The 56,964-nt window shown below is 53.0% G+C and carries 59 protein-coding genes and 3 pseudogenes (1 of these 62 running past the window's edge); 20 read left to right on the top strand and 42 right to left on the bottom strand.

The window, feature by feature from the left end:
* The 11 genes and pseudogenes from OGX75_RS09985 to OGX75_RS09935 form a co-directional block, all read right to left on the bottom strand.
* Nucleotides 1-228, bottom strand: the start of a protein-coding gene (locus tag OGX75_RS09985; protein WP_286451597.1) for a hypothetical protein. The gene continues 273 nt to the left of window position 1, outside the view; 228 of the gene's 501 nt are visible here — the first part of the coding sequence; its start codon is at nt 226-228; the stop codon falls past the left edge of the window.
* Nucleotides 229-349: 121 nt separating this feature from the next.
* Nucleotides 350-796, bottom strand: a complete 447-nt coding sequence (locus OGX75_RS09980) for a lysis protein (RefSeq protein ID WP_286451649.1) — start codon at nt 794-796, stop codon at nt 350-352.
* Between the two features lie 26 nt (nt 797-822).
* Nucleotides 823-1,235 (bottom strand): annotated as a pseudogene (locus OGX75_RS09975) (lysozyme).
* Nucleotides 1,219-1,323: pseudogene (locus tag OGX75_RS09970) on the bottom strand (phage holin, lambda family); the annotation flags it as partial. The pseudogenes OGX75_RS09970 and OGX75_RS09975, both read right to left, overlap by 17 nt.
* Nucleotides 1,324-1,609: 286 nt before the next feature.
* Nucleotides 1,610-2,110, bottom strand: coding sequence for an antiterminator Q family protein (locus tag OGX75_RS09965; protein ID WP_286451598.1), 501 nt, complete (start codon nt 2,108-2,110; stop codon nt 1,610-1,612).
* Nucleotides 2,107-2,247, bottom strand: a complete 141-nt coding sequence (locus tag OGX75_RS09960; RefSeq protein ID WP_286451599.1) for a YlcG family protein — start codon at nt 2,245-2,247, stop codon at nt 2,107-2,109. Before OGX75_RS09960 ends, OGX75_RS09965 begins: the two co-directional genes overlap by 4 nt.
* The gene (locus tag OGX75_RS09955) at nt 2,244-2,855 is read right to left on the bottom strand and encodes a recombination protein NinG (protein ID WP_286451600.1); all 612 of its coding nucleotides are present in this window, start codon (nt 2,853-2,855) and stop codon (nt 2,244-2,246) included. Before OGX75_RS09955 ends, OGX75_RS09960 begins: the two co-directional genes overlap by 4 nt.
* Before the next feature lie 2 nt (nt 2,856-2,857).
* A complete protein-coding gene (locus OGX75_RS09950; protein ID WP_110123580.1) occupies nt 2,858-3,064 on the bottom strand; it encodes a hypothetical protein in 207 nt (68 codons plus the stop codon).
* The gene (locus tag OGX75_RS09945) at nt 3,064-3,663 is read right to left on the bottom strand and encodes a DUF1367 family protein (RefSeq protein WP_286451601.1); all 600 of its coding nucleotides are present in this window, start codon (nt 3,661-3,663) and stop codon (nt 3,064-3,066) included. Before OGX75_RS09945 ends, OGX75_RS09950 begins: the two co-directional genes overlap by 1 nt.
* A gap of 37 nt (nt 3,664-3,700) precedes the next feature.
* Nucleotides 3,701-3,949, bottom strand: a complete 249-nt coding sequence (locus OGX75_RS09940; RefSeq protein ID WP_286451602.1) for a hypothetical protein — start codon at nt 3,947-3,949, stop codon at nt 3,701-3,703.
* Between the two features lie 116 nt (nt 3,950-4,065).
* Entirely contained in the window at nt 4,066-4,299 is a 234-nt protein-coding gene (locus OGX75_RS09935; protein WP_286451603.1) for a DinI-like family protein, read from the bottom strand.
* Between the two features lie 984 nt (nt 4,300-5,283).
* Between OGX75_RS09935 and OGX75_RS09930 the strand changes: the two genes are divergently transcribed.
* Both OGX75_RS09930 and OGX75_RS09925 read left to right on the top strand, forming a co-directional pair.
* Complete coding sequence (locus OGX75_RS09930) at nt 5,284-5,688, top strand: cell envelope integrity TolA C-terminal domain-containing protein (RefSeq protein WP_214143777.1); 405 nt, start codon at nt 5,284-5,286, stop codon at nt 5,686-5,688.
* A complete protein-coding gene (locus OGX75_RS09925) occupies nt 5,685-5,882 on the top strand; it encodes a hypothetical protein (protein WP_172773842.1) in 198 nt (65 codons plus the stop codon). Before OGX75_RS09930 ends, OGX75_RS09925 begins: the two co-directional genes overlap by 4 nt.
* Here OGX75_RS09925 and OGX75_RS21220 read toward each other — a convergent pair.
* Entirely contained in the window at nt 5,840-5,971 is a 132-nt protein-coding gene (locus OGX75_RS21220; RefSeq protein ID WP_172773880.1) for a DUF551 domain-containing protein, read from the bottom strand. The genes OGX75_RS09925 and OGX75_RS21220 overlap by 43 nt on opposite strands.
* A 171-nt stretch (nt 5,972-6,142) precedes the next feature.
* Here OGX75_RS21220 and OGX75_RS09920 point away from each other — a divergent pair.
* From OGX75_RS09920 to roxA, 7 genes and pseudogenes are all read left to right on the top strand, one after another.
* Nucleotides 6,143-6,583, top strand: a pseudogene (locus OGX75_RS09920) (hypothetical protein); the annotation flags it as partial.
* 40 nt (nt 6,584-6,623) lie between these two features.
* Complete coding sequence (locus OGX75_RS09915; protein WP_012132782.1) at nt 6,624-6,863, top strand: DUF4060 family protein; 240 nt, start codon at nt 6,624-6,626, stop codon at nt 6,861-6,863.
* Between the two features lie 64 nt (nt 6,864-6,927).
* Entirely contained in the window at nt 6,928-7,143 is a 216-nt protein-coding gene (gene xisR / locus OGX75_RS09910) for an excisionase family protein (protein WP_104868789.1), read from the top strand.
* Entirely contained in the window at nt 7,143-8,429 is a 1,287-nt protein-coding gene (locus OGX75_RS09905) for a site-specific integrase (protein WP_286451604.1), read from the top strand. The genes xisR and OGX75_RS09905 overlap by 1 nt, the downstream gene beginning before the upstream one ends.
* Before the next feature lie 73 nt (nt 8,430-8,502).
* A complete protein-coding gene (gene phoP / locus OGX75_RS09900) occupies nt 8,503-9,174 on the top strand; it encodes a two-component system response regulator PhoP (protein WP_024130426.1) in 672 nt (223 codons plus the stop codon).
* The gene (gene phoQ, locus OGX75_RS09895; RefSeq protein WP_012132787.1) at nt 9,174-10,637 is read left to right on the top strand and encodes a two-component system sensor histidine kinase PhoQ; all 1,464 of its coding nucleotides are present in this window, start codon (nt 9,174-9,176) and stop codon (nt 10,635-10,637) included. Before phoP ends, phoQ begins: the two co-directional genes overlap by 1 nt.
* Before the next feature lie 92 nt (nt 10,638-10,729).
* Entirely contained in the window at nt 10,730-11,851 is a 1,122-nt protein-coding gene (gene roxA, locus OGX75_RS09890; RefSeq protein ID WP_047457471.1) for a [50S ribosomal protein L16]-arginine 3-hydroxylase, read from the top strand.
* A gap of 99 nt (nt 11,852-11,950) precedes the next feature.
* Here roxA and pepT read toward each other — a convergent pair whose 3' ends face one another.
* Complete coding sequence (gene pepT / locus OGX75_RS09885) at nt 11,951-13,177, bottom strand: peptidase T (RefSeq protein WP_047457474.1); 1,227 nt, start codon at nt 13,175-13,177, stop codon at nt 11,951-11,953.
* A 250-nt stretch (nt 13,178-13,427) separates the two neighbouring features.
* On the opposite strand from pepT, the gene potA reads away from it, so the two are divergent.
* Genes potA through potD form a run of 4 tightly spaced genes read left to right on the top strand, consistent with a single transcriptional unit; the run spans nt 13,428 to nt 17,252 of the window.
* Complete coding sequence (potA, locus tag OGX75_RS09880) at nt 13,428-14,564, top strand: spermidine/putrescine ABC transporter ATP-binding protein PotA (RefSeq protein ID WP_012132791.1); 1,137 nt, start codon at nt 13,428-13,430, stop codon at nt 14,562-14,564.
* Nucleotides 14,548-15,405 (top strand): spermidine/putrescine ABC transporter permease PotB, encoded by an 858-nt coding sequence (gene potB, locus OGX75_RS09875; RefSeq protein ID WP_049011765.1) that lies wholly within the window; start codon nt 14,548-14,550, stop codon nt 15,403-15,405. Before potA ends, potB begins: the two co-directional genes overlap by 17 nt.
* Nucleotides 15,402-16,181: a spermidine/putrescine ABC transporter permease PotC gene (gene potC / locus OGX75_RS09870; RefSeq protein WP_012132793.1), complete on the top strand. Its 780-nt coding sequence runs from the start codon at nt 15,402-15,404 to the stop codon at nt 16,179-16,181. The genes potB and potC overlap by 4 nt, the downstream gene beginning before the upstream one ends.
* 24 nt (nt 16,182-16,205) lie before the next feature.
* Complete coding sequence (gene potD, locus OGX75_RS09865) at nt 16,206-17,252, top strand: spermidine/putrescine ABC transporter substrate-binding protein PotD (protein WP_012132794.1); 1,047 nt, start codon at nt 16,206-16,208, stop codon at nt 17,250-17,252.
* Between the two features lie 101 nt (nt 17,253-17,353).
* On the opposite strand, the gene cobB is transcribed toward potD, so the two are convergent.
* From cobB to lolC, 5 genes are read right to left on the bottom strand one after another with little or no spacing between them, the layout of a single operon-like run.
* Entirely contained in the window at nt 17,354-18,175 is an 822-nt protein-coding gene (gene cobB / locus OGX75_RS09860; RefSeq protein WP_047457485.1) for a Sir2 family NAD+-dependent deacetylase, read from the bottom strand.
* A gap of 15 nt (nt 18,176-18,190) precedes the next feature.
* A complete protein-coding gene (nagK, locus tag OGX75_RS09855) occupies nt 18,191-19,102 on the bottom strand; it encodes an N-acetylglucosamine kinase (protein WP_110494339.1) in 912 nt (303 codons plus the stop codon).
* 32 nt (nt 19,103-19,134) lie between these two features.
* Nucleotides 19,135-20,379 carry a lipoprotein-releasing ABC transporter permease subunit LolE gene (gene lolE / locus OGX75_RS09850; protein ID WP_024130429.1) on the bottom strand — a complete coding sequence of 415 codons (1,245 nt, stop codon included), beginning with the start codon at nt 20,377-20,379 and terminating at the stop codon, nt 19,135-19,137.
* The gene (lolD, locus tag OGX75_RS09845; protein ID WP_012132798.1) at nt 20,379-21,080 is read right to left on the bottom strand and encodes a lipoprotein-releasing ABC transporter ATP-binding protein LolD; all 702 of its coding nucleotides are present in this window, start codon (nt 21,078-21,080) and stop codon (nt 20,379-20,381) included. The genes lolE and lolD overlap by 1 nt, the downstream gene beginning before the upstream one ends.
* Nucleotides 21,073-22,272 carry a lipoprotein-releasing ABC transporter permease subunit LolC gene (gene lolC, locus OGX75_RS09840; protein WP_024130430.1) on the bottom strand — a complete coding sequence of 400 codons (1,200 nt, stop codon included), beginning with the start codon at nt 22,270-22,272 and terminating at the stop codon, nt 21,073-21,075. Before lolC ends, lolD begins: the two co-directional genes overlap by 8 nt.
* Before the next feature lie 261 nt (nt 22,273-22,533).
* On the opposite strand from lolC, the gene OGX75_RS09835 reads away from it, so the two are divergent.
* The 3 genes from OGX75_RS09835 (at nt 22,534) to ldtC (ending at nt 28,374) form a co-directional block, all read left to right on the top strand.
* Nucleotides 22,534-23,607: an acyltransferase family protein gene (locus OGX75_RS09835; RefSeq protein ID WP_012132800.1), complete on the top strand. Its 1,074-nt coding sequence runs from the start codon at nt 22,534-22,536 to the stop codon at nt 23,605-23,607.
* A 129-nt stretch (nt 23,608-23,736) separates the two neighbouring features.
* Nucleotides 23,737-27,183: a transcription-repair coupling factor gene (mfd, locus tag OGX75_RS09830; protein ID WP_286451605.1), complete on the top strand. Its 3,447-nt coding sequence runs from the start codon at nt 23,737-23,739 to the stop codon at nt 27,181-27,183.
* A 225-nt stretch (nt 27,184-27,408) separates the two neighbouring features.
* A complete protein-coding gene (gene ldtC, locus OGX75_RS09825; protein WP_200092666.1) occupies nt 27,409-28,374 on the top strand; it encodes a L,D-transpeptidase LdtC in 966 nt (321 codons plus the stop codon).
* Between the two features lie 79 nt (nt 28,375-28,453).
* Here the strand turns inward: ldtC and bhsA are convergent, their stop codons facing one another.
* Nucleotides 28,454-28,711: a multiple stress resistance protein BhsA gene (bhsA, locus tag OGX75_RS09820; RefSeq protein ID WP_047457498.1), complete on the bottom strand. Its 258-nt coding sequence runs from the start codon at nt 28,709-28,711 to the stop codon at nt 28,454-28,456.
* A gap of 240 nt (nt 28,712-28,951) precedes the next feature.
* Here bhsA and comR point away from each other — a divergent pair, with 240 nt between their 5' ends.
* The gene (gene comR, locus OGX75_RS09815; protein ID WP_024130432.1) at nt 28,952-29,587 is read left to right on the top strand and encodes a TetR family copper-responsive transcriptional repressor ComR; all 636 of its coding nucleotides are present in this window, start codon (nt 28,952-28,954) and stop codon (nt 29,585-29,587) included.
* Nucleotides 29,588-29,660: 73 nt separating this feature from the next.
* Here the strand turns inward: comR and OGX75_RS09810 are convergent, their stop codons facing one another.
* The 8 genes from OGX75_RS09810 to hinT form a co-directional block, all read right to left on the bottom strand.
* Nucleotides 29,661-30,200 carry a glycine zipper 2TM domain-containing protein gene (locus OGX75_RS09810; RefSeq protein WP_024130433.1) on the bottom strand — a complete coding sequence of 180 codons (540 nt, stop codon included), beginning with the start codon at nt 30,198-30,200 and terminating at the stop codon, nt 29,661-29,663.
* 286 nt (nt 30,201-30,486) lie between these two features.
* The gene (gene ndh / locus OGX75_RS09805; RefSeq protein WP_024130434.1) at nt 30,487-31,791 is read right to left on the bottom strand and encodes an NADH-quinone dehydrogenase; all 1,305 of its coding nucleotides are present in this window, start codon (nt 31,789-31,791) and stop codon (nt 30,487-30,489) included.
* Between the two features lie 248 nt (nt 31,792-32,039).
* Nucleotides 32,040-32,582, bottom strand: a complete 543-nt coding sequence (gene ycfP / locus OGX75_RS09800) for an alpha/beta hydrolase YcfP (protein WP_012132812.1) — start codon at nt 32,580-32,582, stop codon at nt 32,040-32,042.
* A 23-nt stretch (nt 32,583-32,605) separates the two neighbouring features.
* Nucleotides 32,606-33,631 carry a beta-N-acetylhexosaminidase gene (gene nagZ / locus OGX75_RS09795; protein ID WP_214143781.1) on the bottom strand — a complete coding sequence of 342 codons (1,026 nt, stop codon included), beginning with the start codon at nt 33,629-33,631 and terminating at the stop codon, nt 32,606-32,608.
* Between the two features lie 10 nt (nt 33,632-33,641).
* Nucleotides 33,642-34,466, bottom strand: coding sequence for a thiamine kinase (gene thiK, locus OGX75_RS09790; protein WP_153258415.1), 825 nt, complete (start codon nt 34,464-34,466; stop codon nt 33,642-33,644).
* On the bottom strand, nt 34,447-35,088 hold the full coding sequence (gene lpoB, locus OGX75_RS09785; RefSeq protein ID WP_286451606.1) for a penicillin-binding protein activator LpoB: 642 nt from the start codon (nt 35,086-35,088) through the stop codon (nt 34,447-34,449). Before lpoB ends, thiK begins: the two co-directional genes overlap by 20 nt.
* A gap of 13 nt (nt 35,089-35,101) precedes the next feature.
* On the bottom strand, nt 35,102-35,476 hold the full coding sequence (locus tag OGX75_RS09780; protein WP_286451607.1) for a YcfL family putative periplasmic lipoprotein: 375 nt from the start codon (nt 35,474-35,476) through the stop codon (nt 35,102-35,104).
* 2 nt (nt 35,477-35,478) lie between these two features.
* On the bottom strand, nt 35,479-35,838 hold the full coding sequence (gene hinT, locus OGX75_RS09775; protein ID WP_024130438.1) for a purine nucleoside phosphoramidase: 360 nt from the start codon (nt 35,836-35,838) through the stop codon (nt 35,479-35,481).
* A 354-nt stretch (nt 35,839-36,192) separates the two neighbouring features.
* Between hinT and fhuE the strand changes: the two genes are divergently transcribed.
* Nucleotides 36,193-38,391 carry a ferric-rhodotorulic acid/ferric-coprogen receptor FhuE gene (gene fhuE / locus OGX75_RS09770; protein ID WP_286451608.1) on the top strand — a complete coding sequence of 733 codons (2,199 nt, stop codon included), beginning with the start codon at nt 36,193-36,195 and terminating at the stop codon, nt 38,389-38,391.
* Nucleotides 38,392-38,583: 192 nt separating this feature from the next.
* Here the strand turns inward: fhuE and ptsG are convergent, their stop codons facing one another.
* The 14 genes from ptsG to yceD all read right to left on the bottom strand — a co-directional run bounded on the left by ptsG (nt 38,584) and on the right by yceD (nt 51,132).
* Entirely contained in the window at nt 38,584-40,017 is a 1,434-nt protein-coding gene (ptsG, locus tag OGX75_RS09765; RefSeq protein WP_112002268.1) for a PTS glucose transporter subunit IIBC, read from the bottom strand.
* Nucleotides 40,018-40,433: 416 nt separating this feature from the next.
* Nucleotides 40,434-41,231 (bottom strand): metal-dependent hydrolase, encoded by a 798-nt coding sequence (locus OGX75_RS09760; protein ID WP_012132822.1) that lies wholly within the window; start codon nt 41,229-41,231, stop codon nt 40,434-40,436.
* Nucleotides 41,232-41,241: 10 nt separating this feature from the next.
* Nucleotides 41,242-42,246, bottom strand: coding sequence for a DNA polymerase III subunit delta' (gene holB, locus OGX75_RS09755; protein WP_114848569.1), 1,005 nt, complete (start codon nt 42,244-42,246; stop codon nt 41,242-41,244).
* Entirely contained in the window at nt 42,243-42,884 is a 642-nt protein-coding gene (gene tmk / locus OGX75_RS09750) for a dTMP kinase (RefSeq protein ID WP_012132824.1), read from the bottom strand. Before tmk ends, holB begins: the two co-directional genes overlap by 4 nt.
* Complete coding sequence (gene yceG / locus OGX75_RS09745; protein WP_275055078.1) at nt 42,874-43,896, bottom strand: cell division protein YceG; 1,023 nt, start codon at nt 43,894-43,896, stop codon at nt 42,874-42,876. The genes tmk and yceG overlap by 11 nt, the downstream gene beginning before the upstream one ends.
* A gap of 2 nt (nt 43,897-43,898) precedes the next feature.
* Nucleotides 43,899-44,708, bottom strand: coding sequence for an aminodeoxychorismate lyase (gene pabC, locus OGX75_RS09740; protein WP_114848570.1), 810 nt, complete (start codon nt 44,706-44,708; stop codon nt 43,899-43,901).
* A gap of 116 nt (nt 44,709-44,824) precedes the next feature.
* Nucleotides 44,825-46,066: a beta-ketoacyl-ACP synthase II gene (fabF, locus tag OGX75_RS09735; RefSeq protein ID WP_012132827.1), complete on the bottom strand. Its 1,242-nt coding sequence runs from the start codon at nt 46,064-46,066 to the stop codon at nt 44,825-44,827.
* Nucleotides 46,067-46,151: 85 nt separating this feature from the next.
* Nucleotides 46,152-46,388, bottom strand: coding sequence for an acyl carrier protein (gene acpP, locus OGX75_RS09730; protein WP_000103754.1), 237 nt, complete (start codon nt 46,386-46,388; stop codon nt 46,152-46,154).
* Nucleotides 46,389-46,539: 151 nt separating this feature from the next.
* Nucleotides 46,540-47,274, bottom strand: a complete 735-nt coding sequence (gene fabG, locus OGX75_RS09725; protein ID WP_012132828.1) for a 3-oxoacyl-ACP reductase FabG — start codon at nt 47,272-47,274, stop codon at nt 46,540-46,542.
* Nucleotides 47,275-47,286: 12 nt separating this feature from the next.
* On the bottom strand, nt 47,287-48,216 hold the full coding sequence (gene fabD, locus OGX75_RS09720) for an ACP S-malonyltransferase (protein WP_115181719.1): 930 nt from the start codon (nt 48,214-48,216) through the stop codon (nt 47,287-47,289).
* Nucleotides 48,217-48,231: 15 nt separating this feature from the next.
* Nucleotides 48,232-49,185, bottom strand: a complete 954-nt coding sequence (gene fabH, locus OGX75_RS09715; RefSeq protein ID WP_012132830.1) for a beta-ketoacyl-ACP synthase III — start codon at nt 49,183-49,185, stop codon at nt 48,232-48,234.
* A gap of 76 nt (nt 49,186-49,261) precedes the next feature.
* Nucleotides 49,262-50,341 (bottom strand): phosphate acyltransferase PlsX, encoded by a 1,080-nt coding sequence (plsX, locus tag OGX75_RS09710; protein ID WP_071818860.1) that lies wholly within the window; start codon nt 50,339-50,341, stop codon nt 49,262-49,264.
* 79 nt (nt 50,342-50,420) lie between these two features.
* Complete coding sequence (gene rpmF, locus OGX75_RS09705; protein WP_000290727.1) at nt 50,421-50,594, bottom strand: 50S ribosomal protein L32; 174 nt, start codon at nt 50,592-50,594, stop codon at nt 50,421-50,423.
* 16 nt (nt 50,595-50,610) lie between these two features.
* On the bottom strand, nt 50,611-51,132 hold the full coding sequence (gene yceD, locus OGX75_RS09700) for a 23S rRNA accumulation protein YceD (protein ID WP_012132832.1): 522 nt from the start codon (nt 51,130-51,132) through the stop codon (nt 50,611-50,613).
* A 198-nt stretch (nt 51,133-51,330) separates the two neighbouring features.
* Here yceD and OGX75_RS09695 point away from each other — a divergent pair, with 198 nt between their 5' ends.
* Entirely contained in the window at nt 51,331-51,915 is a 585-nt protein-coding gene (locus OGX75_RS09695; protein ID WP_012132833.1) for a Maf family protein, read from the top strand.
* A 162-nt stretch (nt 51,916-52,077) separates the two neighbouring features.
* Here the strand turns inward: OGX75_RS09695 and rluC are convergent, their stop codons facing one another.
* Nucleotides 52,078-53,031: a 23S rRNA pseudouridine(955/2504/2580) synthase RluC gene (gene rluC / locus OGX75_RS09690; RefSeq protein WP_012132836.1), complete on the bottom strand. Its 954-nt coding sequence runs from the start codon at nt 53,029-53,031 to the stop codon at nt 52,078-52,080.
* A gap of 687 nt (nt 53,032-53,718) precedes the next feature.
* On the opposite strand from rluC, the gene rne reads away from it, so the two are divergent.
* Nucleotides 53,719-56,916, top strand: coding sequence for a ribonuclease E (rne, locus tag OGX75_RS09685; protein ID WP_286451609.1), 3,198 nt, complete (start codon nt 53,719-53,721; stop codon nt 56,914-56,916).
* Nucleotides 56,917-56,964: the final 48 nt, after the last annotated feature.

Raw genomic sequence — 56,964 nt, 5'->3', positions numbered from 1 at the left:
TTTCCTTATTTTCTCCCAGGAAAATTCTCGGGGCATTAACTCCAGCTCAGCACATAGTTTGGCAGCCGCTTTTTTAACATCACGCTTAACGTTTACCTTCTCTTGTTTCTTCCATGTATTCATTACATAGAAGGCTAAGAGTAAGGTTATCATTGAAATCAAAATGGAGAGCCAGGAAGCAATTGCAGCACTCCTTGTCCAAGCTAGTGACTCCCATGCTGCCTGCATTGCAGATCGTGAAACCTGTAAACTCTGATAATCCAACCAATTCTGAAACATGCATTAGGCCTAATAGTTATTTTTAAAGCTTCAAATATTACTAATTTTTCGACTAAATTGAGATATTTTTCTAGTTATTGCACTGAGTCTTAATATAGCTCTGGAGCATTATCAGGGCTTTTTGATCGTTGAGGATTCCGGATCGGATACCGAGAACGTTTCGTCCAGCAACTGAAGAGAGCTCGATGGTGGCATCATTGCCCATGCTGGGGGCGCCGGTGGTTTTGGTTGTGGCTGGCACTGGACATTTGCCTTTGACGAGCACCCGGCCGCCATTATCAAGCTTGCGCTTAAGAGCATCGTTTTCAGCTTGAGCATCGGCTGGTTCCTTTGTGTATTTGGCATCCAGTGCAGCAACATCACGCTGGCGGGTCTGCATGTCTTTGATGGTGGCGTTAGCTAGGCTGAGCTGCTCAGTAGCTTTATCGCGCTGTTCTTTGTAGGTGATGGCGTTGTCGCGGTAGTAGTTCACAAAAAATGCCAACACAGCAACGAGCGACACAATTGCTAACTGCAACCAGTAACGTTTTACCAGCGCGCCAATCACAACAGGAACAGAGCACGCTCCGCCTCACGCCGACGAGTGAGCCCATTCTGGACTTTGCCGCCAGCTTTATTCCAGCGCAGAAACTCATCAGCAACGTGGATGTTGATAGCGCACGCGAGCCGACGTTGTAAGCGAACGATACCAGCGCATCAAACTGGCCCTGTGTCAGTTTCACTCTGACCAACTTCAGTACATCGTTTTCATAGCTCACCAGCCCCGTTTTAAGCAACCTGTCAGCCGTTGCCTGGTCGATAGTCATCCCGGGCTTTACTGGCTTGCCATCTACCGGGTGAGTCCATCCATAGCCAATCGTCCACGGCGCGCCGCCTGTCCCTGGGTCTGGATAGGCAGTCAGCCGACAACCTTCGAATTTTTTTATCAGCGCAATGCCGTCAGGACTGGTTTGCATCGTCAACTCCCGCCTTTTTGGCTGAGAATTTCTTAATCAGATTACCGATCGAATCGGTGCCGATGTACCCAATAAAGACGCTGGCTAAGCACGTAGTGATTGATTCCCGTGAGCCTGAAATAAAAAAGCTCGCACGCGGCGAACAATGTGAGGGTGTGGCAATTGTCAGCTCTGCGGCTGAAGATACCCTGGCTGGGGTTTGGTGGGCCGTGAAGGATTCGAACCGGTTTACCCTTCCCTTATGAGGGGACCGCTCATACCAAATGAGTTTCCGGCTCAGAAACGAAAAAGCCCAAGGTGTTAACCTCGGGCCTAGTGTTCTGATAGGTTAAACGCAAAAATAGCAATATACACTAAATACAATGCTCATTTGTTCATTGGAAAGCAAGCACGTTATCAACTTTTTTTGTTACTTTCTTCACACTATCGCGACAGATGAAAGCATTTTGTAGTGGTTGATACAAACAGTACAGCGAGGCATTGAGGATATCCTTCACCTCACGACGGATGGTTGAAATACTCGGTCGCTTATATTGATTGCCTGCTCTGGTTCTCATTAGGCGTGGTGAACAAACTGCGTGCTGCCATCTGGCAATGCTGATCTCACTTGAATTACAGACGTAGTAAGCAAAAATTACCCGCCATGCGTTCTCATCGATATTCTTCAGGTAATGGCGGATCACTTCGTCAATCAGCATGCCGTCATCATCACTGCAAACTGGCCGGGATGATTCCTGAGGCTGAACGGTGGCCATGAACTTCGCTATCATGTTGATCATGGATTTGTCGATTTTTCCTGTTTGCGTCCAAGCCCCCCATAACTGGAGCCACTGGTCAATCCACTGATGCTGATCTTTGGTGAGTTCCAGTTTCATGCTGATGCTCCTGTTTTCTGATAAATGCGGATTAAGTTTCGAAAGATGCGGTAGTCCACCAGCACGGAGCCCGGGCGGCGGTAAATACGGAGGCGCTGCCAGCGCGTGCGGAGTATCTCTATCGTTTCCGGTTTCATGCAGCCTCCTGGCGCTTCAACTCTTTGAGTTTTGCCCGGTACTCATCACGAATTCGGATGTAGTCTTCACGTTTCCATTTGGGTAATTCGTGCGGCCCCATACGGGCATCAAAGCGGGCCTGGCCGATTTTAGTGATCAGCGCCGGTCGATAGGCAATTAGGTTTCCTGACAGATGGTTATTGCAGGGGGCGCACTGGCGATGACAGTTGTCTTCATTAAACCGCAACTCAGGGTTTGCGCCGGTCGTGCGGAAGTGACCGGCGTGATACTGCCCTTCATGGTGACGCCCACAACTGATGCATGGCAGATGCCTGTCACGGTAGCGGATGAACTCGTTAAAGGCCTGCTGGGCCTGCTTAATGAAGTAGCTGAGTGGTTTCACTGCCTGACGACGCTCAGCCAGACGCTTACGTTCGGCCTTCTCCCCCTCAAGTCGGCGCTTTTTATCTTTCCGCTGCTTCTCGGCTTTGGCTGCGTCATTCACAGCTTTTCCATGTACACAGGCACATTCATATGAGCAGACGTACTGCTCAGGACGGACCGGGTTAAACCACTCACGGCATACTGTGCATTTTCGGCGAGGGCGCTTTTTCTGATTATTAGCCATGCTCACCCCCATCCTTTTTGCCGGAAAGTTCTCGGCGTCCGCGCCGGACGTTCGCATTCTTGTAATTTCGCGCTGACTGTCCAGGTCAGGAAATCAGGATTGAGGCTCTTTTGGGCTCTGACGCCACGAGACCGATAATCGGCAATCAGGCGCTCTGCCTGCTCGGTAGTGCATTCCGTGTGATGAAAATATGAATACTTCATCGCCATCACCCCGCAAAGCTCATAAGCTGGGCGGCGGCATTTTCGGCCTCTTCCCTGCTGTTGAAAGTGCGGGACAAGATCCAGCGCCACAGGACATCGGGCGTGGCCTTATAGAGGTGCTGGAATTCGGTTTCGTCCATACTGGCGAACGCGATGCTGCGAGGGTGTTTGCGGAGCGTGCCATCTGGTAACTGGATGGCGTCAAAGTGACCGGCCTCGACAGTTACCCAGGCGCGGTATGCATCAAAGGATTTGCACAGGCTTATGCCGTTCGTGATACGCCGACCGGCGATCTGATCCAGATACTGCTCGGCAGCATCCAGCAACGCCCCTTCATTCCCGCCATACGATGCCAGGAATCTGGCGTAACCATTCACCAGCTTTTGCTCGTTAGCTGATATGGCGCCGCCCGTTGGTTCCCAGTATTCGAATCCAAGATTCAGGAGCGCAAAGAAACGGCGATGAAACGCCGGATTGCGGACAAGCTTAAAGTCGGCAACCAGAACGGAGCCGAGCTTGCATTTTGATTGCAGAAAATCACTGGTCTCCGGCGTCGCGGGGATCAGTATTCCGGTTGACTGCTTAATAAGTTGTAATTGCGCCATGGTTGTTCACTCCGTGGCGCAGCAGGTTAACGGCTGTTCAGACCGTTAATTTCATATTATCAGAAGGTGGCGTTACCCGGTAGCCGAGACGGCGAATAAATTGCGTAAAGCCATTGGGAGTAAAGACTTCTTCATCATCCAGCAAAGGCCGCATGGAAACCATGCCATTGACGCGATAAATAAGATGCCTGCCCGACGAAGGAAAGCTAAACACCACGCAGCCGTCAGACCGTCTTACAATGTCATACCAGTTATCTTCTGACGTTTGCAAAGCTGAATTACTCACATTCTGTTCTCCCTTCGAGCGACATACAGACGCGGTTAAAAATTGTCGGCAGCAGCATCAAAGGGATACGCAAATTGCGGTATTCTGAAAAATGCGCGCCAGCCCCAAGCGCAATGTTAGTAAAACCAGTCGTCAGCGCTTTCCCAGGTCTCCTGGAGAATCTCCTCAATGCACTGCTTATCCCCTTTTTCACCCCCCAGAATACTCAGGCTGTCAGCTCCGGCGCGACGAACTGTCAGTTTCACATCTTCATAGCTCTGACTGAGTCTGCGTAACAGTTCAGCTTCTAATGCTGGCACTGCGCCATCAGGAAGTTTCTTAGTACGATCAATGGTTAATTCAATTTTCATAATGGGCTCCACCACGAAAGCTGTACATTTATACAGCACACCTATAAATCAGAATGATCAACGATTTAAGAGCACGAATAGTTAACCTGCAGACACAAATTCCAGGCGTAAAAAAAACCGCCGAAGCGGGTTTAATCATTAAGAGCATCGCGCCCTGGCTTTAATTTCTTGTCTTCCCATACCGTGGTACCTGCGCTGATGACCACACATCCAACAGGAGCACAGACATGGTGTATGGTAGACCTTACCAAATGCAACTGGCCCACCAGAACACGCATTGCGGTAATGTCTGCGTTTTGATTTAAGCCTTGCAGCATGATGTCGGCGCAGAGCGCGCTTTTGTGATTTCATAACAGAACTCCGTAAATTTTATCGGAGCGGCCACACCTTCGCATAGCCGCCTGAACGGGAGCTCTGAATAGATTATTTTTCTCATTCTATTAATATGACATTAAAATATTCTGGACTAAAAAATAGCCTCATCGGGTTAGTTTACGGACGTGGATGCATCTTTCTCCATCGCTTCCAGAAACCATATTCTTGCCTAATATTGCTCTCGCAAGTAAGCCTTCCATACTTCGTTGTCGGTGGGTTAGCTATGATGCTCTCCAGCGATTCTCCAGCATCAAGGCGAGCATAAATTATGTAATCAGCCGCATTCGGATTTTTTGGCTCTGCCTTTCCAACACTCATGAATCCTCCTGACACTCAATGATACGTGCTCTCTGATGTTATGGAGAGCACATCAGCGTAAACAAATATTATTAGGCCACGGTCTCTTTCAATACTAGGGCCTCGTCGAACGGCTGCGGCACAGCATTACCGCAGCGGGAAACCCTGCGTGGTAGATTTCGTGCAGTTGAAACATTAGTAATGAAGTCTGTCACTTCATTAATGAAGAAGTAATGTAACTATCATATTTTAAATATCTGAAAATAACTATACAATTCAATAAATTGAATTGCAGCATGACGGGAAACATATATGATAAAATTTTTAATGTTGATTGTGGTGACATTAACCATTGCAGGTTGCTCCCCTCTTGCACCTACAGGCTGTCAGAAAAAAAACGCAATGGAATCATGCGAATATAAGAGTTCAGGTAAAGTGTCGGATAAGGATATATATGGATGGTACTCATCCAGAATAAAAAAAGCTTTGGACGCAGCACTTACAGAGCCCCATGCCTGGAATGGTAAAAGATGTGACGCTCATCTGGATTTCAAAGTCGATGGCACCCTGCAAAATTTTATCGTGAAAGGTGGTGACAAAGATTATTGCGCTGCATTGCAAAAAGCTTCTGAAAGAGCGACATTCCCAGCGTTTACCGATCGGAGAGTTTACTTTAATATGGGTTCCGCAAGATGGAACTTCGAAGGTCAGCCATGAAAACTATGGTGCGCCGGGAGATCCCCGGCGTTCTCAACCTGAGAAAAAACCATTTTCACTTCTGCTGGTCAAACAGCTTCCTCAACATCCACCAGCAGCAGGTTTTCCAGCTCTATAATCCGATTGGTGGTGTATTGCAGAAGTTGATCCATCATGCCTCCTGCTGCGGTGCTGCTGGCAGTGGCATCCAGTGAGTTGGCTTGCAATAAACACCACCACCATTCGGAAGTGATGCAAACCTAAACCATCCATCTGTTTCATTGTGCTCAATGTATCCGACCATCTACTCTTTCTTATCAGCGCAGTAAACCTGAACATCAACATCGCGATCCGGCATCCGCTCGCTTACCGGAATCCATCTGCCTGGCAACTTGTAAGCGTCACTTACAGGTTCATCGTTCTGAGCATCACGCAGAGCACAAAAGACTTTATTACGCAATTCGTTGAACTCGTCAGAGCGAATAACCCTGCGCCAGTCCAGCGCATGAGCGTACAGGAAATCACTGGCGAGGTTAGCACCACGACCAGCGCGCAGGAATCGGCAACTAACGTTGATGCCGTTGCCGACGATCTACGCGATCGCATTGATACAGCAAGCTCCGTTGATCAGGCAAAAGCCATTCGCGTGGATATCGAATCACAGAAAGTGTTGCTGGGATCCGCGCTGTTCACCGAATTGAAAAATAAGGCAGTTAAGCGCTACTACTAAGTCGATGCGCAGAACAAGGTCGAGGCTGTGATCAACTCACTTCCAAATCCCGGCGAACCGGAATCCGCAGCGATGTTCGCTAAAGCTGAAAGTACGCTCAGCGCTGCCAAACGTCATCTTGGCGATGAACTGTATGACCAGTTCCGCATCACCCTGGACGACATGAAACCGGAATACGTGAGCTAAGGGAGGCGGGAGGATCCACCCTCCCGTCACAGGAGGTTATATGCGCCTTATCAATCGTAGTAAGCAATCGCCGTTAGGGCGCCGGGCGTGCGATGCAGCACTGGCAAAGCATGTTGAGCTTTACGGGGAGTTTGGCCGACAGAAAACAAAGACCACTTATACCGTGGCGGTCGACGGCGTGAAGGTGACAGTAGAAGTTGTTAACCGACATAAGAGCTATGTCGCCACCGCAATGACAGGTATGCGCCGACTGCGCGCACTGCCAGGGCAGATTGCCTGATAACGAATTATCAATGTCACAACACCGGCGCATCTATACTGGCGCCGGTTACCTGAGGTGAACCATGTCACAGGTAATTTTTAACGAAGAGTGGGTTGTTGAGTCCAGACTTACCGAAAGAACAGGACTTACTGAAGGACAAATTAAAAATTATCGCCTGAAGCTATGGGTTGAAGGTGTTCACTTCAAGCGCCTTACTGCGCTTGGACAGACTGACAACTCTAAAGGTCTGCTTTGGTACAACTACCCGAAGATTAATCAGTTAGTTCAGGATGCTTAATGAAATACCCGACTGGTGTTGAACTGCATAACGGAAAAATCAGGATCACATTTATCTATCGCGGCATTCGTTGCCGCGAAGTTCTCCAGGGTTGGGTTGTCAACAGTAGCAACATTAAAAAAGCGGGCAATCTGCGCGCGGCAATTGTGAGTGAGATACAACTCGGTAAGTTCGACTACGCAGATCGTTTCCCGGAATCAAAGGCTCTTAAGAAATTTTCGTCCACAAAACGGATCTCCACATTCAAAGAACTGAGTGATTTTTTTACAGATACAAAGTCACTGGAGGTATCTGAAGCCACTTTGCTATCCATCACATCAGTCGTTAACACCCTGAAACGAGTCGTGGGCGAGAACACTCGGCTGGTTGATATTCAGCACGCAGATATTCTGAATTACCGCAAAGAGCTCCTGACCGGAGAAGTTTTCAACCCTTCAATGCCAAACCGCATCAAAAATGGGCGCGCGCCCTCAACAGTCAATAAACAGATGGCTGTTTTATCAGAAATGCTGAAGCTTGCAAACCGAAGCCAGTTTATATTGCATGCTCCTTATGAAGGGGTGTCGCGACTCAAGTTATCTAAAAATGATCCCGATCCACTTTTACTTCATGAGTACCAGGCACTGATAGCCGCCCTTCCCCGTAGCCAGGCATTAATCATCATTATTGCGGTACATACAGGGATGAGGCCGGGCGAGATATGCGCACTGGCATGGGAAGATATTGATTTGGTAAAAGGTGAAATCCACGTATCCAGAAATTTGACGAACAAGCGAGTATTTGTACCCCCTAAAACAGATGCCGGGATAAGGACGATAACGTTGCTGAAACCTGCTCATGATGCTCTGCTGGAGCAATACGAAATCACCGGGAACAGTCCAAAACAGGAAATTCAGTTTCATCATCGTGAGATCGGAAAAACTGAGCAGCAATATCTTCGCTTCGTTTTTTCACCGACATCATACTCGTCAACGAAAGGCGGTTACTTTTCCAAGGACTCGATTTCCTATGGCTGGAGGCGTGGAACTAAACTTTCAGGTATACGTGAGCGCAATCCATATCAGTCGCGTCACACATATGCCTGCTGGACGCTGATGGCCGGAGCGAACCCGTCATTCATAGCCAGTCAGATGGGACATGAAGATGCGCGTATGGTGTACGAGGTTTACTCCAAGTGGATTGGTGACATGAACCAGGATCAGGTCAACATGCTGAACAATCAGATGCCGACAGCACTGCCCCCAGGACGCCCCCAAGGGCGAGGGAGTATGAAAAAAGTTATTTAATTTCATAGCGCTGGTTTCAATCCACACAATCAGCGTTAAACTACTAATACCGTTAATTTAGGGAGAAAAGATGATGCGCGTACTGGTTGTCGAAGATAATGCCTTATTACGCCACCACCTGAAGGTTCAATTACAGGATTTGGGGCACCAGGTTGATGACGCAGAAGATGCAAAGGAAGCCGATTATTATCTTAACGAGCATCTGCCGGACATCGCCATCGTCGATTTAGGCCTCCCGGATGAAGACGGGCTTTCGCTGATCCGCCGCTGGCGCAGCAATGACGTTTCCCTTCCTGTTCTGGTATTAACCGCCCGTGAAGGCTGGCAGGATAAAGTGGAAGTGCTGAGCGCCGGCGCCGACGACTACGTGACAAAACCGTTTCATATTGAAGAAGTGGTCGCGCGTATGCAGGCGTTAATGCGCCGCAACAGCGGCCTGGCCTCGCAGGTTATCTCTATTCCGCCTTTTCAGGTGGATCTCTCCCGCCGTGAATTGTCCGTAAATGATGAAGTGATAAAACTGACGGCGTTTGAATACACCATTATGGAAACGCTGATCCGCAATAATGGCAAAGTCGTCAGTAAAGATTCGTTGATGCTACAGCTCTACCCGGATGCGGAACTGCGTGAAAGCCATACCATTGATGTATTAATGGGGCGCTTACGCAAAAAAATTCAGGCGCGATATCCTGATGATGTGATTACCACCGTCCGTGGTCAGGGATACCTGTTCGAACTGCGCTAATGAATAAATTACTGCGTCATCTTTTTCCTTTATCGCTGCGCCTGCGCTTTCTGCTGGCGACGGCAGGCGTTGTGCTGGTGCTCTCTCTGGCCTACGGCATGGTCGCGCTGGTTGGCTATAGCGTCAGTTTCGATAAGACAACCTTTCGCCTGTTACGCGGTGAAAGCAACCTTTTCTACACCCTCGCGTCATGGCAAAACAATAAAATCAATATCGAGATCCCGGAAAATCTCGATATGCAAAGCCCCACGATGACACTGATCTATGATGAGAACGGCAAGTTGTTATGGGCGCAGCGCAACGTTCCCTGGCTGGAGAAACGTATCCAGCCGGAATGGCTGAAAGCCAACGGTTTTCATGAAATTGAAGCCGATGTCGATGCCACCAGCACATTGCTGAGTGAAGATCATTCCGCCCAACAGCAGCTCAAAGAGGTGCGGGAAGATGACGACGATGCGGAAATGACCCACTCCGTGGCGGTGAATGTCTATCCGGCTACCGCGCGGATGCCGCAACTGACGATAGTGGTTGTCGATACTATCCCCATCGAGCTGAAACGCTCGTATATGGTCTGGAGCTGGTTTATTTATGTTCTGGCGGCAAACCTGCTGTTAGTCATCCCGTTGCTCTGGGTCGCCGCGTGGTGGAGTTTACGCCCTATCGAAGCGCTGGCGCGTGAAGTGCGCGAGCTGGAAGAACACCACCGCGAAATGCTCAACCCAGAAACCACGCGGGAACTGACCAGCCTGGTGCGCAACCTCAACCGGCTGCTGAAGAGCGAACGTGAACGTTATGATAAATACCGCACCACGTTAACCGACCTCACCCATAGTCTGAAAACGCCGCTGGCGGTATTGCAGAGCACCCTGCGTTCAATGCGCAGCGAAAAAATGAGCGTCAGCGACGCCGAACCGGTCATGCTGGAACAGATCAGCCGTATCTCCCAGCAGATCGGTTATTACCTGCATCGCGCCAGCATGCGCGGAAGCGGCGTGTTACTCAGTCGCGAGCTGCACCCCGTAGCGCCGTTACTGGACAATCTCACCTGCGCGCTCAATAAGGTGTATCAGCGTAAAGGGGTCAACATTAGCCTCGATATTTCGCCGGAAATCAGCTTCGTCGGCGAGCAGAATGACTTTGTTGAAGTGATGGGCAACGTGCTGGATAACGCCTGTAAATACTGCCTGGAGTTTGTTGAAATTTCAGCCCGGCAGACCGATGAGCATCTGCATATTCTGGTAGAAGACGACGGCCCGGGCATTCCGCAAAGCAAGCGTGATGTGGTTTTCGATCGCGGTCAGCGCATTGACACCCTGCGACCAGGGCAAGGCGTGGGGCTGGCGGTCGCCCGTGAGATCACTGAGCAATATGAAGGGAAGATCGTCGCCGGTGACAGTTTGCTCGGCGGAGCGCGGATGGAGGTGATTTTTGGTCGCCAGCACCCGATTCAGCGCGATGAATGACGCTGGCGTGTAATATTTATGTATGTTCTTCACCGCATGTCGTTAAGCATCCGTTATAATCGGTGTCAGATACCAGCCTGCGGATAATCAACATGGAATATCAATTAACACTTAACTGGCCCGAATTTCTTGAACGCCACTGGCAAAAACGCCCGGTGGTGTTAAAACGCGGGTTCAACAACTTCATTGATCCGCTCTCCCCTGACGAACTGGCGGGACTGGCGATGGAAAGCGAAGTCGATAGCCGTCTGGTCAGTCATCAGGATGGTAAATGGCAGGTCAGCCACGGCCCGTTCGAGAGTTACGACCACCTCGGCGAGAACAACTGGTCGCTGCTGGTTCAGGCCGTAAACCACTGGCATGAACCTACCGCTGCGCTGATGCGCCCTTTCCGCGCGTTGCCAGACTGGCGTATTGACGATCTGATGATCTCCTTTTCCGTCCCTGGCGGCGGCGTGGGTCCGCATCTGGATCAGTACGATGTCTTTATCATTCAGGGAACCGGTCGCCGCCGCTGGCGCGTAGGCGAGAAGCTGCAACTGAAGCAGCATTGCCCTCACCCGGATCTACTCCAGGTCGATCCTTTTGAAGCCATCATTGATGAAGAGCTGGAGCCCGGCGATATTCTGTATATCCCACCCGGATTCCCGCACGAAGGCTACGCGCTGGAAAACGCGATGAACTACTCGGTTGGTTTCCGCGCGCCGAATACGCGTGAACTGATCAGCGGTTTTGCCGACTACGTTCTGCAACGCGAGCTGGGCAGCACCTATTACAGCGACCCGGATATCCCGCCGCGCGAGCATCCTGCCGACGTTCTGCCGCAGGAGATGGACAAGCTGCGTGAAATGATGCTCGACCTGATCAATCAGCCTGAACACTTTAAACAGTGGTTTGGCGAATTTATCTCCCAGTCTCGTCACGAACTGGACATCGCGCCGCCGGAACCGCCGTATCAGCCGGATGAGATCTATGATGCGCTGAAACAAGGCGATGTGCTGGTGCGTCTGGGCGGCTTACGCGTCCTGCGCATTGGCGATGAGGTCTACGCCAACGGTGAGAAGATTGATTCTCCGCACCGCCCGGCGCTGGAGGCGCTCTCCAGTCACATCGTGCTGACCGCCGAGAATTTTGGCGATGCGCTGGAAGACCCGTCGTTCCTCGCAATGCTGGCCGCGCTGGTCAACAGCGGGTACTGGTTCTTCGAAGGGTAATAAGTTATTGCGATTGAGCCTGGTGGCAACGCTAACGCGTTTTATCAGGCCTACACACGGTAGGCCTGATAAGCGAAGCGCCATCACACCACGACACCATTACTGCTGCTTCGCAGTTAGCTCCGCAATACGCACAATCACCTGCACCGCTTTCTCCATCCCTTCCAGCGTCACAAACTCATGCTTGCCATGATAGTTATAGCCGCCGGTAAAGAGGTTCGGGCACGGTAAACCCATAAACGAAAGCTGGGCTCCGTCAGTGCCGCCACGGATCGGCTTCATATCCGGCACAATATCGCAGTCACGCATTGCCTGCTGTGCAATATCGAGAATATGTGGGTGTTCGACCACTTTCTCGCGCATATTGTAATAGCTGTCTTCGATCACCAGCTCAATGTAGCAGTCCGGGTGCAGTCCCTTCCCGACCTTTTTAGCGATCTCCATCATTTTGCGCTTGCGGGCTTCAAACTGTTTGCGGTCGAAATCGCGAATGATGTAGTGCATATCCGCACGATCAACGGTGCCTTTCATACTCGCCAGATGGTAGAAGCCTTCATAGCCTTCAGTCGTCTCCGGGCTCTCATCCGCCGGAACCTCGGCATGAATACGCGCCGCCAGCGACAGCGCATTCACCATCACGCCCTTCGCCGTACCGGGGTGTACGTTATTGCCCACGATTTTGATATTCACGGAGGCCGCATTGAAGTTTTCAAACTCCAGTTCCCCTACGCCGCCGCCATCAACGGTATAAGCCCACTGCGCACCGAAAGCCTCAACGTCAAAATGTTTCGCCCCTTTACCGACCTCTTCATCCGGCGTAAAGGCCACGCGAATATCACCGTGCGGAATGTCTTTCTGTTTCAGTACCGCCAGCGCGGTCATGATTTCCGCCACGCCCGCTTTGTCGTCAGCGCCCAGCAGCGTTTTCCCGTCAGTGGTGATCAACGTCTGCCCCAGCAGTTGATGCAGAACCGGGAACATCACTGGCGACAGCACCTCATCGCCGATCCCTAGCGCAATATCGCCACCACGGTAGTTTTCCACAATCTGCGGATTCACATTCTTACCGCTGAAATCAGGTGAGGTATCCACATGAGAGATAAAACCAATCGCGGGGATATCGCCAGCAACGTTGGCTGGCAGCGTCGCCATGACGGTCCCTTTGTCACTTAACGTGACATTCACCAGCCCCATTTCTTCGAGCTGTTGTTTGAGCAAATGTAATAATTTCCACTGGCCCTCAGTGCTGGGCACTTGCCGTACGCCCGCCTTTGATTGGGTATCCAGCGACACGTAGTGTAAAAAACGCTCAAGTAGTTTATCCATGCAGTCACCCTCACTTTTCGTGACAACATTATTAATAAGCAAGAAAAGACAAATATTGCGTCAGGTCACTTTTATCCCTGCAAACGAGAATATTTCGCGTAGACACTTTTTCTGACTATAAAGCTAAGCCAGTAATTCGCAACAAGGATTGGCGATTTTAGCGGTTTGCCGTAGAATGACCGCCCTCATTAAGAGTCACCAAGGTGGTTAACCACAAACCCCGCATCGGTCAGCCATCCGTTGCGTCTACATGGGACAGAGTAAAAAATTGAATAAACAACCGCGTTCGCTTTCACCGCTGGTACAACTGGCGGGAATTCGCAAAAGCTTCGACGGAAAAGAGGTCATTTCTAATCTGAATCTGACCATCAATAACGGCGAATTCCTCACGCTGCTTGGCCCCTCTGGCTGCGGTAAAACAACCGTTCTGCGCCTGATTGCCGGTCTGGAAAATGTTGATGCCGGCCATATCATGTTGGATAACCAGGACATCACTGACGTTCCAGCGGAACACCGCTATGTGAACACCGTCTTTCAAAGCTATGCGTTATTCCCCCACATGACCGTATTTGAAAATGTGGCTTTCGGTTTACGCATGCAGAAAACCCCCGCCGCCGAGATTACCCCTCGCGTCACCGACGCTCTGCGCATGGTGCAACTGGAAGAGTTTGCACAGCGAAAGCCGCATCAGCTTTCCGGCGGGCAGCAGCAGCGTGTGGCCATCGCCCGCGCCGTCGTCAATAAACCGCGTTTATTGCTGCTGGATGAATCCCTCTCCGCGCTGGATTACAAGCTGCGAAAGCAGATGCAGAACGAACTGAAAGCGTTGCAGCGTAAGCTGGGCATCACTTTTGTGTTCGTTACGCACGATCAGGAAGAAGCGCTGACCATGTCTGACCGTATCGTGGTGATGCGCGACGGCATTATTGAGCAGGACGGCACACCGCGAGAAATCTATGAGGAACCGAAAAACCTGTTCGTCGCCGGATTCATTGGCGAAATCAACATGTTTAACGCCACGGTAATTGAACGTCTCGACGAACAACGCGTACGCGCCAATGTAGAAGGACGCGAGTGCAATATTTATGTTAACTTTGCCGTCGTTCCTGGTCAGAAACTGAACGTACTGTTACGCCCGGAAGATCTGCGCGTTGATGAAATTAACGATGATAACCACATTGAAGGTCTCATTGGCTACGTACGCGAGCGCAACTACAAAGGTATGACGCTGGAATCCGTCGTCGAACTGGAAAATGGCAAAATGGTGATGGTCAGCGAATTCTTCAATGAAGACGATCCTGACTTCGACCACTCTCTCGACCAAAAAATGGCCATTAATTGGGTAGAAAGCTGGGAGGTCGTACTGGCTGATGAAGAACACAAGTAAATTCCAGAATGTGGTGATTGTCACTGTCGTTGGTTGGCTTGTGTTGTTTGTCTTTCTGCCCAACCTGATGATTATTGGTACCAGCTTTTTGACCCGTGATGACGCGAACTTCGTCAAAATGGTCTTTACGCTGGATAACTACGCTCGTTTGCTCGATCCGCTCTATTTTGAGGTATTGCTGCATTCCCTCAATATGGCGCTCATCGCCACCTTCGCCTGCCTGGTGCTCGGCTATCCCTTTGCCTGGTTTCTGGCGAAACTGCCGGAAAAAGTGCGTCCGCTGCTGCTGTTTTTGCTGATCGTGCCGTTCTGGACTAACTCGCTGATCCGTATTTACGGCCTGAAAATTTTTCTCAGCACCAAGGGCTATCTCAACGAGTTCCTGCTGTGGCTGGGTGTGATTGACGCCCCGATCCGCATCATGTTCACGCCGGGCGCGGTCATTATCGGTCTGGTCTATATCCTGCTGCCGTTTATGGTGATGCCGCTCTACTCCAGCATTGAAAAACTGGATAAGCCGCTGCTGGAGGCCGCCCGCGATCTGGGCGCCAGTAAATTGCAGACCTTTATTCGCATTATTATTCCACTGACCATGCCGGGGATCATCGCCGGGTGTCTGCTGGTGATGCTGCCGGCGATGGGGCTGTTCTATGTCTCTGACCTGATGGGTGGAGCAAAGAACCTGCTGATTGGTAACGTTATTAAGGTTCAGTTCCTGAACATTCGCGACTGGCCGTTTGGCGCAGCCACCAGCATTACGCTGACGATTGTGATGGGCCTGATGCTGCTGGTTTACTGGCGCGCATCGCGGCTGCTGAATAAGAAGGTGGAACTCGAATGATCGGTCGACTGCTTCGTGGCGGTTTTATGACCGCTATCTACGCGTACCTGTATATTCCAATCATCATCTTGATTGTGAACTCCTTTAACAGTTCGCGCTTTGGCATCAACTGGCAGGGTTTTACCACCAACTGGTACAGCCTGCTGATGAATAACGACAGCCTGTTGCAGGCGGCACAGCACTCGCTGACGATGGCGGTGTTCTCGGCCACCTTTGCCACGATCATCGGCTCGCTAACGGCAGTGGCGCTGTATCGCTATCGTTTTCGCGGTAAACCGTTTGTCAGCGGCATGCTGTTCGTCGTCATGATGTCGCCGGATATTGTAATGGCGATTTCACTGCTGGTGCTGTTTATGTTGCTCGGCATCCAGTTGGGCTTCTGGTCGTTGCTGTTTTCGCATATCACCTTTTGCCTGCCCTTCGTGGTCGTTACCGTTTACTCGCGCCTGAAAGGGTTTGACGTGCGGATGCTGGAAGCGGCAAAAGACTTGGGAGCCAGTGAAGTCACGATTTTGCGTAAGATCATTCTGCCGCTGGCAATGCCTGCGGTCGCGGCTGGCTGGTTGCTCAGTTTCACCCTGTCGATGGATGACGTGGTGGTTTCGTCATTCGTCACCGGACCTGGCTATGAGATTCTGCCATTGAAAATTTACTCAATGGTAAAAGTCGGCGTTTCGCCGGAAGTTAACGCGCTGGCAACGATTTTGTTGGTTCTGTCGCTGGTTATGGTCATCGCCAGCCAGCTTATTGCTCGTGATAAAACCAAGGGCCGTTGAGGCCCACTATTCAGGGGACGTTAAATGAAAAAATGGTCACGCCACCTGCTCGCGGCGGGTGCTCTGGCACTGGGCATGAGCGCCGCTCACGCTGATGACAACAACACGCTCTATTTCTACAACTGGACCGAGTATGTTCCACCAGGACTACTGGAACAGTTCACTAAAGAGACGGGCATTAAGGTTATCTATTCGACCTACGAGTCGAATGAAACCATGTATGCCAAGCTGAAAACGTATAAAGACGGCGCCTACGACCTGGTGGTGCCTTCCACCTATTACGTCGATAAAATGCGTAAAGAGGGCATGATCCAGAAGATCGACAAAACGAAGTTAACCAACTTCCACAACCTCGATCCTGAAATGCTCAACAAACCGTTTGACCCGAATAACGACTACTCCATCCCGTATATCTGGGGCGCAACGGCAATTGGCGTTAACAGCGACGAAATTGACCCGAAAACCGTCACCAGCTGGGCTGACCTGTGGAAGCCTGAGTATAAAGGCAGCCTGCTGCTGACTGACGATGCGCGTGAAGTGTTCCAGATGGCGCTGCGTAAGCTGGGTTACTCCGGCAACACCACCGATCCTAAAGAGATTGAAGCGGCGTATAACGAACTGAAAAAACTGATGCCAAACGTGGCGGCGTTCAACTCCGACAACCCGGCTAACCCGTATATGGAAGGCGAAGTCAACCTGGGGATGGTGTGGAACGGTTCTGCGTACGTTGCACGTCAGGCAGGGACGCCGCTTGAGGTTATCTGGCCGAAAGAAGGCGGTATTTTCTGGATGGACAGCCTTTCTATTCCGGCGAACGCCAAAAACAAAGAAGGCGCGCTGAAGCTGATCAACTTCCTGCTGCGCCCGGATGTGGCGAAAGAAGTGGCGGAGACGATCGGTTATCCGACACCGAACCTGGCCGCACGTAAGCTGTTAAGTCCTGAAGTGGCAAATGATAAATCACTCTACCCTGATGCCGACACCATCAATAAAGGGGAATGGCAGAACGATGTGGGTTCCGCCAGTGCTATCTATGAAGAGTATTATCAGAAGCTGAAAGCGGGACGCTAATTCAGCGTTGTAAAGAATGCCCGATGGCGCTGCGCTTATCGGGCCTGGACAAATGCGAACCGTAGGCCGGATAAGGCATTCGCCGCCATCCGGCAAAAAAATCACAGTCCTTTCAATAATTTCTCAATAAATGCCGGTACGACCTGGCTTGCCGGGCCATAATATTTCTCTTCAAACTCGCTGCCGACCTGGCTTGGTTCAAGATTTAGCTCGACCGTATGCGCGCCGTGCAGGCGGGCCTCATGCACAAACCCGGCCGCCGGATAAACATGCCCGGATGTTCCGATAGCGATAAACACATCCGCCATCGCCAGCGCCATATAGATCTCATCCATGCCAAGCGGCATTTCACCAAACCACACGACGTGCGGGCGAAGCGAAGCCGGGAACTGGCAGCAATGGCACTTATCGTCTGAAGTCACATCGCCCGTCCAGTCCAGAATTTGCCCGCTCTGGGAGCAGCGCACTTTCAACAGCTCGCCGTGCATGTGAATGATATTCTTGTTGCCCGCGCGTTCATGCAGATTATCGATATTTTGCGTCACCAGCAGGAAACGATCGCCCAGCGCCTCTTCCAGTTTTGCCAGCGCGACATGCGCCGGGTTGGGCTGAATCTCAGGCCGCTGCAACTGCTGACGGCGGGCGTTGTAAAATGACTGAACCAGTTCTGGATCGCGGGCAAACCCTTCCGGGGTCGCCACATCCTCTACCCGATGCTCTTCCCAGAGACCATCAGCGGCGCGAAATGTACGAATGCCGGATTCGGCAGAGATTCCCGCTCCAGTAAGAACTAATACTCTTGGTTTTTCCATCATTTCCGGCACCACTCTGTCTCTGAAAAAGATTCGCTGACGCAGGCGTTCACGCAAATGGCGTTTGTTTTTACGAAAACGGCTTAATCGATGAGCCCGACGCGACTGCATAACAACCTCTTTTGATTAATCGGTAAGATGTAAGAAGGCAGCGCCGCGCATCCCGCCCGCATCACCGTGTCGTGCCCGTTCAATACGCGGTACACGAGCAACAGGAAGGAGATGACGTGGCAACCTGTCTGCCAGTTGCGTTGTTATAGCAGTGAAGTTTGATAATCCTCCCCCAATCACCACCAGATCGGGATCGACGATCGTGAGGATATTCCCCAGGCAGACCGCCAGTAAATCCAGGTAACGTTCAACATGCGCACGCGCGCGTTCATCACCTTGCTCCCACAAAGCAATAATCTCCGGCGCCTGTAGAGGTTGATGATAGTAATGCTGATACAGCCACGCAAACCCGCGGCCGGAAAGATAATTTTCGATGCAGCCCAGTTGACCGCAGCCGCAGCGACGCAGAGGAAAATCGAACCCCATCAGGGTGAGCGCATCGACAGGCAAACGCATATGACCAAACTCGCCGGTAATATAGCTGCGACCGGTGATCGGCTTACCGTTGAGCACCAGTCCGCCGCCTACGCCCGTCCCGAGGATAAGCCCCATGACCAGCGGATACTGCGTGAACTCATCATCCCAGGCTTCCGACAGTGCAAAGCAGTTCGCGTCGTTATCCAGGCGAACATCACGATCCAGCCGGGCGCTGAGATCGGCGCGGAGCGGTTTACCGCTGGCGGCCGGAACATTGGCGGCATACAGCGTTCCGTCTTCCGTTTCCGGCATCCCTGGAATACCAATGCCCACGGAGCCTTTTACGTCAAACCGCTGGTCGGCTTCCGCCACCAGATCGCAGACCGCCGTTAAAAAAGCCTCATAGCCTTCGCGTGGCGTCGGTACGCGTTTTTCCCAGCGCAAACGTCGCTCGTTATCAAACACGCCTAAGGCAATTTTTGTCCCGCCAATGTCAAACCCGTAATACATCACGCACCGCTCCTTGTTCTTATGTACTGCGACTACTGGCCGCTTAACACTCTCGCGGGGTCAATATTGCTGGCGCGTCGCGCCGGATACCAGCTCGCCAACAAGCTCAGCAACAATGCCGTAACCAGTACGTAAATAACGTCCAGCCAGTGTAATTCGGATGGCAGGAAGTCGATAAAATAGATGTCTCCAGAAAGGAACTGATGCCCTATCAGCTTTTCGATGCCTTCGATAATAGGGGTCAGTTGCAATGAGACGACCACGCCAATCGCCACACCGCACAGACTGCCGAGCAGACCCGCCAGCAGCCCATACCAGACGAAAATGGCGCGGATTAGGCCATCTTTCGCCCCTAAGGTTCTTAATACCGCGATATCGCCGCTCTTATCTTTTACCGCCATCACCAGCGTCGAAACGATATTGAAGCAGGCCACGCCGATCACCAGCACCATCGCCAGATACATGATGGCGCGGATCATCTGAATATCATGGTACATATAGCCGTAAGTACCGATCCAGCTCTTAATGTAAACGTAACTGTCGGTCACTTCGCCAGCGTCCCGTACCAATTTATTGGCGTTAAAGACATCGTTGACCTTAATCGCGATGCCGGACACGCTGGCCCCCATATCCAGGTACTGCTGCGCGTCTTCCATAGGGATCATGGCAAAGCTGTGATCGAGCTGACCGCTCAGTTGCAGAATCCCCGTCACATGCAGACGCACTCGCTTAGGCTGCTGCAATTTATGATCGGCGCTGGCATTGGGGATCATGATCGACACCCAGTCGCCCTGCTTCACTTTCAGCGCATCGGCAACGCCCTTGCCAATGATGATCTGCTGCTCGCCCGCCCTGAAGTTATCCCAGGCATGGTTTTGCACAAACGACGGCAGCGCGCTCAAGCGCTGTTCCTGTTTCGGGTCCACGCCCTTCACCTGGATTGCGCGCAGATTCGCCCCGCTCTCCACCAGCCCGGTAAAGTTGATATAGGGCGCTGCCGCTGCAATCCCCTGTACGTGCTGCACTTTTTCCAGCGCTTCGCGCCAGTGAGTCCACGGCTGATTCACCGCTTCAATTTCACCATGCGGCACCACGGCCAGAATACGGTTGTTCAGCTCGCGCTCGAAACCGTTCATCGCGCTTAAGCCAACAATCAGTACCGCCACGCCCAGCGCGATGCCGATAGTCGAGATAACGGAAATCAGCGACACCATACCGCCGCGCCGACGACCACGACTAAAGCGCAAGCCGATCAATAACGATAAAGGCGAAGCCATTACTCAGCTCCCATCAGGCTCAGTTCTGCCGTCAGCAGACCGTCGCGCATTTCAAGCTGACGGCTCATTCGCTTCGCCAGCTGCAAATCGTGAGTCACCACCAGAAACGCCGTTCCCTGAGCGCGATTGAGTTCACCCAGAAGCTGGAAAATACTGTCGGCATTGCGCGCATCCAGGTTGCCGGTCGGTTCATCCGCCAGCACCAGGCGCGGATTGTTGACCAGCGCTCGGGCGATGGCGACACGCTGACGCTCGCCGCCGGAAAGTTCGGATGGACGATGGTTAGCACGGTGGTCCAGCCCCACCGCCTGCAACATTTCACGCGCCCGCTCGGTAATTTCAGCCGGTTTTTTCTTGCCGATCAGCAGCGGCATCGCGACGTTTTCCAGCGCGGTGAAATCCGGCAGCAGGTGATGGAACTGATAAATAAAGCCAAGCTTCTGGTTGCGCAGTTCCGCTTTCGCCGCCGACGAGAGTTTGCTCATCGGCTGGCCGCTAAAAATGACATCGCCCGACGTCGGCGTATCCAGGCCGCCCAGCAGGTGCAGAAGTGTACTTTTCCCGGAGCCGGAGCTGCCGACAATCGCCATCATTTCGCCTTCGCCAATGCTGAAGCTGACATCGTGCAGCACGTCGGTTTGCACGGAGCCTTCCTGATAGCGTTTGCACAGGTTGTCGCATTGCAACAGGATCTTATTCATAACGTAAAGCCTCAGCGGGTTGGGTGGCGGCAGCGCGCCAGGAAGGATACAGCGTGGACAATAACGCGATGGCCATCGCCACCAGCGCAATAACAACAACCTGTAGCGGTTCAATCGCCACCGGCAGCGCAGCGCCATCCAGGAATGCGCCAATGATCGGCATCAGGTTATTCAGTTGGCTGGCCAGCAATGCGCCCAGCACCGCCCCCAGCAGCGCGCCGATAATCCCGGCGCTGGCGCCCTGAACCATAAACACCATCATGATCTGGCGCGGCGTCAGCCCCTGGGTTTGTAAAATAGCCACTTCGCCCTGCTTCTCCATCACCATCAAACCTAACGAAGTAATAATATTAAACGCCGCCACGGCGACGATCAGGCTTAACAGCAAACCCATCATGTTTTTTTCCATGCGCACGGCCTGGAACAGTTCGCCTTTTCGCTCACGCCAGTCCTGCCATTTCGTCCCCTCTGGCAACGTCTGCTGGCTGAGGGTATCCACCTTCAGCGGCTCATTGAGCCACAAGCGCCAGCCGGTGATATTGCCCGCCGGGTAGCGCATCAGGCGCGACGCATCCTGAATATTGGTCAGCATCTGGTAGCCATCCACTTCGCTGTTCGCCGCGAAGGTGCCAATCACCGTAAACAGGCGCTGGCTCGGCAGCCGTCCCATTGGTGTGAACTGGCTGGCGGAAGGCACCATCACGCGAATTTGATCGCCGCGATTGACGCCCAACTGCCCGGCAAGCTGCTCGCCGAGGATGACATTATACTTGCCCGGTTCAAGAGAGGTTTGCTTCACATTGACCAGATACGGCGTTAAGGGATCTTTTTGCGCCGGGTCGATACCCAGCATCACGCCCACGGCGACGCTACGCGCGCTTTGCAGCACGACATCTCCCGTGGTAAGCGGCGCGATACGGTTGACGCCATTCAACGTAACCGCTTTTTCGGGTATCTGCTGTGGATTAAGGGAGCCCTGCTCAGACGAGAGAATTGCCTGCGGCATCAGGCCAAGGATGTTGTTTTGCAGTTCACGTTCAAAACCATTCATCACCGACAATACCGTGACCAGCGCCATCACCCCGAGAGTAATGCCAATGGTGGAAAGCCAGGAGACGAAACGACCGAAACGATCTGCTGCACGCCCACGCATATAACGCAGGCCAATAAATAGAGCGACAGGTTGGTACATGAAATCCGTCTGGTTGCTGTTAGCAAAGCCCTGAGTATATAAGCGAAAGCGGAATGGGTAAATGACTGAACCGTAAGTGTTCGTCAGCGTAATTCTGAAAAGTATCAAGAAATCAACTTCCTGAAGATACCTGCTTTGATACTCACCCTTGACCCTGATCTTTATCTTAAAAAAATAAAATACAGAATGTTACGCATTACAACACCGATCCCCGCCCGCAGGATCACAGGCTATGTTGAATAACACGAGTACGCCGTCCTGATGAAACAAAAAGAATTGTGGATCAACCAAATCAAAGGGTTATGCATCTGCCTGGTGGTCATTTATCACTCTGTGATTACGTTCTATCCCCACCTGACCGCTTTCCAGTATCCGTTATCGGAGATCCTGACGAAATGCTGGATCTACTTTAACCTCTATCTGGCGCCGTTTCGCATGCCGGTGTTTTTCTTTATTTCCGGGTATCTGATCCGCCGCTATATTGACAGCGTGCCCTGGGGAACCTGTATTGATAAACGGATCTGGAGCATTGTCTGGGTACTGGCGCTCTGGGGAGTGGCGCAATGGCTGGCGCTTAGCTGGCTCAACCACTGGCTGGCGCCCGAACGCGACATCAACAACGCCTCCAACGCCGCTTATGCCGGGTCCGTCGGCGAGTTTATTCACGGAATGCTGACGGCCAGCACCAGCCTCTGGTATCTGTATGCGCTGGTTGTCTATTTTGTGCTGTGTAAAGTTTTCAGCCAATGGGCAAAACCACTGTTCGTACTGTTTGTACTGCTGAGCGTGACGATAAACTTCGTGCCAACGCCGTGGTGGGGAATGAACAGCGTGATCCGCAACCTGCCTTACTACAGCCTCGGCGCCTGGTTTGGCGCCACGCTGATGGAGTGGATTAAGCATGTCCCACTGCGTCGTTATGCTATCGCGTTTGCGGGCATTGCGCTGCTCGCCGTCATCGCCTGGCTGGCTAATGTATCCCTGCTGCTCTCACTGGTGTCGATTGTGCTGATCATGAAACTTTTTTATCAGTATGAGCAGCGCTTCGGCATGCGTTCTTCCAGCCTGCTGAATGTCATCGGCTCAAACACTATTGCTATCTATACAACCCACCGTATCCTGGTCGAAGCGTTCAGCTTAACGTTGATTCCGAAAATCAACGGCGCGGCATGGTCGCCGCAGCTTGAGTTTGCTCTGCTGTTGGTTTACCCCTTTGCCAGTCTGCTGATTTGCACGCTGACGGGCCTTACCGTCCGAAAAATTTCGCAACGCCTGTTTGCCGATCTCTTCTTCTCTCCGCCTTCTCTCCCTGCCGTTACCAGCTATTCACGTTAATCTTTTCGCCCCCTCCCGGGGGCGAATCAATTTGCTAAAGAGAAACGATCACGGATAATAAAGAGCATTGCTTATCAGTGATATGCCCCCATAGTGTGGTGTATACCCAATAGAGATCCTGCAACCACTATGCCTGAACAACAACGTTATACTCTGCCAACCAAACCCGGCGATCAGCGCCAGTTGGGCGAGCTTACCGGCGCCGCCTGCGCCACGCTGGTGGCGGAGATTGCCGAGCGCCATGCTGGCCCAATCGTGCTTATTGCACCTGACATGCAAAACGCCCTGCGCCTGCATGACGAAGTTCGCCAGTTCACCGACCAACTGGTGATGAATCTGGCGGACTGGGAAACGCTCCCTTACGACAGCTTTTCCCCACACCAGGAAATCATCTCTTCACGCCTGTCCACGCTTTACCAGTTGCCGTCAATGCAGCGCGGCGTATTGATTGTTCCGGTAAATACGCTGATGCAGCGCGTTTGCCCGCACAGTTATTTGCACGGCCACGCCCTGGTGATGAAAAAGGGTCAGCGTTTGTCGCGCGACGCCCTGCGCGCACAGCTGGATAGCGCGGGCTATCGCCATGTTGATCAGGTCATGGAACACGGTGAATACGCCACTCGCGGCGCGCTGCTGGATCTGTTTCCGATGGGCAGCGAACAGCCCTATCGTCTTGATTTTTTTGATGATGAAATCGACAGTTTGCGCCTGTTTGATGCCGATACCCAGCGTACGCTGGAAGAAGTCGACGCCATCAATTTGCTGCCCGCGCATGAATTTCCGACCGATAAAACGGCCATCGAGCTGTTCCGCAGCCAGTGGCGTGACACATTTGAAGTTAAACGCGACGCCGAGCATATTTACCAGCAGGTCAGTAAAGGCACGCTGCCTGCCGGGATCGAATACTGGCAGCCGCTGTTCTTCAACGAGCCGCTGCCGCCTCTGTTCAGCTACTTCCCGGCGAACACGCTGCTGGTGAATACCGGCGCGCTGGAAAACAGCGCTGAACGCTTCCAGGCCGATACCCTGGCACGTTTTGAAAACCGTGGCATCGATCCTATGCGCCCGCTTTTGCCGCCGGAATCCCTGTGGCTGCGGGTCGATGAGCTGTTCTCCGAACTCAAACACTGGCCCCGCATACAGTTAAAAACCGAACATCTGCCAGGTAAGGCGGCGAATACCAATCTGGGTTTCCAGAAACTGCCGGATCTGGCGGTACAGGCGCAGCAAAAAGCGCCGCTGGACGCGCTGCGTAGATTTCTTGAATCCTTCAACGGGCCGGTCATTTTCTCCGTAGAAAGCGAAGGCCGCCGCGAAGCGCTCGGGGAACTGCTCGCCCGTATTAAAATTTCACCCAAACGAATTTTGCGCCTGGATGAAGCGCTCGACGCCGGACGTTACCTGATGATTGGCGCTGCGGAGCATGGCTTTATCGATACGCAGCGTAATCTGGCGCTTATTTGCGAGAGCGATTTGCTGGGTGAACGCGTTGCGCGTCGCCGTCAGGACTCACGCCGCACGATTAACCCCGACACGCTGATCCGCAACCTGGCGGAACTGCATCCTGGCCAGCCGGTGGTACACCTTGAGCATGGTGTGGGGCGTTATGCGGGTATGACGACGCTGGAAGCCGGCGGCATCAAGGGCGAGTACCTGATGCTCACCTACGCCAACGACGCCAGATTGTACGTACCGGTGTCATCTTTGCATCTCATCAGCCGCTATGCCGGAGGCGCCGAAGAGAACGCGCCGCTGCATAAACTGGGCGGCGACGCCTGGTCTCGCGCCCGACAGAAAGCCGCGGAGAAAGTGCGCGACGTGGCGGCAGAGCTACTGGATATTTACGCCCAGCGCGCGGCGAAAGAAGGTTTCGCCTTTAAGCACGATCGCGAGCAGTATCAACTGTTCTGCGACAGCTTCCCGTTCGAGACCACGCCAGACCAGGCGCAGGCCATTAACGCCGTCCTGAGCGACATGTGCCAACCGTTGGCAATGGATCGTCTGGTGTGCGGCGACGTCGGCTTCGGGAAAACCGAAGTGGCGATGCGCGCCGCGTTCCTGGCGGTGGAAAACCACAAACAGGTCGCGGTGCTGGTGCCTACCACCCTGCTGGCGCAACAGCATTTCGATAACTTCCGCGACCGCTTCGCCAACTGGCCGGTGCGCATCGAAATGCTCTCCCGTTTCCGTAGCGCCAAAGAGCAAGCGCAGATCCTTGAGCAGGTCGCTGAGGGGAAAATCGACATTCTGATCGGCACTCATAAGCTGCTGCAAAGCGATGTGAAATTAAAAGATTTGGGCTTGCTGATTGTCGATGAAGAGCACCGTTTCGGCGTACGGCATAAAGAGCGCATCAAGGCAATGCGCGCCGACGTCGATATTCTGACGCTGACGGCAACGCCAATCCCTCGTACGCTCAACATGGCGATGAGCGGTATGCGCGATCTGTCGATCATTGCCACACCGCCCGCCCGTCGTCTGGCGGTAAAAACCTTCGTCCGTGAATATGACAACCTGGTGGTGCGCGAGGCTATCCTGCGTGAAGTTCTGCGCGGCGGCCAGGTGTATTATCTGTATAACGACGTGGAGAATATCCAGAAAGCCGCGGACCGACTGGCGGAACTGGTGCCGGAAGCCCGCATCGCGATTGGTCACGGGCAGATGCGCGAGCGCGAACTTGAGCGTGTTATGAACGACTTCCACCACCAGCGCTTTAACGTTCTGGTGTGTACCACCATTATCGAAACCGGTATTGATATTCCAACCGCGAACACGATCATCATTGAGCGCGCCGACCATTTTGGCCTGGCGCAGCTCCACCAGCTACGTGGTCGCGTTGGACGTTCGCACCATCAGGCGTATGCCTGGCTGCTGACGCCGCATCCAAAAGCGATGACGACCGACGCGCAAAAACGTCTGGAAGCCATTGCCTCGCTGGAAGATTTGGGTGCCGGTTTTGCGCTGGCGACTCACGATCTCGAAATTCGCGGCGCTGGCGAGCTGCTTGGCGAAGATCAGAGCGGGCAGATGGAGACCATCGGCTTCTCGCTGTATATGGAGCTGCTGGAAAACGCCGTGGATGCGCTGAAAGCCGGACGTGAGCCGTCGCTGGAAGACCTCACCAGCCAGCAGACGGAAGTCGAACTGCGTATGCCGTCGCTGCTGCCGGATGATTTTATCCCGGATGTGAATACGCGTCTGTCGTTCTATAAACGCATTGCCAGTGCGAAAAACGAAAACGAGCTGGAGGAGCTCAAGGTAGAGCTGATCGACCGTTTCGGCCTGCTGCCTGACCCGGCGCGCAATCTGCTGGATATCGCGCGTCTGCGCCAACAGGCACAGAAGCTGGGCATTCGAAAACTGGAAGGCAACGAGAAAGGCGGTACGATCGAGTTTGCCGAGAAAAATCACGTAAACCCAACCTGGCTGATTGGTCTGTTGCAAAAACAACCACAGCACTTCCGCCTCGACGGCCCGACACGCCTGAAGTTTATTCAGGATCTAGCGGAGCGTAAAACGCGTATGGACTGGGTGCGCCAGTTTATGGCGCAACTGGAAGAAAACGCGGCAGCGTAACGCTCTACGACGCCGGATGGCGGCGCAAGCGCCTTATCCGGCCTACGGGAAGCATATCCTGTAGGCCCGGTAAGCGCAGCGCCACCGGGCGTAATGCCCTCTGCCATCCCCCGCGTTTTCGCCCACATTTACAACACTTTGCACTTCTCTTGCACTTCAAGACATGACAACCCGCCATAATGATCATTGACTCAATTTATTACAATAACCCTTTGATTTGTGATGATAATGAATAACATGCGACTTTCCCGCTGGCTGGCGTTTTTTACGCTCGCCGCGTCCGTAGCGCTGGCGATACCGGCGCAGGCGAACACATGGCCGCTTCCTCCTCCCGGCAGCAAACTGGTGGGCGAGAATACATTTCACGTTGTCGAAAACAACGGCGGCTCGCTGGAGGCGATTGCTAAAAAATACAATGTCGGTTTTTTAGCGTTGCTACAGGCAAACCCGGGCGTTGATCCTTACGTTCCCCGCGCGGGCAGCGTTCTGACCATCCCTCTGCAAACCTTACTGCCGGATGCGCCGCACGAAGGTATTGTGATTAACCTCGCCGAATTGCGTCTGTATTACTATCCTCCCGGAAAAAATTCGGTGACCGTGTATCCAATCGGTATCGGTCAACTGGGTGGCGATACGTTGACGCCAACGATGGTCACTACCGTCTCGGATAAGCGCGCAAACCCAACCTGGACGCCTACGGCGAATATCCGCGCCCGTTACAAGGCTCAGGGAATAGACCTCCCTGCCGTGGTTCCCGCCGGGCCGGATAACCCAATGGGCCATCATGCGATCCGCTTAGCGGCTTATGGCGGCGTCTACTTGCTGCACGGCACGAATGCTGATTTCGGTATCGGGATGCGCGTCAGTTCCGGCTGTATTCGCCTGCGTGACGGTGATATTGAGACGCTGTTCCGTCAGGTCACGCCGGGTACGAAGGTCAACATTATTAATACGCCGATCAAAGCGTCCGTTGAACCTGGCGGCATGCGCCTGGTAGAAGTCCACCAGCCGTTATCGAAGAATATTGATGACGATCCGCAAATATTGCCGATCGTATTGAACGGTCAAATGCAGGCTTTCAAAGATGCCGCACAGACCGATGCCGCCGTTATGGAGCATGTTATGGAAGTGCGTTCAGGAATGCCGGTCGATGTCACCCGCCATCCCGGGATAACGCAGCAGTCGATGTAACGTCGGATAATAAAAAAGCCCCGCTCAGACAGCGGGGCTTTTTTGTGGCAGCAGCAGTGGCATTAATGAGGGTTAATGCTTATTTGTAGATAACCGCAGTCCCGTGGAGGGTGTTAGGACCGGTTACCGAAGTAATGCGGAAAGATTTCGCGCCCATTTCATCCGCTTTTTGCGCCAGTTGATCTTCCAGAGATCCCAGGTTAGTCCCGGCGGTTGCGGAAATGGTGCCTACTTTCTGTTGATCTACAGGTGTCGCCTGAACTTCAACAGCAGCGAAACTTGCGAAAGAGAGTGAACTCAGTACAGCGGCAGCAATGAGGGTTTTTACGTTTTTCATGATAGTGACCTTTAGCAGATGAACGGTGTCGAAATATTTACTTAACGATCGATAGGTAAATCATAGATGTGATCCATGTCACACGTCAACATTTTTTTATAACGATCATTATATAAATTAAAAAAAACTTATTTTTCATATCAATACAGGTGAATTATTTTTCTTCTGAATGCGCTGGAGACTGAGCGGGATTATTTTTATAATGGTTGTTCAACAAACCCAACAAGGTACAACGGCATCATGACAACTGACTCGACAGGTTGCGTAAAAAAAAGCCGTGGCCGACCAAAAGTGTTCGACAGGGAAGCCGCGCTTGATAAGGCCATGACACTCTTCTGGCAGCACGGCTATGAAGCAACATCGCTCGCCGACCTCGTGGAAGCGACCGGCGCAAAAGCGCCCACGCTGTACGCAGAATTTACGAACAAGGAAGGGTTGTTCCGCGCAGTACTGGACCGCTATATCAGCCGCTTTGCGGCAAAACATGAAGCCCAGCTCTTTTGTGAAGAAAAAAGCGTTGAGTCCGCGCTGGAAGACTATTTCACCGCCGTCGCGACATGCTTCACCAGTAAAGACACCCCTGCCGGGTGCTTTATGATCAACACGTCCGCCACACTGGCCGCCTCCTCCCGTGAAATCGCCCATACGGTGAAATCCCGCCACGCGATGCAGGAGCAGACGCTGACCCAATTTTTGCGCCAGCGGCAGGAGCGCGGGGAAATTCCGGCGCACTGTAATCCACAAACGCTGGCGGAATATCTGAACTGTATTTTACAAGGAATGTCGATCAGCGCGCGTGAAGGCGCGACGTTTGACAAGCTGATGCAGATAACCCGCACCACCCTACGGCTGTGGCCGGAGATGCTGAAGGCTTAGCGCCTGACCGTCTGATAAAAAAAGCCCCTCAGCCTGAGCGAATGAGGGGCTAACGTGCAGAGTACAGCTTTTTTTACGCGTCGTTATTCAGAATCAATTGACCGTTATTATCCAGCGGGATTTGCGTTCCGGGATCTTTATCCATGCGGATTTTCCCCTGCTGATCGCCAATCTTGTAAGTGACGTCATAGCCCAGCATTTTCTCTGACTTGTCATACACCGTTTTACAGCGCTGCTGCGTAGAGGTGTAGGTGTCATTTTCCTGCATTGATCCCTGGATTTGGTTACCGGCGTACCCTCCGCCCAGCGCCCCGACGACGGTCGCCACATCTTTACCACGGCCACCGCCGAACTGATGACCAATCACGCCGCCAGCAACCGCGCCAAGCACCGAACCAGCAATGCGATTTTCGTCCTGAACAGGTTTGCGGTGCGTGACCGTCACGTTGCGGCATTCCTGACGCGGTGTTTTGACGGTTTCTTTTATGGGTGTGGCTGATACGACTTGCGCATATTTCGGGCTACGGTCAAAAACGTTCAGACTGGCCACCGCCGCCACACCCAGCGCAGCAGCTACGCCAATCCCTATACCCGCCAACATTGATTTATTCACGGGAATTCCTCCTTTTTTGCTATTAGTAACAATTTTGCAACCAGCAGTGGGGTTAAGCAAATCAGAAAGAGGATGAAAAGTGCGGGGTTATGCGGCAAACAGACACGATTCAGAGAACTCTGAAGCAGATGGCGCGATTAAATTGCCGGATGGCGGCCGATGGCCTTATCCGGCCTACAGACGGTGAGAGCTGATGCCGGATGGCGGCCGGTGGCCTTATCCGGCCTACATGCTGTGCGAGCCGTAGGCCTGATAAGCGAAGCGCCATCAGGCGATACGGTAAGGATTAATGCAGTTTCAGACGCGGGCGAATCACACGGTTAATGCTGCCTACTAACATCATTAACCCGGTTTTAAAGTAACCGTGCAGCGCAATCTGGTGCATACGGTAAAGCGAAATGTAAACAAAACGCGCGATACGCCCTTCCACCATCATTGAACCACGCATCAGGTTCCCCATCAGGCTGCCGACAGTCGAGAAATTAGAGAGCGATACCAGCGAACCGTGATCTTTATAAACGTAGTCTTTCATCGGTTTGCCTTTCATCTGCGCCAGAATATTATTCAGTGCGCAGCTTGCCATCTGATGCGCGGCCTGAGCGCGCGGCGGCACAAAGCCCCCTTCAGGACGTGCGCAGGAAGCACAGTCGCCGATGGCATAAACATCCGGGTCACGGGTGGTTTGCAGCGTCGGTTCAACCACTAACTGGTTGATGCGGTTAGTTTCCAGCCCGCCAATATCTTTCAGGAAATCAGGCGCTTTAATCCCTGCCGCCCACACCATCAGGTCAGCTTTGATGTGTTCGCCATCTTTCGTGTGCAGGCCGCCTTCGTCTGCGCTGGTCACCATCGTCTGAGTCAGTACGCGTACGCCCAGTTTGGTCAGTTCGCTATGCGCCGCAGCGGAAATACGCGGCGGCAGCGCAGGCAGAATACGCTCACCGGCTTCAACCAGCGTCACGTTCAGCGCTTCGTTAGTCAGGCCTTTGTAGCCGTAGCTGTGCAGCTGTTTCACAGCGTTATGCAGTTCCGCAGAAAGCTCCACGCCCGTTGCGCCGCCACCGACAATCGCAATGTTGACCTTACCGCTAACACCCATGCTGGAAGAGTATTTCAGGAACAGGTTCAGCATTTCCTGATGGAAGCGACGCGCCTGATGCGGGTTGTCCAGGAAAATACAGTGTTCTTTAACGCCAGGGGTGTTGAAGTCGTTAGAGGTACTGCCCAGCGCCATCACCAGGGTGTCGTACGCGATTTTACGCTCAGGAACCAGCAGTTCCCCTTTCTCGTCACGCAGTTCCGCAATGGTGATCGTTTTCGCTTCACGATCGATATCCATAACCGAACCCAACTGGAACTGGAAACCATGATTACGCGCATGCGCCAGGTAGCTCAGAGCGTCCACGCCTTCGTCCAGTGAACCGGTCGCCACTTCATGCAGCAACGGCTTCCACAGATGGCTGTGGTTTCTGTCCACCAGCGTGATTTTTGCCTTTTTCTTACGACCCAGTTTTTTACCCAACTGAGTCGCCATTTCAAGCCCGCCAGCACCGCCGCCGACAATCACGATCTTTTTCAATGGTGTAGTCAACGTGACCCCCCTTAAATTTATTAACCAATTGTTAAGTAAAAGTTATAAATATAGCCTTTAATTAACAACAAGTTACGGTAATGCAAAGTGACTTCGCTAGTGAGAATAACACGAACGGTGCATTGGTCATACCAAAATTGATGTACATCAAGTTTTCTCGCTGAAAAGATAGACAACCCTGCCTGAATGCTCATAAAAAAACCAGCCCGAAGGCTGGTTTCTGAGGGGGGTGATCGGGTTACAACGGCTTAACCTAACGTTTTAAACGCTTTTATCCGCTGTAAATGAGGAGAGATATTCTTAAATTTATGGGTCTGCTCTTCGTCCCAGACAATTTCATAGAAATGATGCAGCTCTTTTGCCGAACGATGGCTGTCCAGCGCTTCATCATGCCGGGACAGGATCACCAGGCAGCGATCGCGGTTTTTTTCGCGGAAATTGGTGACGCATTTCGTTGCGATATCGGCATACTCTTCCGGGCGGTCGATTTTGCCTTCCATATTCTCATAGGGGAACAGATTAGGGTTGAATACCACCTGGCGTATGTCGCACAGGAAGCCAATCCGCTCCGCCCAATACCCACCCAGTCCTACGCCACAAATTAATGGCCGATCGTCCACATTCAGTTGCAACATTTTGTCTACTTCTTTCAGCAGATGCTGCATGTCATGTTTGGGATGCCGTGTGCTGTAGCTGATCAGTCTGACATCCGAATCAATAAACTGTAGCTGCAACACTTTCTCGTGGTTACCCGGACTGTTGGAGTCAAAACCGTGTAAATAGATAATCATCGCATCCTCACACAAAACTCGGGTTAATGACCTGCTTTTTCTTCCTGCCAGCGTTCATGCAACTGGTTAAGCTGGGCGCTGACCGTTTTCCAGCGTGCGGAGTCCATCAACTCCTGACGCGAAAATGAACCTTTATGATACAAACGCGTAACACGTTCTGCATTGATCGGCGACAGATTATCTAACACGCTGACCGCTCCTTTACGATTATTACAGACCAGGATCATATCGCAACCCGCATCCAGCGACGCCTGCCCGCGCTCTGCGTAGCTCCCCATAATCGCCGCCCCCTCCATCGACAGGTCATCGGAGAAAATCACGCCATCAAAACCAAGTTCCTCACGCAGCACCGTTTTCAGCCAGTGTGGTGAACCACTCGCCGGACGCGGATCGACATCGCTGTATATGACGTGCGCCGGCATAATCGCATCAAGTTTGTTCCCGGTGATTAGCGAACGGAACACCGACATATCCCTGGCGCGAATTTCCGCCTCAGGACGCGGATCGGTTGGCGTTTCTTTATGCGAATCGGCAGTGACTGCCCCGTGTCCGGGGAAGTGCTTACCGGTGGTTTTCATTCCGGCAGCATGCATCCCGTCGATAAAACGCGTCGCCATTGCCAGAGCTTTAAGCGGATCGGCATGGTAAGAACGCTCGCCAATTGCTGCGCTGATATGCCCGACATCCAGCACTGGCGCGAAACTGATATCAATGTCCATCGCGATCATCTCGCTGGCCATTAGCCACCCGGCATCCTGCGCCAGTTTGCCCCCTTCTTCCAGCCCGTGCAGCGCAGCAAAAGATTGTGCGGCTGGCAGGCGGGTAAAACCTTCACGAAAACGCTGTACGCGTCCGCCTTCCTGGTCAACCGCCACCACCAGATGATTGCGCGAAGCCACCCGAATCTGGCGGACTAACTCGCGCAGCTGCTCCGGGTCATGATAATTACGCGTAAAGAGGATCAGCCCCCCCACCAGCGGATGGGCCAGAATCTCGCGCTCTTCTGCGTCCAGCTCAAACCCTTCGACATCCAACATTACTGGACCCACACTGCTCTCCTTATCCTTTCTTTTTCAGCTGCCGCCAGGCGTCGTCGGCCAGCCTGATAAATTGTTGTTCGCCGGTTTGCTGCCAGCGGTATTCAAACCATCCGGCTTTCAGCATCATTACCCAGGGGCGCCATAACCTGACCTGCTGCCATAGCGTTTGCGGACAGATATGCGCAACGGCGGCATAGGATCTCACCAGCCGTTGATGCTGCCGCTCATCCTCTACCCATACGGCGGCCAGTTCCAGAGCGATATCGCCGTCCCCGGCGTATTCCCAGTCAATCAACCGTAGCCCCGATGCCGTCTGTACCAGGTTATCGCCGTGGACATCCATATGCAAAGGCGCCAGACGCAGCGGACGAGGTTCCCGCGCCGCTCGCAGCCGTTTTAGCATCCGTAACCAGTACGGCGTCCTGCGTGCCGGATCGCTCCCCTGCCAGTAGCGCATAAGCAGCGGTAACAGCGAAATACGCCAGCCAAAACGCGGTTGTTGATGCAGATGATACAGTAAGCCCGCCAGTTCGTCGGTATCCGGTAATCCAGATTTTACCTCTCCCTGCAAATAGTCCACCGCCATCCAGCCGGGAATATAAAAACGCGGTCTGGGAGCAAGGGTTTCCGGTAAACGTGACAACGCGTGATACTGACGCAAAAAATCAGATTCAGGCGCGAAGGGATCATGATGGCAACGGAGCACCAGACGGCGGGCGTCATGTTCAATGATGCAACTCCCGCCGCTTAATCCGTTGTGGCAGGCGGCGACGGGATGATATTGCGGGAAGTAGCGCGACAAAACGTCGTCGCGCGTCAGTAGATTATTGTTGCTGGACTGCACCTTTACCTGACCAGATTATCTCGCCAGTTTGTACCAGCATTAACTGCATTTGCAGCGATGGCGCATTGACGTTACCCGCCGCGCTTGAATAGAGCACATATTGCGCCCCTACGTTACGGGCGATGCCAATCGCTTTACTGCGCGTACCGAGGCTGTCCTGCGGTGATAAACCCAGTTGCTGCTTCGCCATCGCCAGTTGCTGCGCGGAAACCAGCGTAAATTTACCGTTATTCGCCAGCGCATTACGTAAAGTCTCTGTGGCCTCGCCCGCGTTGAGCGAACCGTTGGTGCGGTTATTTACGCTATCGACCAGCAGTACGTTACCCGCCGTTACGCCATCAGCCTGAAGCATTTTTCCGACCATCGGCTGCATCGCGCTGTTCCAGTCATAATGGCGCACGCGCGGCGCAGGCTGTGCGGTCTGGTCTTCGTGTTCAATCGGGCCCGGCTGTTGCGGGATCGTCGGCACCGATGGCACGACCGGCACAGGCTGCTGCGGTTCGGCTGGCTGTTCCGGCGCCGGTTTGATTTCATCAACCGGTGCGGGTTCACGTTGCCCCACACAACCGGAGAGGAATATCGCCAGCGCGGCCACCAGTGCGTAGCGATTCATTTTCATCATCAAAATTCACCCCTTACAAATAAAGATAAAGTCTAACCTTATGCGCCCCCAGATAATTGGCGCTGCCATACAGCGTGACCGACGAATGCGCCGGGATAGTCACACTGCGTGGCGCTTCCAGAGGATGCATTTCCAGCCCTCTGGCGTCATACCAGTAAAACCGATAATGCACGGTAACGGGTTCTTGCCTTTCGTTATAGAGGCGTGAGGATGCAGAAGGCTGAATATCGGACGTCGTCAACGCAGGCGCTTCCGCCGTGATACCGGCCGCCAGCAGCGTTGACTCCATCACCAGTGTCTGTTCATCACTGACCGGAATTTCAGGGTGTGAGCGACAACCCGCAAGCAACAGTAAGGCCAGTGACATCGCAAGGCATCCTCTGGTCATTGTCAGAAGCCTTTATGCGCCAGCATCGGCCCCAGCGCACGCCCGCCCAGCAGGTGCATATGAATGTGATAAACCTCCTGCCCGCCATGACGGTTAGTATTCATGATCAGGCGGTAGCCGTCTTCGGCAATGCCTTCCTGCCCGGCAATTTTTGCCGCGACGGTGATCATACGGCCCAGCGCCTGTTCGTGCTCCGCCGTGACATCATTAACCGTTGGGATCAGGGTATTCGGGATGATCAGAATGTGCGTGGGCGCCTGCGGCGAAATATCGCGAAATGCGGTAACCAGTTCATCCTGGTAAACGATATCCGAGGGGATTTCACGACGGATAATTTTGCTGAATATAGTTTCTTCTGCCACGACATTTTTCCTTTTTTCAAAATTAGCCATAACGTTGCGCCATGCTACGCCGAGCCACACTGCGAGTATAGAGTATGAGCGAGTTACTCACGCTCTTTCAACTTTAACCCACGATTTATTAAGCAAAAAATCTGTCAGTTGCTGCGCTTATACTCATTTCCCTCTTCTCTCTGCACCTCATAGCACTGAAACAAGATTTCATTTTCACCCGTAACATCTGTTTACAGCATTAATGCAAGTGCGTATATTTCGCATTTGCATTTTCATGCGCATTTGATGGTTAGAAAATTAAAAGGGTTCGCCATGCCATTTCATGGTTTGAACTTAACGTTCATCATTATTAGGGGTTTTTCGATGTCTTTCACAACACACACCCAGGATGAGCAGCGTCAGCCTGCCGCAGTTCCCACACTGCTGGCAGCCTGCATCGCTATGGCATTGATGCCTTCCACCAGCTTCGCCGCTACCACAACAGAAGAAACAATCGTTGTTGATAGCGCATCACAAGCCGACACGTCCAGCGATGAAGAACAGGACTACAACGTTAAAACGACAACCGCTGGCACTAAAATGCAGATGGCGCAGCGCGATATTCCTCAGTCTGTCAGTATCATCAGCCAGCAACGCATGGCTGATCAGCAATTACAAACCCTTGGCGATGTGATGGACAGCACGCTGGGTATCAGCAGAAGCCAGTCGGACTCCGACCGCAACCTCTACTACTCACGCGGTTTCCTCATCGACAACTACATGGTCGATGGCATCCCCACCTATTTTGAATCACGCTGGAATCTTGGCGATGCCCTTTCTGACACGGCCCTGTTTGAACGTGTGGAAGTCGTACGCGGCGCAAATGGATTAATGACCGGAACCGGCAACCCTTCCGCGTCTATCAATATGATCCGCAAACATGCCACCAGCCGTGAATTCAAAGGTAATGTGTCTGCGGAATATGGAAGCTGGAACAAACAGCGTTACGTAACCGATTTACAAAGCCCGCTAACAGAAGACGGTAACGTACGTGCGCGGATTGTTGCGGGTTATCAGAACAATGACTCATGGCTGGATCGTTATAACAGCGAGAAAACATTCTTCTCCGGCATTATCGATGCCGATCTGGGGAGCACAACCAGCCTTTCCGCCGGGTATGAATATCAACGCATCGACGTTAACAGCCCGACCTGGGGCGGTTTACCTCGCTGGAATACGGATGGCAGCACCAACAAATATGACCGCTCGCGCAGTACCGCTCCAGACTGGGCTTACAACGATAAAGAGTTTAATAAAGTCTTTGTCACGCTGAAGCAGCGTTTTGCGGATACCTGGCAGGCAACGCTCAACGCCACGCATTCTGAAATCAAATTCGACAGTAAAATGATGTACCTGGATGCCTATGTCAATAAAGACACCGGTATGCTGGTTGGCCCTTACGCCAACTATGGGCCAGAGTACGGTTACATTGGCGGTACGGGCTGGAACAGCGGCAAACGTAAAGTCGATGCTGTCGATCTTTTCACCGATGGGGGCTACGACCTGTTTGGCCGTCAGCATAACCTGATGGTCGGCGGAAGCTACAGCAAACAGAATAACCGCTATATGAATACCTGGGCGAACGTATTCCCGGATGAACTGGGCAATTTCTACAACTACGACGGTAACTTCCCGGAAACAAACTGGGGGCCACAAACCGTTGCCCAGGATGATACCACGCACATGAAATCGCTCTATGCAGCGACCCGTATTTCGCTGGCCGATCCGCTGCATCTGATCATCGGCGCTCGCTACACCAACTGGAGTATCGACACGCTGACCTACCGGATGGAGAAAAACCATACCACGCCATATGCCGGACTGGTGTATGACATTGATGATAACTGGTCTGCCTACGCCAGCTATACTTCCATCTTCCAGCCACAAAACTATCGTGATAGCTCGGGTAAATACCTCGCCCCTATTACGGGTAACAACTATGAAGTGGGCTTGAAATCCGACTGGATGAACAGCCGCCTGACCACCACATTGTCGGTCTTCCGTATTGAGCAGGATAACGTCGGTCAGTCGACCGGTAGACCGATTTCAGGTAGTAACGGCGACACCGCGTATAAAGCGGTAGATGGAACCGTCAGCAAAGGCGTTGAATTCGAAATTAACGGCGCTATCACCGACAACTGGCAGATGACTTTCGGCGCAACGCGCTTTATCGCGGAAGATAACGAGGGAAATGCGGTGAATCCGAACTTGCCACGTACAACCGTGAAGCTGTTTACCAGCTACCGTCTGCCAGTCATGCCTGAGTTGACCGTCGGCGGTGGCGTTAACTGGCAGAACCGTGTTCACGGCAGCGACACGGTCACACCATACGGCACATGGCGCGCGGAACAAGGCAGCTATGCGTTAGTGGATCTGTTCACTCGCTACCAGGTAACCAAAAACTTCGCCGTACAGGGCAACATCAACAACCTGTTAGACAAAACCTACGACACCAATATCGATGGTTCTATTGTCTACGGCGAACCACGTAACGTCAGCATTACTGCAAGCTATCAGTTCTGATAAACGTCACTGACGAAAAGGGAGCCATCTGGCTCCCTTTTTTACGTTCTCGCAAGCCTGATGGCGGCTAACGCCTTATCAGGCCTACAACTGTGCTATAACCGTAGGCCGGATAAGCCACGCGCCATCCGGCAACACAGCGTAAAAAAGGCAGCCATTTGGCTGCCTTAGTTCTCCCCAACGTCTTACTGCTTAGCTATTGCGGATGTATTCATCCATTTCCGTTTTCAGGTTATCGGATTTCGTACCGAAAATAGCCTGAACGCCGGAACCTGCGACGACGACACCAGCTGCGCCAAGCGTCTTCAGGCCAGCCTGATCCACTTTAGCAACGTCAGCGACGCTAACGCGCAGACGGGTGATACATGCGTCGAGGTTAGTGATGTTCTCTTTACCACCAAACGCGGCGACCAGGGCCGGAGCCATTTCACTGGTTGCGCCCACTTTGCTGTCTTCGCTCGCGTCTTCACGACCCGGCGTTTTCAGATCCAGCGCTTTAATCAGCACACGGAAGACGGTGTAGTAAATAATCGCATAACCTGCACCAACAATCGGGAACAGCCACAGTTTGCTGCTGTTGCCAGACAGAACGATGAAGTCGATCAGACCGTGCGAGAACGATGTACCGTCACGCATACCCAGCAGGATACAGATCGGGAATGCCAGACCTGCCAGAATCGCGTGGATAACGTACAGGATCGGCGCAACGAACATGAAGGAGAACTCGATCGGCTCGGTGATACCGGTCAGGAACGAGGTCAACGCTGCGGAGATCATGATACCGCCCACTTTCGCGCGGTTTTCCGGTTTAGCAGAGTGCCAGATCGCGATAGCCGCAGCAGGCAGACCGTACATTTTGAACAGGAAGCCGCCGGACAGTTTGCCCGCAGTCGGGTCGCCCGCCATATAGCGAGGAATGTCGCCGTGGAACACCTGACCTGCTGCGTTGGTGTATTCACCGATCTGCATCTGGAAAGGAACGTTCCAGATATGGTGCAGACCAAACGGCACCAGGCAGCGCTCAATGAAGCCATAGATACCGAACGCCACAACCGGGTTCTGGTAAGCAGCCCACTGAGAGAACGTCTGGATAGCCGTCCCGATCGGCGGCCAAATGAAGGACAGGATCACGCCGGTGAAGATGGCAGCCAGACCAGAAATGATCGGCACAAAGCGTTTACCCGCAAAGAAGCCCAGATACTCAGGCAATTTGATACGGTAGAAGCGGTTGAACATGTACGCTGCAATCGCACCGGAGATAATCCCCCCGAGAACACCGGTATCCGCCAGGTGTTTTGCTGCGATTTCTTCAGCAGGTAAATGCAGAACCAGCGGCGCAACCACGGCCATGGTTTTGACCATGATGCCGTAAGCGACAACCGAGGCCAGAGCCGAAACGCCGTCGTTGTTGGTGAAGCCCAGTGCGACACCAATGGCGAAAATCAGCGGCATATTTGCAAAAACAGAACCGCCTGCTTCTGCCATAACGTGCGACACAACGGCTGGCAGCCAGCTGAAGTTAGCGGAACCGACGCCCAGCAGGATACCTGCGATAGGCAGTACGGATACCGGTAGCATCAGCGATTTACCGACCTTTTGCAGGTTAGCAAATGCATTCTTAAACATAATTAGGAGTGCTCCTGAGTATTTGTGCTTATACACTTCATCCTTCAAACCGCCTCAGCGTTGGCTGCGCTCGTTCATCCCAGTCACTTACTCAAGTAAGCTCCTGCAATTCACTCACTTGCCGCCCTGATGCAGCCTGAATGATTTTGTGTATTCTACGTTTTCACGCATTGGCGAGGGGGGAGAACCTCGCCGTGGACAGGGCATCTAAGCGCCCTTTATTTATTACACAGAGTAAAATAAATAAGCTCGGTTTTGTTTGACGGCTATCACGTTTCAGCTCCAGACAGCCATAAAACCATCACATTCTGACAAAATGAGTGTCTGAATGTTACAATTCGCTCATTCACCGCCCATTTTGTGGCGGTGAACTTTACTCGCTTTGAATATTAATTACGAGCTTTAAAAAAACTCAGTTAACGGGTTGATTGCAGGCGAGAAGCGTCGATGTGGAACAGGCGGGCAAAGTTTTCAGTGGTTGCCTGCGCCAGTTCTTCAACGGCAACACCCTTCAATACGGCCATATACTCTGCAACATCGCGAACCATTGCAGGCTGGTTCTCTTTACCACGATGTGGCACCGGAGCAAGATAAGGAGAGTCCGTCTCAACCAGCAGACGATCCAGAGGAACATAGCGGGCGGCATCACGTAACTGCTCGGCGTTGCGGAAGGTCACGATCCCGGAAAAAGAGATATAAAACCCAAGATCCAATAATTTACCCGCCGTCTCCCTGTCCTCTGTAAAACAGTGTAGTACGCCACCGCAATCCGTCACTTTTTCTTCGCGCAAAATCGCCAGCGTATCGGCGCGTGCGTCACGGGTATGCACAATCACGGGTTTATTTAATTCACGGCCAATCTGAATATGGTTAATGAAGGATTCTTGCTGGCGAACTTTTGTTTCCGGCGTATAAAAATAATCCAGCCCGGTCTCCCCCATGGCCACCACGCCTTCTTCAGCGGCAAAGCGACGCAGGTCTTCCACATCGTATGTTTCATCCTGGTTTAACGGGTGTACGCCGCAGGAAAACACAACGTTATCCCGCTCGCCAACCAGTTCGCGCATACTCCGGTATCCGGGCAGGGTTGTCGCCACCGCCAGGCAGAACTTCACCTCGCGCGCGGCGGCTTTTGCCAGCACGTCATCCACGTCCTTATGCAGAGATTGATAATCCAGGCCATCAAGATGGCAGTGTGAGTCGACTAAAAACATAATGTCTCTCTCAAAGATGGGAAACAGGCAACACGGCGCCTGGTTGCAGGTAATGCTCTATGCGGAGAATAAGATCGGTTAATACCAGTTCGCGGTTTAATCCGGTCACGTTAATCAGCTGTTCGCGACAATGGCAGACATCGCTGAGTATGGCCTGGATGCGTGCGACGGATAACCGTTCAGCTATCGACGCCACCAGCGTTCCGGCATCCTGATTTGTCAGGCTGGAAGCGCCATACCGGTATTTAAGGGCATCCATAAGCAGCGTCGCCAGCCAGTGTAAACGTACGGCGGCCTGTTCGTGATTCAACACCAACAGAAGGATATACCAGTCGCCGGATTGCAGCGTATTCGCCAGCGCTTCGCAAAGCGCGTTACGATGCGCCCAGCTGTCGGCCTGCAACAACGCCAGAGCGGCGCCGGGAGCCCCTGCGCTCAGGCGCAGCGCCGCCAGCAACGTCTCTTGTGACATTGTCACTTCACGAGAAAGCCATGAAACAGCGTATTGTTCAGATGGCGGCGCAAGATGATGCAGACGGCAGCGGCTGCGTAAAGTCGCCAGCAGGCGTGCCGGTTCACGGCTGGCAAGGAAGAACCAGGTTTGCTCCGGCGGCTCTTCGAGCGTCTTTAATAAGGCATTCGCCGCGGCATCAGTCAGCAGGGCCGCATCCGGGATCAATACGACTTTCGCGCCGCCAAGTCGAGAATGTTCGTACAGCTTCTCGCCCACATCGCGTACCGCGTCCACGCCAAGGGTGCTTTTCCCCTTTTCCGGCAACAGCGAATAATAGTCAGGATGCGTACCCGCCTGCATTAACTGGCAGCCACGACAACGCCCGCAGCTTTTATGCCCTTCCGGTTGCTGGCACAGCAAATAACGACTGAGGGCATAAATCAGCGCATCATCCCCCATTCCGGGCAACGCCTGAATCAGTAACGCATGGTGGCCCCGACCCGCCTGATAGCTTGCTACCAGTTTTTCAAAGTCTGGCCGTAACCACGGATACCATTTCATGCACCTTGCTCCTTGATCCAGGCCGTCACGGTTGTGCGAATATCGTTCATCACAGCCTCCAGCGGCTGAGTCGCATCAATGGTGCGAATGCTGGCATCGCTGGCGGCCAGCTCAAGGTAGCGGGCACGCGTGCGATTGAAGAAATCCAGAGACTCCTGCTCAATGCGGTCAAGTTCGCCGCGCGCGCGCGCGCGTTTTAAGCCAACCTCCGGCGTCACATCCAGATACAGAGTCAGGTCAGGACGGAAGTCGCCCAATACAGCATCACGCAGCGTCGCCAGCATTGTCTGATCGATCCCACGGCCGCCACCCTGGTAGGCCTGAGTGGACAGGTCATGGCGATCGCCAATGACCCATGTTCCTTTCGCCAGCGCAGGCTTGATAACGGTTTCCACCAGTTGCACTCGCGCGGCATAAAACATCAGCACTTCAGCTTTATCCGTGATTGTTTCATCACCCACCGATTTGATGTCCAGCACCAGACTTCTTAATTTCTCTGCAAGCTGGGTGCCGCCCGGCTCACGCGTAAAAATCATGTCGTGAATACCCAGTTGCTCAAGAGTCTCCACCACCACGTTACGCGCGGTGGTTTTTCCGGCGCCTTCCAGGCCTTCGATGACGATATAGTTACTGCCCATTTTTTTCCTTAAGCACTTTCAGGTAGTCCTGCACTGACCGGTTATGGCTGGCAAGATTGGTGTTAAACGTGTGACCGCCCTTTCCGTCAGCCACAAAATAGAGGTACGGCGTTTTCGCCGGATGCGCGGCGGCTTTCAAAGAGGCTTCGCCAGGCATGGCGATAGGACCTGGCGGCAACCCGGTGATGGTATAGGTGTTATACGCCGTCGGCGTTTCCAGCGCCGCGCGCGACAGCTTACCATTATAACTCGCCCCCATGCCGTAAATCACGGTCGGATCGGTCTGCAAACGCATACCAATACGCAGACGGTTAATAAAGACCGATGCCACCTGATCGCGTTCGCTGGCGACGGCCGTCTCTTTCTCGATAATAGACGCCATCGTCACCAGTTGATTCTTATCTTTATAAGGCAGCCCTTCCGCGCGCCCTTCCCAGACGTCATCTACCGCTTTAACCATCTTTTGATGCGCACGCTTCAGAAGCGCGACGTCGGTGGTATTGGCGGTATACATCCAGGTGTCCGGCCAGAACCAGCCTTCAAGCCACTCCGGGTTCTCCAGCTTCAGCGCCTGCGCGATGGTTTCGTAACGGTCATCGCTAAGCGTATGCTGAATATAAGGCGCATTCCGCAGTTGATTCAGGTAATCGCTCAGGCGCATCCCTTCGACCAGACGTAGCGGGAACTGTGCTTCTTTACCGCTTTCCAGCAGTTTCAGCATCTCCCGTACGGTCATATCAGGCGTTAAACGATAGGTGCCCGCTTTAAAGTTTGATAATTCAGGTTCAACGCGCAACAACCACTGAAACACGCGCGGCCGATTGATAATCTTGTCGGCGTAGAGTTGATCGCCTAATGCCAGACGCCCGGTTCCGGCCTTCAGGGTAAAGATCGTCTCTTCTTTTATTAACAAGGGACTGTCGGCCAGTTGGCGCACTTTCCACATTCCTGCGCCAGCGGCAATGCCCAACACAACGACCAGCAGAAGGAAAAAGCGTAACATTCTTTTCATAACTAATTCGGGTGCTCACAAAGTGGGGCTAAAAAATCGAACAATGAACGTGCAAACATCAGTTTATCGCCACAGGCGCGCACGGGAATCACGGGCATCAACGCATTGCAGATAACCATCTCATCGGCCTGCATAAGCGCATCCTCCCCGGCATACACTTCGACAACCTGGAAAGGCGATTGTGCCAGCGACTGTAAACAAAATTGTCGCATAATGCCGTTTACCCCCGCCTGATCCAGGCGCGGCGTGTACACCACATTCTCTTTACGCCAGAACAAATTAGCCGCACAGCATTCCGTAACCCATCCCTCGCTGTCAAGAACCAGCGCTTCATCGGCGTTTGTCTGCTCAAGATGAGACCGGATCAGTACCTGTTCCAGCCGGTTAAGGTGTTTTATACCCGCAATCATAGGGTTACGCCCCAGCCGTACGGGGCTTAGCGCCAGCGTAATACCTTCCGTACGCCAGCGTTCATAATGAGTGGGATAAGGAGAAACGGATAAAATTCGCGTGGCCGCACGACAGTTTGACGGGCTGTAGCCCCTGCCGCCGCTGCCACGACTCAGAATAACTTTCAGTACGCCACTGTTCTGGCCTGCTGCCATCGCCGTCATTTCGTGTTGCAGTTCCGTCCATTGACTGAAGGGAAGCAGCAGTTTTTCGCAGGCATCCTGCAAACGGCGAAGGTGTGCGGTCAGGAGGCAAATTCTACCGTCACGGATTCGCGCAGTAGTGAAACAGCCATCGCCAAACTGCGTCGCGCGATCGCTTGCGGCAAGAGAATCCTGTTCACGGCCATTAATTAAGAACATAGTGGCTCCTTATTCGTGGTCGATTAGTGTGGCAGGATGGTTAACACAGGACAAGGGAAGAAAGCTGAATAAAAAAGGCCCGACAAGCGGACCTTTTTACTCTCTGGTGGAACGACTTAGACCTTTTTGAAGATCAACGAGCCGTTAGTACCACCAAAGCCGAAGGAGTTACACAGCGTATACTCCATTCCGTTAACCTGACGAGCTTCGTGAGGCACAAAGTCCAGGTCGCAACCTTCATCCGGGTTATCCAGGTTGATGGTTGGCGGAACAGCCTGGTCGCGCAGCGCCAGGATAGAGAAAATGGACTCTACCGCGCCCGCAGCACCCAGCAAGTGACCCGTCATGGATTTCGTCGAGCTGACCAGCACACGGCTTGCCGCATCGCCAAAGACAGATTTTACCGCCTGAGTTTCCGCTTTATCGCCTGCCGGTGTAGACGTACCGTGGGCATTGACGTAACCAATCTGACCCGGCTCAATGGCCGCATCACGCAGCGCATTGACCATCGCCAGCGCGGCGCCCGCGCCGTTTTCCGGCGGTGACGTCATGTGATAAGCATCGCTGCTCATCCCGAAGCCAACGATTTCGGCATAAATTTTCGCGCCGCGCGCTTTTGCATGTTCGTACTCTTCCAGTACCACCATGCCCGCGCCATCGCCGAGAACAAAGCCGTCACGCTCTTTATCCCACGGGCGGCTGGCCGCTTGCGGGTTATCATTACGTGTAGACAGCGCACGCGCTGCGCCAAAGCCACCGACACCCAGCGGCGTACTGGCTTTTTCCGCACCACCCGCTACCATCGCGTCCGCATCGCCGTATGCAATGATACGCGCGGCATGACCGATGTTATGTACGCCTGAGGTGCAGGCGGTAGCGATAGAGATGCTTGGCCCACGCAGGCCGTACATGATGGTCAGGTGACCTGCCACCATGTTAACAATCGTCGACGGAACAAAGAACGGGCTGATCTTACGCGGCCCACCGTTCACCAGGGAACTGTGGTTTTCTTCGATCAGTCCGAGACCGCCGATACCAGAGCCGATAGCGGCGCCAATACGGTCTGCGTTCTCTTCCGTTACTTCAAGGCCAGAATCCTGCATGGCCTGAACGCCAGCGACAATTCCATATTGAATGAAGGCATCCATCTTGCGCTGTTCTTTGCGCGAGATGATGTCGTCACAGTTAAAATCCTTTACTAAGCCAGCAAATTTCGTTGCATAGGCGCTAGTATCGAAATGGTCGATCAGGCTGATGCCACTCTGACCGGCAAGGAGAGCTTTCCAGGTAGACTCTACGGTATTGCCGACAGGAGACAACATGCCCAGTCCGGTCACAACTACACGACGCTTAGACACGTTTGTCCTCCAGGGAGGGAAAATGATTCTAGTGGGACAAAAAGATAAAACTCAGGCGGTCGAATGACCGCCTGGAGATGTTCACTTACGCCTGGTGGCCGTTGATATAATCAATGGCAGCCTGAACGGTGGTGATTTTCTCAGCTTCTTCGTCCGGAATCTCAGTATCAAACTCTTCTTCCAGAGCCATTACCAGCTCAACGGTGTCAAGAGAATCTGCGCCCAGGTCTTCAACGAAAGAAGCATTGTTGGTAACTTCTTCCTGCTTAACGCCCAGCTGCTCGCCGATAATTTTCTTAACGCGTTCTTCGATAGTGCTCATACTCTTAAATTTCCTATCAAAACTCGCTTTCGCGATGGTTTTCGTAGTGTATAAAATGTTGAAAAATTTGCAACTAAATCCCGGCAGTTCTTACCACGATTTTACGTTATTTTGAGGCCAAGACCTACAATAACGCAAATATTTTTCGTGGTTAAACCATATACATTCCGCCGTTGACGTGCAGAGTCTCACCAGTGATGTAACTTGCTTCGTCAGAGGCTAAAAATGCAACCGCACTGGCGATTTCCTGAGCGCCGCCGAGGCGACCCGCAGGAACCTGCGCCAGAATACCCGCACGCTGATCATCAGACAGCGCACGCGTCATGTCCGTTTCAATAAAGCCCGGAGCCACAACATTGACAGTAATCCCACGCGACGCAACTTCACGCGCCAGTGATTTACTGAAGCCAATCAGACCCGCTTTCGCCGCAGCGTAGTTGGCCTGACCCGCATTTCCCATGGTACCAACCACAGAACCGATAGTGATAATACGTCCATGACGTTTTTTCATCATAGCGCGCATTACCGCTTTTGACAGACGGAAAACAGATGACAGATTGGTTTCGAGAATATCGTTCCACTCATCATCTTTCATTCGCATCAGCAGATTATCGCGAGTGATACCGGCATTATTGACCAGGATATCAACTTCACCAAATTCTGCGCGAATATTTTCCAGAACAGATTCAATAGATGCCGGATCGGTCACATTCAACATCAGACCTTTACCGTTCGCACCTAAGTATTCGCTAATGGCCTGAGCGCCATTTTCGCTGGTAGCAGTACCGATGACTTTCGCGCCACGGGCAACGAGCGTCTCAGCAATTGCGCGGCCAATGCCACGGCTTGCACCGGTAACCAGCGCGACTTTTCCTTCAAAACTCATGGTTTTCCTCTTTTATTGCTCAAGCGCCGCTGACAGTGCCGCCGGTTCGTTTAGCGCCGAGGCCGTCAGGGTGTCAACAATACGTTTAGTCAGACCAGTGAGGACTTTACCTGGACCCACTTCATAAAGGTGTTCAACACCTTGTGCTGCGATAAATTCTACACTCTTCGTCCACTGCACCGGGTTGTACAGCTGGCGTACCAGCGCATCACGGATAGCGTTAGCGTCGGTTTCACACTTCACGTCAACGTTATTCACAACCGGTACGGTCGGGGCATTGAAGGCGATTTTCGCTAATTCAACCGCCAGCTTATCTGCCGCAGGTTTCATCAGCGCACAGTGTGACGGCACGCTTACCGGCAGCGGCAGCGCACGTTTTGCGCCAGCGGCTTTGCAGGCTGCGCCCGCACGTTCAACTGCGTCTTTATGCCCGGCGATAACCACCTGGCCCGGAGAGTTAAAGTTCACCGGAGAAACCACCTGGCCTTCAGCCGCCTCTTCACACGCTTTGGCGATGGACGCATCATCCAGACCGATGATCGCCGCCATTGCGCCGGTGCCTTCCGGCACAGCTTCCTGCATGAACTTGCCGCGCAGTTCAACCAGACGAACCGCGTCGGCGAAATCGATGACGCCAGCACATACCAGCGCGGAGTATTCCCCCAGGCTGTGTCCCGCCATCAGCGCAGGCGCTTTACCGCCCTGCTGCTGCCATACGCGATACAGCGCAACGGAAGCGGCCAGCAATGCTGGCTGAGTCTGCCAGGTCTTATTCAGTTCTTCCGCAGGCCCTTGCTGCGTCAGCGCCCACAGATCATAACCCAGCGCCGCAGAAGCTTCAGCAAAGGTTTCTTCTACGATCGGGTAGCTGGCTGCCATTTCAGACAACATCCCAACCGTCTGGGAACCCTGCCCCGGGAACACAAAAGCAAATTGCGTCATGTTTAAATCCTTATACTAGAAACGAACCAGCGCGGAGCCCCAGGTGAATCCACCCCCGAAGGCCTCAAGCAATACCAACTGCCCGGCTTTAATCCGCCCGTCGCGCACGGCTTCATCCAGCGCGCACGGCACAGAGGCCGCAGAGGTGTTGCCGTGTCTGTCCAGCGTAACCACCACATTATCCATCGACATACCCAGCTTTTTCGCTGTCGCGCTGATGATGCGCAGGTTAGCCTGGTGCGGAACCAGCCAGTCCAGAGCGGAACGATCCAGATTATTCGCCGCCAGCGTCTCGTCAACGATGTGTGCCAGTTCAGTTACCGCCACTTTAAACACCTCGTTGCCCGCCATCGTCAGATAAATCGGATTTTCTGGATTGACGCGATCGGCGTTTGGCAGCGTCAGCAACTCACCATAGCTGCCGTCTGCATGAAGATGCGTCGAAATAATGCCTGGTTCTTCGGATGCGCTCAGAACCGCTGCACCCGCGCCGTCACCAAAGATAATGATCGTCCCGCGATCGGTGGGATCGCAGGTGCGCGCCAGGACATCGGAACCGATGACCAGCGCATATTTAACGGCGCCTGATTTTACATACTGATCGGCAACGCTTAACGCGTAGGTAAAACCGGCGCAGGCCGCTGCAACGTCAAACGCCGGGCAGCCTTTAATGCCCAACATACTCTGAATCTGGCATGCTGCGCTTGGGAAAGCATGTGTTGCTGACGTGGTCGCAACCACAATCAAGCCAATCTGGTCTTTATCGATGCCCGCCATTTCAAGCGCGCGGTTTGCGGCTGTATAGCCCATCGTCGCGACTGTTTCGTTTGGCGCTGCAATATGGCGTTCACGGATGCCTGTACGCGTGACAATCCACTCGTCAGACGTCTCTACCATCTTTTCCAAATCGGCGTTAGTACGCACTTGTTCAGGCAGATAGCTGCCAGTACCAATAATCTTTGTATACATGTACGCTCAGTCACTTTTCGGTTATATACCACCGCGTGCAAACTGCTGGTATGTTGGTTGCGCTCAGGTTACACCGTTAATTGTGCACCCGTGAGTGTCCGTTTTTGCCACCTTCCAACAGTTCGAATCCGGCTGGGTATACAGATTCCAGGCGAGCGGCAATTCGCTGAGGAACTTGTCGCTGCACCGCCTGCACTGCCTGTTCAATCGCGACGGCAAATGCTCGCTGATTGGCCGCACCATGACTTTTAATCACCGTGCCACGCAATCCTAACAGACAGGCGCCATTATACTGGTCGGGGTTGAGGTGACTGAATCGCCTCGTCAGGCTTTTTTGTAACCAACGTTTTAATAACAGCAGCCACCACGACCGTTTTTTACTCTCACCCTGAGATTTCAGCAGTGAAAGGAACATCCTGACAACCCCTTCCATTGTCTTTAATGTGACATTACCTGTAAATCCGTCACATACCAGCACATCAGTTTTTCCCGTCAATAATTCATTGGCTTCAAGATAACCAATGTAATTGATGGAAGGGACTGTTTTGAGCAACGCAGAGGCATCACGAATACTGTCGAGACCTTTGGTTTCTTCTTCACCAATATTGAGCAACGCCACGCGGGGATTGGTTATCCCAATCACCTCTTCCGCCATCACGGACCCCATCACGGCAAACTGCACCAACATGGTACTGTCACAATCGACGTTGGCGCCTAAATCCAGCACCACCGTTTTTCCTTTCTGCTGATGCGGTAAAACCGTCATCAACGCAGGACGCTCAATGCCCTCAAGGGGTTTGAGCAATAATTTCGCAAGTCCCATGAGCGCGCCCGTATTACCGGCGCTCACACAGGCTTCGGCTCGACCTTCTTTCACGAGCTCCAGGGCCACACGCATTGAGCTGCCGCGACTGGCGCGGATAGCCTGCGAAGGCCGGGCATCACTGGCAATAACTGACTGTGCAGGGATAATCTGCAGACGCGAACGTTGTTCAAAGTCAGCTTTGGCAAGTAATGGCGTGATGGTATCGGGATCCCCGACTAAAAGAAGTGTGAGTTGCGAATTAGAATTCAGTGCCTGCAGTGCTGCAGGCACTGTCACGGAAGGGCCGAAATCTCCCCCCATGACATCTAACGCCAGGGTTAGACGTGTCAAGGTATCGTCGCTGCCTGGTTTGGTGTTTCCCCGCTTACGCGGGGAAATCCTCACTAAGCTTCATCACGCTTGCGCGTGATTACTTAGCGATGACCTTACGGCCGCGGTAGTAACCGTCGGCAGTGATGTGGTGACGCAGGTGTTTTTCACCAGAAGTTTTGTCTACAGACAGGCTGGTGACTGCGGTCAGAGCGTCATGAGAACGACGCATGCCACGTTTGGAACGGGTTGGTTTATTCTGTTGTACGGCCATGGACCTTACTCCTCAATTACTTACGCTTTAAGCTGGCTAATACGGCAAATGGGTTTGGTTTTTGCGCTTCATCAGGCAATTCACCAAAGACCATGTCCGCCTCGGACACTTCACAGTGTTCAGAATCATGCACCGGAACTACCGGCAAGGAGAGGATGATTTCATCTTCAACCATTGCAAGCAGATCGATTTCACCGAATTCGTTAACCTCAATCGGCTCATACGCTTCCGGGAGTGCTTCAGCCTGTTCGTCAGAACGAACCGGACTAAAACAATACGTTGTGTGAACCTGATGGGTAAACGGCTTCCCGCAACGCTGGCATTCGAGCGATACCGTCACCTTCGCATCACCCGTAATAACGGCGAGACGTTGGTTATCGATAGCGAACGACATGGAGCATTCCACATCACTGTCCACACTGACTACAGAATCGGCGACGCGCTCTACCAGATCAGAAGTATAGATACCTTCATAATCGAGGCGTTTTTGAGCCGTACGAACCGGATCAAGAGTCAGGGGTAATTTTACCTTTTGCATAGGGCGCGCATATTAACTTTGTAACGTCATAGAGTCAAAGAAAAAGGCAGCCTGCGGTTGCCTTTTGCCAATAATTCGCACACATTGCGGGTTACAGACTTATTTTCGCTCAAACCGTGACTGTATGTCATGCTTGAAGGACGAAGAGCATAGTTTAAGATGGCTCTCATTAATACGCTATATCTGAGGGAAAAAAATATGCCCCGTCTCATCCTTGCTTCTACCTCTCCCTGGCGTCGCGCGCTGCTCGAAAAACTGGCGATCCCTTTCGAGTGCGCGGCTCCCGAGGTTGACGAAACGCCCATGTCTGGCGAAGCGCCGCGCCATTTAGTCTCTCGCCTCGCACAGGCGAAAGCACAATCGCTCGCCCACCGTTTCCCCGATCATCTGATTATTGGCTCCGATCAAATTTGCGTTCTGGATGGCGAAATTACCGGCAAACCGTTAACCGAAGAAAAAGCGCGCCAGCAATTAACCAAAGCCAGCGGTAATATTGTGACGTTTTATACCGGACTGGCGCTTTATAATTCTGCAACCGGACATTTACAAACGGAAGTCGAACCGTTTGATGTACATTTCCGCCATTTAAGCGAAACGGAAATAGAGGACTATGTCCGCAAAGAGCGTCCATTGCATTGTGCCGGAAGTTTTAAAAGCGAAGGTCTTGGCATTGCCCTTTTCGAGCGCCTGGAGGGGCGAGATCCCAATACCCTTATTGGGCTACCGCTGATTGCGCTGTGCCAGATGCTGCGCCGGGAGGAGATGAACCCGCTGATGGCATAGTGGATGCGTCTGGTGGCGACGCTAAAACATCTTATCAGGCCCACAGCGGAGCAATGCCCGTAGGCCTGATAAGCACAGCGTCATCAGGCCTAAAGATGCCGGATGGCGACGTAAACGTCTTATCCGGCCTACAGGTTTAGCGCGATAATATCGCAACGCGCATCAGGCTTTGTTACGTAACACCTGAAGGCAATGCTTGAGTTGGTTATCCATCGGCGCTTCGATACGCATCACCTCGCCAGTCCCCGGATGGGTAAACTTCAGCGCTGCCGCGTGCAGAAAAAGCCGTGACAGCCCCGTTCCCGCAAGCTGCTTATCAAATTCGCGATCGCCGTAACGATCGTCAAACGCGATCGGATGGCCCGCATGCAGCGTATGCACACGAATCTGATGCGTACGTCCCGTCACCGGGCTACAGCGCACCAGCGTCGCAAACGCATAGCGCTCTTCAACCTTAAAGCGCGTTTCGGAGGGTTTTCCTTCCTGACTCACACGTACAATACGTTCGCCGCTTTGCAGAATATTCTTTAATAAAGGCGCCTGTACCGATTTAACATGCGACTGCCACTGGCCGCGAACCAGCGCCAGATAATCTTTCTGCATCCCCTTCTCACGCAGTTGCTCATGCAAAGAACGCAGCGCTGAGCGTTTTTTCGCAACCAGCAGTACGCCAGAGGTATCGCGGTCAAGACGATGCACCAGTTCCAGGAAACGCGCTTCTGGCCGCAACGCGCGCAGCCCTTCGATAACGCCGAAGCTCAACCCGCTTCCGCCATGTACCGCCGTGCCGGAAGGTTTGTTCAGCACCAGGATATGGTCATCTTCATACAAAATGACATCGGCCAGCGCCGCCACTTTTTGCAGATGCGGCGAAACGGCCTCTTCTTCGCGTTCGGCGACGCGCACCGGCGGAATACGCACTTCATCCCCGGCTTCGAGCTTATATTCCGGTTTGATGCGTTTTTTGTTCACCCGCACTTCACCTTTACGCAAAATGCGGTAAATCATGCTTTTCGGTACGCCTTTGAGTTGCGTGCGCAAAAAGTTATCGATGCGTTGCCCCGCTTCGTCGGCAGTAATGGCAACTATTTTTACGGATGGAGTCTCAGTTTTCATGGGGGCCGATTCTAAATAGCCATAAGGATTAGCGCCACTCATTTTTCTATGCTTATATTTACTTCTATATCCTGTTACTCACGTTCAACATGACCAATTTGCTGGTTATTAAACCAATCGCCATGAGGAAGTGAAAAAACTGTGAGTAACCGGGTGATAAATGGTAAAAGTCATCTTGCTATAACAAGGTTAGCAGTGGAATAATGTAACCGTTTCCGTGTCGAACCTTGTTAAAACAAGAAATTTTACGGAATGACCCATTTTGCCAGACAGATCATCAACGCAGCAATGGCGTAAGACGTATTGATTTTTCAGGCAGTTAGCGGGCTGCGGGTTGCAGTCCTTACCGGTATATGTTCTATGTACTACGCGTTGCAGAAAGGCGGCAAATCTGGGAATCCCCAGGAGCTTATGCCCGGGTGAGCAGATGAAGCCAACGCATCTGCGGCGTGAAAGACGATGAACATAATGGAATCTTCTCTGGAGAGTAACTCCCAGGCTGTTCCCCTGATAATTGCGCTGTATTTCCGTATGAAATACAGGCAACCGACACTCTGCGCCTCTTTGAGCAGACGATAACCGTGAGGTTGGCGACGCGAATAGACACGAGGCCATCGGTTCACACCCGGAAAGGCATTACTATGCCCGCAGCTTAGTCGTCAATGTAAGAATAATGAGTAAGTTACGATGAAAAGAATGTTAATCAACGCAACTCAGCAGGAAGAGTTGCGTGTTGCCCTTGTAGATGGGCAGCGCCTGTACGACCTGGACATTGAGAGTCCAGGACACGAGCAGAAAAAAGCGAACATCTATAAAGGCAAAATTACCCGTATCGAACCGAGTCTGGAAGCGGCTTTTGTTGATTACGGCGCTGAACGTCACGGTTTCCTCCCGTTAAAAGAAATTGCCCGCGAATATTTCCCCGCCAACTACAACGCCCACGGCCGTCCAAACATTAAAGATGTGTTGCGCGAAGGTCAGGAAGTGATTGTTCAGATTGATAAAGAAGAACGCGGCAACAAAGGCGCTGCGCTGACGACGTTTATCAGTCTGGCAGGGAGCTATCTGGTTTTAATGCCGAACAACCCGCGCGCGGGCGGCATCTCCCGTCGCATTGAAGGCGACGATCGCACCGAATTAAAAGAAGCGCTGGCAAGCCTCGAACTGCCTGACGGCATGGGGCTTATCGTGCGTACCGCAGGCGTCGGCAAATCCGCCGAAGCGTTGCAGTGGGACCTGAGCTTCCGCCTGAAACACTGGGAAGCGATTCAGAAAGCCGCTGAAAGCCGCCCTGCTCCATTCCTGATCCATCAGGAAAGCAACGTTATCGTCCGCGCATTCCGTGACTACTTACGTCAGGATATCGGCGAAATTCTTATCGATAATCCGAAAGTGCTTGAGCTGGCGCGCCAGCACATCGCGGCGTTGGGTCGCCCGGATTTCAGCAGCAAGATTAAGCTTTATACCGGCGAGATTCCGCTGTTCAGCCACTACCAGATCGAGTCGCAAATTGAATCCGCCTTCCAGCGTGAAGTGCGTCTGCCTTCCGGCGGCTCTATCGTTATTGACACAACCGAAGCGTTAACCGCGATTGATATTAACTCCGCGCGTGCCACACGCGGCGGCGATATCGAAGAAACCGCGTTTAACACAAACCTGGAAGCAGCCGATGAAATTGCTCGCCAGTTGCGCTTGCGCGACCTCGGCGGCCTGATCGTTATCGACTTCATCGACATGACGCCAGTACGCCACCAGCGCGCTGTGGAAAACCGTCTGCGCGAAGCGGTACGTCAGGATCGTGCGCGTATCCAGATTAGCCATATTTCTCGTTTTGGCCTGCTGGAGATGTCCCGCCAGCGTCTCAGCCCGTCTCTGGGCGAGTCCAGCCATCACGTCTGCCCACGCTGTAGCGGCACCGGCACCGTACGCGACAACGAATCGCTCTCCCTGTCTATTCTGCGTCTGATTGAAGAAGAAGCGCTGAAAGAGAATACCCAGGAAGTTCACGCCATTGTTCCGGTCCCGATCGCCTCTTACCTGCTTAACGAAAAGCGCACCGCGGTTAATGCTATTGAGACTCGCCAGGATGGCGTGCGCTGCGTGATCGTACCAAACGATCAGATGGAAACGCCGCACTACTCCGTTTTGCGCGTACGTAAAGGGGAAGAAACGCCAACCCTGAGCTACATGCTGCCGAAACTGCATGAAGAAGCGATGGCGTTACCTTCTGAAGAAGAGTACGCCGAGCGTAAACGCCCTGAACAACCAGCACTGGCGACCTTCGCGATGCCGGAAGTGCCGCCTGCGCCGACGCCAGCAGAACCTGCGGTGAAAGCAGCGACGGCAGCACCGAAAGCCGTTGCCACTGCGCCTGCACAACCAGGTCTGCTTACCCGCTTCTTCGGCGCGCTGAAAAACATGTTCAGCGGCAGCGAAGTCGCTAAGCCGGTTGAACAACCTGCACCGAAAGCAGAGGAAAAACCGGAGCGTCAGCAGGATCGTCGTAAGTCTCGCCAGAATAATCGCCGCGACCGTAACGATCGCCGTGACAACCGTGATAATCGCGACAACCGCGCTGAAGGCGGTGAAAACCGTGATGACAACCGTCGTAACCGTCGTCAGGCGCAGCAGCAGAACGCAGAAGCGCGTGACAACCGCCAGCAGTCTAACGACGTTGCCGATAAGGCGAAGTCCGGTGACGAGCAGCAGACGCCGCGTCGTGAACGCAACCGTCGTCGCAACGATGAAAAACGTCAGGCACAGCAAGAAGTCAAGGCGCTGAACCTGGATGAGCAACCGGCTCAGGAGACGGAACAGGAAGAACGCGTTCGTCAGGCGCAGCCTCGCCGTAAACAGCGTCAGCTGAGCCAGAAAGTTCGTTACACAGACTCCGCAACCTCTGAAGCAGAAGCTGTCGCAACGCCAGTCGTCGAAGACGCTGTCGCCGCCCAGCCTGCTACGCAAAGCGCGCCTGCTCAGCGTACTGAACTGGCGAAAGTTGACCTGCCAGCGATCGCAGACGTTGCGCCAGCAGAGCAGGAAGAAAACGGCGAAGCGCGTGATAACGCAGGAATGCCGCGTCGCTCCCGTCGTTCTCCTCGCCACCTGCGCGTCAGCGGCCAGCGTCGTCGTCGCTACCGCGATGAGCGTTACCCGCTTCAATCGCCAATGCCGTTAACCGTCGCTTGCGCCTCACCGGAAATGGCGTCTGGCAAAGTGTGGATTCGCTACCCTGTCGCCCGTCCTCAGGATACGCAGGTTGAAGCACAGCACGAAGAAGAGACCGTACAAGCTCAGCCGGTTGCAGTAGAGCCGCAGGTCGTCGCTGCCGCAGCTGAACAGGTTGTAGACGCACCGGTTCAAACTGAAACCGTTGTCGCTGAACCTCAGCCCGCTACTGTGGAAACAACGCATCCTGAAGTGATTGCCACCCCGGTTGAAGAACAACCTCAGGTGATTGCAGAGGCTGACGTCCCTGTTGCGCAGGAAGTCGCTGCGCAAGCGGAACCTGTCGCTGACGTTCAGGAACCCACGACGGCTGAAGAATCCGCTGACGTTGTCATCGCCGAACCGGAAGAGATCGTTAAAGAAACGGTTGAACCTGTCGTTGTTGCCGCTGAACCGGAAGAGATTATCGCTGCGCCAGTCGCCGTTGCAGTTGCTGAAACCGTGTCAGAAAGCGCGGTAACTACCGGGGAGAAACCTGTCAGCCACGCCAGTGCGCCGATGACCCGCGCGCCTGCGCCGGAATATGTCCCGGAAGCGCCACATCACAGCGACTGGCAGCGCCCTGCCTTCATCTTTGAAGGTAAAGGTGCGGCAGGTGGTCATAGCGCAACGCATCAGGCCGCCGCGCCAGCCACGCGCCCGCAGCCTGTAGAATAAGCTGAACGCGATGTTAAAGATAAGCCGACCTGCGGGTCGGCTTTTTTG

Origin of the sequence: Citrobacter sp. CK199, from assembly GCF_030333285.1 — a bacterium.
GTDB classification, from domain to species: domain Bacteria; phylum Pseudomonadota; class Gammaproteobacteria; order Enterobacterales; family Enterobacteriaceae; genus Citrobacter_B; species Citrobacter_B koseri.
The sequence above is the reverse complement of the archived record's forward strand: the minus strand, read 5'-3'. Positions and strand labels throughout refer to the sequence as shown.

What these genes read in the sequence shown, in the direction of transcription:
- OGX75_RS09965 (WP_286451598.1), bottom strand. Translation starts at nt 2,110, where the DNA reads ATGAAACTGGAACTCACCAAAGATCAGCATCAGTGGATTGACCAGTGG.
- rne (WP_286451609.1), top strand. Translation starts at nt 53,719, where the DNA reads ATGAAAAGAATGTTAATCAACGCAACTCAGCAGGAAGAGTTGCGTGTT.
- bhsA (WP_047457498.1), bottom strand. Translation starts at nt 28,711, where the DNA reads ATGAAAAACGTAAAAACCCTCATTGCTGCCGCTGTACTGAGTTCACTC.
- cobB (WP_047457485.1), bottom strand. Translation starts at nt 18,175, where the DNA reads ATGCAGTCGCGTCGGGCTCATCGATTAAGCCGTTTTCGTAAAAACAAA.
- potA (WP_012132791.1), top strand. Translation starts at nt 13,428, where the DNA reads ATGGGACAGAGTAAAAAATTGAATAAACAACCGCGTTCGCTTTCACCG.
- potD (WP_012132794.1), top strand. Translation starts at nt 16,206, where the DNA reads ATGAAAAAATGGTCACGCCACCTGCTCGCGGCGGGTGCTCTGGCACTG.
- phoQ (WP_012132787.1), top strand. Translation starts at nt 9,174, where the DNA reads ATGAATAAATTACTGCGTCATCTTTTTCCTTTATCGCTGCGCCTGCGC.
- OGX75_RS09905 (WP_286451604.1), top strand. Translation starts at nt 7,143, where the DNA reads ATGAAATACCCGACTGGTGTTGAACTGCATAACGGAAAAATCAGGATC.
- pepT (WP_047457474.1), bottom strand. Translation starts at nt 13,177, where the DNA reads ATGGATAAACTACTTGAGCGTTTTTTACACTACGTGTCGCTGGATACC.
- potC (WP_012132793.1), top strand. Translation starts at nt 15,402, where the DNA reads ATGATCGGTCGACTGCTTCGTGGCGGTTTTATGACCGCTATCTACGCG.
- ptsG (WP_112002268.1), bottom strand. Translation starts at nt 40,017, where the DNA reads ATGTTTAAGAATGCATTTGCTAACCTGCAAAAGGTCGGTAAATCGCTG.
- comR (WP_024130432.1), top strand. Translation starts at nt 28,952, where the DNA reads ATGACAACTGACTCGACAGGTTGCGTAAAAAAAAGCCGTGGCCGACCA.
- rpmF (WP_000290727.1), bottom strand. Translation starts at nt 50,594, where the DNA reads ATGGCCGTACAACAGAATAAACCAACCCGTTCCAAACGTGGCATGCGT.
- rluC (WP_012132836.1), bottom strand. Translation starts at nt 53,031, where the DNA reads ATGAAAACTGAGACTCCATCCGTAAAAATAGTTGCCATTACTGCCGAC.
- lolC (WP_024130430.1), bottom strand. Translation starts at nt 22,272, where the DNA reads ATGTACCAACCTGTCGCTCTATTTATTGGCCTGCGTTATATGCGTGGG.
- OGX75_RS09835 (WP_012132800.1), top strand. Translation starts at nt 22,534, where the DNA reads ATGAAACAAAAAGAATTGTGGATCAACCAAATCAAAGGGTTATGCATC.
- OGX75_RS09945 (WP_286451601.1), bottom strand. Translation starts at nt 3,663, where the DNA reads ATGGCGCAATTACAACTTATTAAGCAGTCAACCGGAATACTGATCCCC.
- OGX75_RS09925 (WP_172773842.1), top strand. Translation starts at nt 5,685, where the DNA reads ATGAAAACTATGGTGCGCCGGGAGATCCCCGGCGTTCTCAACCTGAGA.
- acpP (WP_000103754.1), bottom strand. Translation starts at nt 46,388, where the DNA reads ATGAGCACTATCGAAGAACGCGTTAAGAAAATTATCGGCGAGCAGCTG.
- tmk (WP_012132824.1), bottom strand. Translation starts at nt 42,884, where the DNA reads ATGGGCAGTAACTATATCGTCATCGAAGGCCTGGAAGGCGCCGGAAAA.
- yceD (WP_012132832.1), bottom strand. Translation starts at nt 51,132, where the DNA reads ATGCAAAAGGTAAAATTACCCCTGACTCTTGATCCGGTTCGTACGGCT.
- OGX75_RS09935 (WP_286451603.1), bottom strand. Translation starts at nt 4,299, where the DNA reads ATGAAAATTGAATTAACCATTGATCGTACTAAGAAACTTCCTGATGGC.
- fabH (WP_012132830.1), bottom strand. Translation starts at nt 49,185, where the DNA reads ATGTATACAAAGATTATTGGTACTGGCAGCTATCTGCCTGAACAAGTG.
- OGX75_RS09955 (WP_286451600.1), bottom strand. Translation starts at nt 2,855, where the DNA reads ATGGCTAATAATCAGAAAAAGCGCCCTCGCCGAAAATGCACAGTATGC.
- OGX75_RS09780 (WP_286451607.1), bottom strand. Translation starts at nt 35,476, where the DNA reads ATGACCAGAGGATGCCTTGCGATGTCACTGGCCTTACTGTTGCTTGCG.
- xisR (WP_104868789.1), top strand. Translation starts at nt 6,928, where the DNA reads ATGTCACAGGTAATTTTTAACGAAGAGTGGGTTGTTGAGTCCAGACTT.
- roxA (WP_047457471.1), top strand. Translation starts at nt 10,730, where the DNA reads ATGGAATATCAATTAACACTTAACTGGCCCGAATTTCTTGAACGCCAC.
- OGX75_RS09960 (WP_286451599.1), bottom strand. Translation starts at nt 2,247, where the DNA reads ATGAAACCGGAAACGATAGAGATACTCCGCACGCGCTGGCAGCGCCTC.
- fhuE (WP_286451608.1), top strand. Translation starts at nt 36,193, where the DNA reads ATGTCTTTCACAACACACACCCAGGATGAGCAGCGTCAGCCTGCCGCA.
- mfd (WP_286451605.1), top strand. Translation starts at nt 23,737, where the DNA reads ATGCCTGAACAACAACGTTATACTCTGCCAACCAAACCCGGCGATCAG.
- holB (WP_114848569.1), bottom strand. Translation starts at nt 42,246, where the DNA reads ATGAAATGGTATCCGTGGTTACGGCCAGACTTTGAAAAACTGGTAGCA.
- OGX75_RS09930 (WP_214143777.1), top strand. Translation starts at nt 5,284, where the DNA reads ATGATAAAATTTTTAATGTTGATTGTGGTGACATTAACCATTGCAGGT.
- fabG (WP_012132828.1), bottom strand. Translation starts at nt 47,274, where the DNA reads ATGAGTTTTGAAGGAAAAGTCGCGCTGGTTACCGGTGCAAGCCGTGGC.
- OGX75_RS21220 (WP_172773880.1), bottom strand. Translation starts at nt 5,971, where the DNA reads ATGGTCGGATACATTGAGCACAATGAAACAGATGGATGGTTTAGGTTT.
- OGX75_RS09695 (WP_012132833.1), top strand. Translation starts at nt 51,331, where the DNA reads ATGCCCCGTCTCATCCTTGCTTCTACCTCTCCCTGGCGTCGCGCGCTG.
- OGX75_RS09950 (WP_110123580.1), bottom strand. Translation starts at nt 3,064, where the DNA reads ATGGCGATGAAGTATTCATATTTTCATCACACGGAATGCACTACCGAG.
- nagK (WP_110494339.1), bottom strand. Translation starts at nt 19,102, where the DNA reads ATGTATTACGGGTTTGACATTGGCGGGACAAAAATTGCCTTAGGCGTG.
- ycfP (WP_012132812.1), bottom strand. Translation starts at nt 32,582, where the DNA reads ATGATTATCTATTTACACGGTTTTGACTCCAACAGTCCGGGTAACCAC.
- phoP (WP_024130426.1), top strand. Translation starts at nt 8,503, where the DNA reads ATGCGCGTACTGGTTGTCGAAGATAATGCCTTATTACGCCACCACCTG.
- OGX75_RS09915 (WP_012132782.1), top strand. Translation starts at nt 6,624, where the DNA reads ATGCGCCTTATCAATCGTAGTAAGCAATCGCCGTTAGGGCGCCGGGCG.
- potB (WP_049011765.1), top strand. Translation starts at nt 14,548, where the DNA reads ATGAAGAACACAAGTAAATTCCAGAATGTGGTGATTGTCACTGTCGTT.
- lolD (WP_012132798.1), bottom strand. Translation starts at nt 21,080, where the DNA reads ATGAATAAGATCCTGTTGCAATGCGACAACCTGTGCAAACGCTATCAG.
- pabC (WP_114848570.1), bottom strand. Translation starts at nt 44,708, where the DNA reads ATGTTCTTAATTAATGGCCGTGAACAGGATTCTCTTGCCGCAAGCGAT.
- OGX75_RS09760 (WP_012132822.1), bottom strand. Translation starts at nt 41,231, where the DNA reads ATGTTTTTAGTCGACTCACACTGCCATCTTGATGGCCTGGATTATCAA.
- yceG (WP_275055078.1), bottom strand. Translation starts at nt 43,896, where the DNA reads ATGAAAAGAATGTTACGCTTTTTCCTTCTGCTGGTCGTTGTGTTGGGC.
- fabD (WP_115181719.1), bottom strand. Translation starts at nt 48,216, where the DNA reads ATGACGCAATTTGCTTTTGTGTTCCCGGGGCAGGGTTCCCAGACGGTT.
- lpoB (WP_286451606.1), bottom strand. Translation starts at nt 35,088, where the DNA reads ATGATGAAAATGAATCGCTACGCACTGGTGGCCGCGCTGGCGATATTC.
- lolE (WP_024130429.1), bottom strand. Translation starts at nt 20,379, where the DNA reads ATGGCTTCGCCTTTATCGTTATTGATCGGCTTGCGCTTTAGTCGTGGT.